This window comes from Mesonia aestuariivivens (assembly GCF_019311235.1).
GTDB classification, from domain to species: Bacteria; Bacteroidota; Bacteroidia; order Flavobacteriales; family Flavobacteriaceae; genus Mesonia; species Mesonia aestuariivivens.
In genome coordinates, this window is the sequence record NZ_JAHWDF010000009.1 from 1 (window position 1) to 57671 (window position 57671).

General features: G+C 32.5%; 51 protein-coding genes (1 of these 51 running past the window's edge). 20 read left to right on the forward strand and 31 right to left on the reverse strand.

The genetic code is table 11. The annotated features are described in order from the left end of the window. From KW502_RS09295 to KW502_RS09310, 4 genes are all read right to left on the reverse strand, one after another. A partial coding sequence (locus KW502_RS09295) for an FIDD domain-containing protein (protein ID WP_219040282.1) occupies positions 1-1944 on the reverse strand: 1944 nt, incomplete at its 3' end. 3 nt (positions 1945-1947) lie between these two features. Then, on the reverse strand, positions 1948-2361 hold the full coding sequence (locus KW502_RS09300; RefSeq protein ID WP_219040283.1) for a hypothetical protein: 414 nt from the start codon (positions 2359-2361) through the stop codon (positions 1948-1950). Positions 2362-2533: 172 nt separating this feature from the next. Next, entirely contained in the window at positions 2534-4405 is a 1872-nt protein-coding gene (locus KW502_RS09305) for a T9SS type B sorting domain-containing protein (RefSeq protein ID WP_219040284.1), read from the reverse strand. Positions 4406-4521: 116 nt separating this feature from the next. After that, entirely contained in the window at positions 4522-6378 is a 1857-nt protein-coding gene (locus KW502_RS09310; RefSeq protein ID WP_219040285.1) for an OmpA family protein, read from the reverse strand. 139 nt (positions 6379-6517) lie between these two features. On the opposite strand from KW502_RS09310, the gene KW502_RS09315 reads away from it, so the two are divergent. Further along, positions 6518-7975 carry a sodium:solute symporter gene (locus tag KW502_RS09315; RefSeq protein ID WP_219040286.1) on the forward strand — a complete coding sequence of 486 codons (1458 nt, stop codon included), beginning with the start codon at positions 6518-6520 and terminating at the stop codon, positions 7973-7975. Here the strand turns inward: KW502_RS09315 and KW502_RS09320 are convergent. From KW502_RS09320 to KW502_RS09335, 4 genes are all read right to left on the reverse strand, one after another. After that, positions 7952-8323 (reverse strand): CoA-binding protein, encoded by a 372-nt coding sequence (locus KW502_RS09320; protein ID WP_219040287.1) that lies wholly within the window; start codon positions 8321-8323, stop codon positions 7952-7954. The two genes, KW502_RS09315 and KW502_RS09320, sit on opposite strands and share 24 nt — an antisense overlap. A 312-nt stretch (positions 8324-8635) precedes the next feature. Continuing rightward, positions 8636-9646 (reverse strand): 3-oxoacyl-ACP synthase III family protein, encoded by a 1011-nt coding sequence (locus KW502_RS09325; RefSeq protein WP_219040288.1) that lies wholly within the window; start codon positions 9644-9646, stop codon positions 8636-8638. 385 nt (positions 9647-10031) lie between these two features. Further along, positions 10032-11339 carry an ABC1 kinase family protein gene (locus KW502_RS09330; protein ID WP_219040289.1) on the reverse strand — a complete coding sequence of 436 codons (1308 nt, stop codon included), beginning with the start codon at positions 11337-11339 and terminating at the stop codon, positions 10032-10034. Further along, a complete protein-coding gene (locus tag KW502_RS09335) occupies positions 11339-12016 on the reverse strand; it encodes a TetR family transcriptional regulator C-terminal domain-containing protein (RefSeq protein ID WP_219040290.1) in 678 nt (225 codons plus the stop codon). The genes KW502_RS09330 and KW502_RS09335 overlap by 1 nt, the downstream gene beginning before the upstream one ends. Before the next feature lie 349 nt (positions 12017-12365). On the opposite strand from KW502_RS09335, the gene htpG reads away from it, so the two are divergent. From htpG to KW502_RS09370, 7 genes are all read left to right on the forward strand, one after another. Next, positions 12366-14249 (forward strand): molecular chaperone HtpG, encoded by a 1884-nt coding sequence (gene htpG / locus KW502_RS09340; RefSeq protein WP_219040291.1) that lies wholly within the window; start codon positions 12366-12368, stop codon positions 14247-14249. A 99-nt stretch (positions 14250-14348) separates the two neighbouring features. Further along, positions 14349-15161, forward strand: coding sequence for a hypothetical protein (locus tag KW502_RS09345; protein WP_219040292.1), 813 nt, complete (start codon positions 14349-14351; stop codon positions 15159-15161). 75 nt (positions 15162-15236) lie between these two features. Then, positions 15237-17183 (forward strand): threonine--tRNA ligase, encoded by a 1947-nt coding sequence (thrS, locus tag KW502_RS09350; RefSeq protein WP_219040293.1) that lies wholly within the window; start codon positions 15237-15239, stop codon positions 17181-17183. A gap of 59 nt (positions 17184-17242) precedes the next feature. Further along, the gene (gene infC, locus KW502_RS09355; protein WP_369412524.1) at positions 17243-17758 is read left to right on the forward strand and encodes a translation initiation factor IF-3; all 516 of its coding nucleotides are present in this window, start codon (positions 17243-17245) and stop codon (positions 17756-17758) included. Between the two features lie 54 nt (positions 17759-17812). Beyond that, positions 17813-18010 carry a 50S ribosomal protein L35 gene (gene rpmI / locus KW502_RS09360; RefSeq protein WP_219040294.1) on the forward strand — a complete coding sequence of 66 codons (198 nt, stop codon included), beginning with the start codon at positions 17813-17815 and terminating at the stop codon, positions 18008-18010. Between the two features lie 95 nt (positions 18011-18105). After that, a complete protein-coding gene (gene rplT, locus KW502_RS09365) occupies positions 18106-18450 on the forward strand; it encodes a 50S ribosomal protein L20 (RefSeq protein ID WP_219040295.1) in 345 nt (114 codons plus the stop codon). A 107-nt stretch (positions 18451-18557) separates the two neighbouring features. After that, entirely contained in the window at positions 18558-19364 is an 807-nt protein-coding gene (locus tag KW502_RS09370; RefSeq protein ID WP_219040296.1) for an HAD family hydrolase, read from the forward strand. Here KW502_RS09370 and KW502_RS09375 read toward each other — a convergent pair. Continuing rightward, positions 19345-19767 carry a secondary thiamine-phosphate synthase enzyme YjbQ gene (locus tag KW502_RS09375; protein ID WP_219040297.1) on the reverse strand — a complete coding sequence of 141 codons (423 nt, stop codon included), beginning with the start codon at positions 19765-19767 and terminating at the stop codon, positions 19345-19347. The genes KW502_RS09370 and KW502_RS09375 overlap by 20 nt on opposite strands. A gap of 48 nt (positions 19768-19815) precedes the next feature. Between KW502_RS09375 and KW502_RS09380 the strand changes: the two genes are divergently transcribed. After that, a complete protein-coding gene (locus KW502_RS09380; protein WP_219040298.1) occupies positions 19816-20772 on the forward strand; it encodes an OmpA family protein in 957 nt (318 codons plus the stop codon). 6 nt (positions 20773-20778) lie between these two features. Here KW502_RS09380 and KW502_RS09385 read toward each other — a convergent pair whose 3' ends face one another. From KW502_RS09385 to tgt, 5 genes are all read right to left on the reverse strand, one after another. Further along, positions 20779-22038, reverse strand: a complete 1260-nt coding sequence (locus KW502_RS09385) for an asparagine synthetase B (protein ID WP_219040299.1) — start codon at positions 22036-22038, stop codon at positions 20779-20781. A gap of 109 nt (positions 22039-22147) precedes the next feature. Continuing rightward, positions 22148-23698 (reverse strand): replicative DNA helicase, encoded by a 1551-nt coding sequence (gene dnaB / locus KW502_RS09390; protein WP_219040300.1) that lies wholly within the window; start codon positions 23696-23698, stop codon positions 22148-22150. Between the two features lie 167 nt (positions 23699-23865). Continuing rightward, positions 23866-24819, reverse strand: a complete 954-nt coding sequence (locus KW502_RS09395) for an acetyl-CoA carboxylase carboxyltransferase subunit alpha (protein ID WP_219040301.1) — start codon at positions 24817-24819, stop codon at positions 23866-23868. 101 nt (positions 24820-24920) lie between these two features. Then, complete coding sequence (locus KW502_RS09400; protein ID WP_219040302.1) at positions 24921-25997, reverse strand: LptF/LptG family permease; 1077 nt, start codon at positions 25995-25997, stop codon at positions 24921-24923. Between the two features lies 1 nt (position 25998). After that, complete coding sequence (tgt, locus tag KW502_RS09405; RefSeq protein WP_219040303.1) at positions 25999-27129, reverse strand: tRNA guanosine(34) transglycosylase Tgt; 1131 nt, start codon at positions 27127-27129, stop codon at positions 25999-26001. A 197-nt stretch (positions 27130-27326) separates the two neighbouring features. On the opposite strand from tgt, the gene KW502_RS09410 reads away from it, so the two are divergent. The 5 genes from KW502_RS09410 to KW502_RS09430 all read left to right on the forward strand — a co-directional run bounded on the left by KW502_RS09410 (position 27327) and on the right by KW502_RS09430 (position 31593). Continuing rightward, positions 27327-28175 carry a transketolase gene (locus KW502_RS09410; RefSeq protein WP_219040404.1) on the forward strand — a complete coding sequence of 283 codons (849 nt, stop codon included), beginning with the start codon at positions 27327-27329 and terminating at the stop codon, positions 28173-28175. Between the two features lie 38 nt (positions 28176-28213). Continuing rightward, the gene (locus KW502_RS09415) at positions 28214-29167 is read left to right on the forward strand and encodes a transketolase family protein (protein ID WP_219040304.1); all 954 of its coding nucleotides are present in this window, start codon (positions 28214-28216) and stop codon (positions 29165-29167) included. 134 nt (positions 29168-29301) lie between these two features. Beyond that, entirely contained in the window at positions 29302-29787 is a 486-nt protein-coding gene (locus KW502_RS09420; protein WP_219040305.1) for a ferritin-like domain-containing protein, read from the forward strand. A 211-nt stretch (positions 29788-29998) separates the two neighbouring features. Beyond that, positions 29999-30814: an AraC family transcriptional regulator gene (locus tag KW502_RS09425; RefSeq protein ID WP_219040306.1), complete on the forward strand. Its 816-nt coding sequence runs from the start codon at positions 29999-30001 to the stop codon at positions 30812-30814. Positions 30815-30987: 173 nt separating this feature from the next. Then, positions 30988-31593 carry a pseudouridine synthase gene (locus tag KW502_RS09430; protein WP_219040307.1) on the forward strand — a complete coding sequence of 202 codons (606 nt, stop codon included), beginning with the start codon at positions 30988-30990 and terminating at the stop codon, positions 31591-31593. Here KW502_RS09430 and KW502_RS09435 read toward each other — a convergent pair. The 15 genes from KW502_RS09435 to KW502_RS09505 form a co-directional block, all read right to left on the reverse strand. After that, positions 31538-32242 (reverse strand): N-formylglutamate amidohydrolase, encoded by a 705-nt coding sequence (locus tag KW502_RS09435; protein ID WP_219040308.1) that lies wholly within the window; start codon positions 32240-32242, stop codon positions 31538-31540. The genes KW502_RS09430 and KW502_RS09435 overlap by 56 nt on opposite strands. Then, positions 32239-33459 carry a glutamate-cysteine ligase family protein gene (locus KW502_RS09440; protein ID WP_219040309.1) on the reverse strand — a complete coding sequence of 407 codons (1221 nt, stop codon included), beginning with the start codon at positions 33457-33459 and terminating at the stop codon, positions 32239-32241. The genes KW502_RS09435 and KW502_RS09440 overlap by 4 nt, the downstream gene beginning before the upstream one ends. Before the next feature lie 2 nt (positions 33460-33461). Further along, complete coding sequence (locus KW502_RS09445; protein ID WP_219040310.1) at positions 33462-34913, reverse strand: RimK family ATP-grasp domain-containing protein; 1452 nt, start codon at positions 34911-34913, stop codon at positions 33462-33464. Between the two features lie 126 nt (positions 34914-35039). After that, a complete protein-coding gene (locus KW502_RS09450; protein WP_219040311.1) occupies positions 35040-37007 on the reverse strand; it encodes an endonuclease in 1968 nt (655 codons plus the stop codon). Between the two features lie 63 nt (positions 37008-37070). Then, on the reverse strand, positions 37071-38048 hold the full coding sequence (locus KW502_RS09455) for a lipid A deacylase LpxR family protein (protein WP_219040312.1): 978 nt from the start codon (positions 38046-38048) through the stop codon (positions 37071-37073). Between the two features lie 208 nt (positions 38049-38256). Continuing rightward, positions 38257-39405: a 3,4-dihydroxy-2-butanone-4-phosphate synthase gene (gene ribB, locus KW502_RS09460; RefSeq protein ID WP_219040313.1), complete on the reverse strand. Its 1149-nt coding sequence runs from the start codon at positions 39403-39405 to the stop codon at positions 38257-38259. A gap of 35 nt (positions 39406-39440) precedes the next feature. Beyond that, positions 39441-40961 (reverse strand): LptF/LptG family permease, encoded by a 1521-nt coding sequence (locus KW502_RS09465; protein ID WP_219040314.1) that lies wholly within the window; start codon positions 40959-40961, stop codon positions 39441-39443. Positions 40962-40965: 4 nt separating this feature from the next. After that, on the reverse strand, positions 40966-41613 hold the full coding sequence (gene lolA1, locus KW502_RS09470) for an outer membrane lipoprotein periplasmic chaperone LolA1 (protein WP_219040315.1): 648 nt from the start codon (positions 41611-41613) through the stop codon (positions 40966-40968). A gap of 14 nt (positions 41614-41627) precedes the next feature. After that, the gene (locus tag KW502_RS09475) at positions 41628-44114 is read right to left on the reverse strand and encodes a DNA translocase FtsK (RefSeq protein ID WP_219040316.1); all 2487 of its coding nucleotides are present in this window, start codon (positions 44112-44114) and stop codon (positions 41628-41630) included. Positions 44115-44208: 94 nt separating this feature from the next. Then, positions 44209-45207 carry an alpha/beta fold hydrolase gene (locus KW502_RS09480; RefSeq protein ID WP_219040317.1) on the reverse strand — a complete coding sequence of 333 codons (999 nt, stop codon included), beginning with the start codon at positions 45205-45207 and terminating at the stop codon, positions 44209-44211. A 36-nt stretch (positions 45208-45243) separates the two neighbouring features. After that, positions 45244-45609, reverse strand: coding sequence for a diacylglycerol kinase (locus KW502_RS09485; protein WP_219040318.1), 366 nt, complete (start codon positions 45607-45609; stop codon positions 45244-45246). Further along, positions 45609-46109 (reverse strand): thiol peroxidase, encoded by a 501-nt coding sequence (gene tpx / locus KW502_RS09490; RefSeq protein WP_219040319.1) that lies wholly within the window; start codon positions 46107-46109, stop codon positions 45609-45611. Before tpx ends, KW502_RS09485 begins: the two co-directional genes overlap by 1 nt. Before the next feature lie 107 nt (positions 46110-46216). Next, the gene (locus KW502_RS09495; RefSeq protein WP_219040320.1) at positions 46217-46465 is read right to left on the reverse strand and encodes a DUF6952 family protein; all 249 of its coding nucleotides are present in this window, start codon (positions 46463-46465) and stop codon (positions 46217-46219) included. Further along, a complete protein-coding gene (locus tag KW502_RS09500; protein ID WP_219040321.1) occupies positions 46446-46760 on the reverse strand; it encodes a thioredoxin family protein in 315 nt (104 codons plus the stop codon). Before KW502_RS09500 ends, KW502_RS09495 begins: the two co-directional genes overlap by 20 nt. An 87-nt stretch (positions 46761-46847) precedes the next feature. After that, a complete protein-coding gene (locus KW502_RS09505) occupies positions 46848-47486 on the reverse strand; it encodes a peroxiredoxin (protein WP_219040322.1) in 639 nt (212 codons plus the stop codon). 214 nt (positions 47487-47700) lie between these two features. Between KW502_RS09505 and hutI the strand changes: the two genes are divergently transcribed. From hutI to KW502_RS09535, 6 genes are all read left to right on the forward strand, one after another. Further along, complete coding sequence (gene hutI, locus KW502_RS09510) at positions 47701-48939, forward strand: imidazolonepropionase (RefSeq protein ID WP_219040323.1); 1239 nt, start codon at positions 47701-47703, stop codon at positions 48937-48939. A gap of 18 nt (positions 48940-48957) precedes the next feature. Next, on the forward strand, positions 48958-49935 hold the full coding sequence (locus KW502_RS09515; RefSeq protein WP_219040324.1) for a formimidoylglutamase: 978 nt from the start codon (positions 48958-48960) through the stop codon (positions 49933-49935). Beyond that, positions 49936-50412: a GNAT family N-acetyltransferase gene (locus KW502_RS09520; protein WP_219040325.1), complete on the forward strand. Its 477-nt coding sequence runs from the start codon at positions 49936-49938 to the stop codon at positions 50410-50412. Then, positions 50409-51200, forward strand: a complete 792-nt coding sequence (locus KW502_RS09525; protein ID WP_219040326.1) for an MBL fold metallo-hydrolase — start codon at positions 50409-50411, stop codon at positions 51198-51200. Before KW502_RS09520 ends, KW502_RS09525 begins: the two co-directional genes overlap by 4 nt. 323 nt (positions 51201-51523) lie before the next feature. Then, on the forward strand, positions 51524-52720 hold the full coding sequence (locus tag KW502_RS09530) for a tyrosine-type recombinase/integrase (RefSeq protein WP_219040327.1): 1197 nt from the start codon (positions 51524-51526) through the stop codon (positions 52718-52720). Positions 52721-52827: 107 nt separating this feature from the next. Then, positions 52828-53940: a T9SS type A sorting domain-containing protein gene (locus KW502_RS09535; protein ID WP_219040328.1), complete on the forward strand. Its 1113-nt coding sequence runs from the start codon at positions 52828-52830 to the stop codon at positions 53938-53940. Positions 53941-54007: 67 nt separating this feature from the next. Here KW502_RS09535 and KW502_RS09540 read toward each other — a convergent pair whose 3' ends face one another. Beyond that, a complete protein-coding gene (locus tag KW502_RS09540) occupies positions 54008-55462 on the reverse strand; it encodes a TolC family protein (protein ID WP_219040329.1) in 1455 nt (484 codons plus the stop codon). Further along, positions 55455-57671, reverse strand: partial view of an efflux RND transporter permease subunit gene (locus tag KW502_RS09545; protein WP_219040330.1) — the 3' portion only. Its footprint extends 987 nt past the window's final position; the window shows 2217 of its 3204 coding nt (coding positions 988-3204); its start codon lies beyond the right edge, outside the window; it ends in the stop codon at positions 55455-55457. The genes KW502_RS09540 and KW502_RS09545 overlap by 8 nt, the downstream gene beginning before the upstream one ends.

Genomic DNA, 57671 nt, shown 5'->3' on the forward strand with positions numbered 1-57671 from the left:
AGAAGTATAATAACTAATCGTAAAGTTAGCAGGGTTTTGGCCATTATAAATAACTGATTCGTTTTCAGTTAAATTAAAAATAGTTTCTCCATCGTTATCTTCATCACATCCTTCTATGGCTGGAGGAGACCCGATAGTTGTTTCTGCTACAATTAGATTAAAAGTTGCAACAGAGTAACAATTAACACTGTTAGAATTTTCTATTCTAACATAAACAGGAAACGTTCCTTCTTCATCTACTGTATAATTACTAATAGAAGTACCTCTATTTTCTGCACTAGATAAATCTTCATAATAAGTAATATCAAACAAACTAGCATCTTGATTTCCTAATACTAGATCATAATTATCTGCCAAATTAAATTCTACCGTACCCGCATCTGTAGGAAGACAATTCTGTAGATCTAACAAATCAATATTACTAACTACTGGAGTTTGAAATATGGTAAAACAAACATCTTCTTCAAATTTGCAGCCAAAATCGTCTTCCATATTGAAAGTATAACAATGTTCTCCTACAGGTAAATTCAAAATTATTTCATTTCCGTCTTCAAAACCATCCCAATATTGCCTAACAATTTCAGGTTTAAATCTTGTTTCTGCAGGAAGAATATCTGGAGCAAAATTAAGCCCCCACTCAAAGATAAAACCATCATCATTAAGTAAATTATCGGTAACCGTAATACACCATTCGCCATTTAGTTCTGTACCTATTAAATCTGAAAAATCTCCAATCGGCAAATAATCTCCAGAAGGAAGAGATTGCCCAGTACCCAAAAAAGAATCTACCATAGTAGCAGTAGCTGACTCAGAAAAGAAATAATCGTAACCCACACCAGGTATACCATCATCATTACCATTATCTATAGGCTCTCCAAAATGATTACCATCCCCTGCAGCAGAAAATAAAATAATTTGATTTCCATTAGGCGCTGTAATGGTTATATCTAAATCTTCAGTATATGAATGTTCTATATTTAAATAAACATTTAAAAGATCTGCTGCGCTTTGTAATGTTTCTCCATCATCAAAAGCTTCTACGGTAATACAAGTTTCATAAGATTCACCACTACCATCAGGCAAATAAGTTTCTCCTGTAACGGGTGGTGCTACAGGTCTAAAATATTCTATGGGCTCTATACTCCCTGTAAGGGTAACAAAATCGTCTGAGCAAAAAGACCCGCTTACTTCTGAATTATATTCTGGCTCATCTGCAATTTGCATTTTAATCTCTACAGTACCTCCTGGGCAATTTTGAGCATCTTTAGCCGTAAATGTCACAAAATAAGCTCCTGGTTCATTATAAGTAACACTAGCGGTTTGCCCCTCTACAATTTCCCCATTATCAAAATCCCATCTATAGATTGCATTATCATCAAACCCGTTAGAAAATGTTGCAGATCCTTCAAAATCTATAGGCTCACCTAAGCAACCACCATACACATCATTACCCAAAGCATCATCAGGAAGATTTTCTGCTGTTGTAGATATTATACTCGCTACAACATCTTGACACTCTGGTCTGCATGAAATTTCTGCACTCCAGCCAGGTAAAGGAGAAAAACCACCACCAGGAACCCACTCTACGGTCAAGCAACCTGAATCATTAGTAATAGAAGCACTAACAAGTAAGGGAGAAAAACTTCCCGTATAACTACCTATCTGAGGAGAATTTGTAGAATCTCCATCATATATTATTAAAAAATCTTGATCATCAGTAATTAAAAAATCAGTAAAATTTAGCTCAATAACCTCATCATCGTTATCAGGACAAAAAGTTATGACCCCTGGAGCACTTTGCCCATAATTTCCATCTGAACCCCCAGTATCATAAAAATTACCCGCGCATTGAGACACAGAAGAAGACTCTCCCATAATAACATCCTGTGGGAATGTTAAAAGTGGAGCTAATAATAATATAATTAAAAGTATATTTTTTTTCATAATTTATTTTTTCTGTTGAACTAACATATAATATTCTGTACCATCAATTGCGTATGCACTCTTAACTCCTGGTACTTTATAATTAATATTAAATAAAAATGGATTAAACTTTTTTGGATCAAAATTTTCAGCATAGGGGTATTTAGAAATTGATATTGTAGAAAGCTTATTGAAACGAGCCACATGTGCTTTAGTTGCTTTTACAATTTTAACTCTATGAATATTATTTTTGCATACTTGCATTTTCATTTTATCCTCAATAATTGATTTGGCTTTAGTTTTTCCATAAGCATCAATTAAAAGAGTAGTTATTTGAGAATCATCAACATCTGTAACGTAAGATTTTGTAGACTGTGCAGAAACCACACAATTTAACAAAATAAACAATAAAAAAGACAAAGGTTTAAAAGCTTTCATTTGAGGTTTATTTGAGGTTTTATTATTAACAAAATAACGAAAAACTAAAATGATTATTTAACTTTTTATTAAATAAATGTCATTAAATATAGTTCTGCGTCGTTATTAGAACAAAGAGAAACTATATTCTCCTACCATACTATTCAATTTTAACATTTTTACTCAAGAATAGTTACTTTATCAAACTAAAATTGCTTTTAAAGGATTTATTAATAGTTGTTCCATCTGGTAGTAATTCTATATATTTTATAAGAAACCAATAATCATTAGAAGGCATAGCTTTACCATTATAGTTGCCATCCCAGCCGTTAGCATTAGGAGAAATGCTTTTTAAAAGCTTTCCAAATCTATCGAATATTAAAATTTTTGCATTGCTATTATTTTGCTGAAAACCCTTTATATTCCAAGTATCATTAATCCCATCTTCATTAGGAGTAAAAAATTTAGGGTAATCTATAAATGTTGTTGTTTTAAAACTGCTCCCACAACCTTCGGTATGCCTTCCTGTTATTATAAATTGCCCTCCACCTTTAACCTCAAAATTTATCGTGCTTTGGGTTAAATTTACTACTTTCCAATCTTTATTATTTATACTAAATTCATAAGTACCAATACCTGAAATGTTTTTAATAGTTATAAGGTGTTTTTCTCCAAGGTTAAGGTTACTTCTTTCTATTTCAAAGCTTGGAGGTTCATCGCTATACGCGTCTATCTGAAAACTACTAATAGCATAACAATCGGTAAAAAATTGATCTTCTACCCTCACCCAAATTTCTTGCGGAAGCGAAATTGTATTTTCAAAATTCTCTGGAGAAGTTATCGGTGCACTAGCATTTATAGCTTGATTTTCTGTAAGATGATAAGAAACTCGATAGCCAACCCCTAGGTTTAATAATGCAATAGAATCATTTTTAGTAAGGTTATAAATCACTTTACCGTCTTTATTTCCGTCACACTTATAAAAATCAATTAAATTATCACCTACAGCGATACCCTCAATTTTAATGGTTTTAGTAAGATTTTGTCCAGCGGAACAAGTTACATTTCCATTTAAATCTTCCACAAAAGTATTGGTTACTTTAATAGTTGTTGTACCATTTATAAACACATTAGCAATGCTGTTTCCCGATGCATCGAGTTGAATTTGCTGAATATTACCACTATTAATTTGATACTCCACAAAAGCATTTTCAGACCCTGTAAATGCAATTTCTACTTCTTTGGGTGCACATATAGAATTTTCTGAAATGCTAATAGCTACATCTTCAATCTGATTTACGATAATATTAAATTCACTTATATTAGTACATTGAGTAGTGTTACTAGTCACTTTTGCATAGACTGTTTTTACATTTTGTGTAGAGCTGTAATTATCTGGTAATAAATTTTGGTTATCTGTGGCGTCTGCTAAGCTTTCATAAAATTCTACTACATTATTAGCTGTATCAGAATTTACGGTAGTTCTTAAACTTCCTAAGTCAAAATTTGCTATTCCTGTATCGCTACATTTTTCTATATTTTGAACTAAATTTGCTGCGGGTGGTTCTGGAAATGCCCCTGTTCCTTCAGAAGCTGTTCCTGTCCAATTCATTTGAAACCCACCATTACCCACTGGCCTATCTACAACTATATAATAATATTCGCCAGCTAAAACATCTATCCATTCTACATAACCGTCTCCAACTGCTCCTGGGCCTTCAAAAAATTCTGAGTTTGCATTACCTATACCTGTATAATTACTGCTTAAATTTGCAGCAAGAGGATTTGTTGTAGAACAACGAATAGGAGTACTGAAATTTAAACAATCTTCATTTGATCCATAAACCCAAAAATCATAATCTACAGAAATATCTGTATTATTAGGAATCAAATCAAAGCCTAAAGTTCCGCTTTGCACAATATCTACTCTTATCCAAATTGAATTATGTTCTTCACTACTACAACCTGAAACTTCTTGAACTCCCGCACCACTAGCGTTAGAGCTAAAATTTCCGTTACCACAAATAACAATAGCGTTCACACAATCGTTAGGTTGTTGAGCCATAAGTTGAAAATGAATAACTAGAAAAATAAAAATTAAGCAATACCTCATAATGAATTAAAAATAAATAGTCAGCTTAAATAGCTGACTATTTTATGATTACAAATCTTTTTTATGTATTATTCTTTTTTAACAATAATAAATTCAGATCTTCTGTTTTTTGCATCTTGTTCGTCGGTACAATCTACCCCACAATCTATTTTAGGCTCTGTGCTTCCCAAGCCCTGAGCACTTAGTCTTTCTTTTGCAATTCCCTTAGAAATTAAATATTGAACCGTAGCTTGTGCACGTTCATTCGACAACTGTTTATTATAGGAAGCGCTACCTTTAGAATCGGTATGCGATTTTACTAAAATATTCATTTTTGGGTACTTTTGCATCACTCGAACTAGTTTATCTAATTCTTTCGCTCCTTGCTGGGTGATAAAGCTTTTATCGAATTCAAAATAAATATTATCGAGTTTCACTTCGGTTTCTGTAATTTCTACTTCTTCCGGAGTTAGAAGGATCTCTTTTTTATTTATGCCATCTACCGGTTGAGCAATTGTGACCATTTTTGTCTCGTAACCTGGTTGTGTGATTTCTAACTGGTAAGCTTGTTCACAAGAAACTTCAAATATTGCTTCTCCCCTAGTATTGGTTGAAGTCGAAGTAATCTTATTTGCTTGTTCATCTAATATAGCTACCTCAGCATTAGCTATTAAAGTTTTGGTTTTTTCATCTTTAATTAAGTTGAAAAGTTCTGCTTTGCAAATTCCTTTAGCGATATATAATTGATCAATACCATCACGGTTGGAAGCGAAATAACCATTTTTATTATCTAAATCCATACTAAACGAGAAATCGTCTTTTGCAGTATTTATTGGTGCTCCCATATTCTCCGCTTTCTCTCCGTTTTCCAGATCGAAACTAAATACATCAAAACCGCCTAATCCTTGTTTTCCGTTAGTAGAAAAATACAATACGTTCTCTCTTACAGAAGGAAAACCTTCTTTAGCTGGTGTATTAATTTTATCTCCTAAATTTTCTGGTTTACCTAAAGAATTTTCAGAAAATGAAACTTTCCATAAATCGGTATCTCCTAAACCGCCTGGCATATCTGAAGCAAAATATAAAGTTTTACCATCGTCACTTAAAGCGGGATGCGTAACCGAATATGCTGAACTATTTATCGAAAGTGGTTTCACATACTGCCACTCTCCATTTACTTTTTTAGCTAAATACAAACCTTGTTGAGCAATTTTGGTTCTTCCTTTACCTTTTTTATACAAACCTTGTTCGTGACCATCTTTAGAAAAAACCATTAATTTACCATCTTTACTAATGGTTACAGGACCATCGTGATGATTGGTATTTAAATTTTCTATGGGTTCTGGTTCTGCAGTACCGTTTTGGTCGACTTTAAAAATATCTAAAAAGGGTTGGTTAGACCATTTGTCTTTTTTATTACTTTTATTTCTAGTACTCACAAAATAAAGTTCATCACCTACAGAAACTGGACCAAAATCGGTAAACTCTTTACTGCTGTACGTAAGTTTTTCTACCGTAAATTTTGCTTCATCTGAAGATAACTTAGGAATGTAATTTGGGTTTTTTAAGTGTGTTATGGCTCTTGAATCATTTGGTTTTAAGGCCGCAAATTCATCTAATTGCTTATTTGCTTCTTCATACTTGCCTTGCGATTTTAGAGTTTGTGCATAATTATAATAAGTTTCTGCATCTTGTTTTTTTTGTACCGCTTTGCTATACCAAGTTGAAGCTTCTTTTATATTAAAAATTTTATAATAACTATCACCTAAACGTTTATAAACATAACCATTAGCTTTCCCTTTACCTACTAATTCTAGGTATTCATCTATTGCATCTACAAATTGGTAGTTAGCAAAAAGTTGGTCTGCTTTTTCAGTGTTTTTATTTTGTGCAAATAAAAAACTACTAAAAAATAAGCTTATTAAAATTAAGTATTTTTTAATCATGGGTTGAGTTGGTTTTGCAATAAGGCTGACAATTTAGTAAAGTTTTTTTAGATAATTTCTATCTTGTAAAAATTCAACTAAATAAGATTGCTTTTTACATCTTCTATATTACTAAGTTTGCAATAACTAAAATCATGTTATGAAGCCTATTCATATTCTTTTACTCATTGGTTTGTACTTTGCGGTATTAATGCTTATTTCTTACTTTACTGGTAAAAATGATAGCAATGCTGCTTTTTTTAAGGCCGAAGGAAAATCACCTTGGTATGTCGTAGCTTTCGGCATGGTGGGAGCTTCTTTATCTGGAGTAACTTTTATATCGGTACCAGGTTGGGTTCGCGATGCAGAGTTTAGCTATATGCAGGTAGTTTTAGGATATTTAGTTGGTTATTTTGTAATTGCTTTTATACTACTACCTATTTATTACAGCTTAAACGTAACATCTATTTATCAATACCTAAAGCAACGTTTTGGCAATGTAAGTTACAAAACAGGAGCTTTCTTTTTCTTTATTTCTAGAGTGCTAGGTGCTTCATTTAGATTATTTTTAGTAGCAACTGTACTTCAATATTTCGTGTTTGATGCTTGGGAAATTCCTTACTGGTTTACTGTGATTGTTTCCATTTTATTAATTTGGATTTACACTTCGCGAGGTGGAATTAAAACTATTGTTTGGACAGACACACTGCAAACACTTTTTATGTTAGCATCGGTCATTATTGCGATAATTTTTATTACAAATGAATTAGAATGGTCATTCTCCGATTTTTTTACCGCTCCAGAATTAAATAGGTATACAAGTACTTTTCATTTTGAAAGCATTTTAGATAAAAACTATTTCTTTAAAGCTTTTTTTGGGGGAATGTTCATCACCATTTGCATGACAGGTTTAGATCAAGATATGATGCAGAAAAATCTTACTTGTAAAACTTTACACGATGCCAAAAAGAACATTCTCTCGTATAGTTTTGTATTTATTCCAGTAAATATTCTCTTTCTATTTTTAGGCGCATTATTGTTTATCTATGCAGAACAGCAAGGAATAGGGATACCCGTGCTTGATGGTAAAGAAAAAACAGATTTACTCTTTCCTGAAATTGCACTAAACGGAAATATGGGAATTGGGCTAGGTATAATTTTCTTGCTCGGCTTAATCGCTGCTGCCTATTCAAGTGCAGATAGTGCTTTAACTTCGCTTACCACTAGCTTTTGTGTAGATTTTTTAGCTATTGAAAAGAAAGAAGTTTCTTTACAAAAAGGTCTACGAAAACGCATTCATATCTTAATAAGCACGCTTTTAGCTGTTGTTATTATTTCATTTAAATATTTACTAGACACTAGCGTAATTGATACGCTACTAACAGTTGCCAGTTATACCTACGGACCTTTATTAGGTTTATTTAGCTTCGGTATTTTCACCAAATGGAAAATTAAAGATAAGTTGGTTTGGCTAGTTGCATTAGTTTCTGTAGCCCTAACCGCAGTAATTGGAAATTTACCTTCAGAATATTTGGGGGGGTATCAATTTAACTACGAGTTACTTATTGTAAATGGATTAATTACCTTTTTGGGCTTAGTATTGATTCGTAGAAAGTAAGACTAACGTACAAGCAACCTCTACTTGAATATTATGATTTCTTAACTTTTTATAAAAATCTGGATTTTCTGTACCTGGATTAAAAATTACTCGTTTTGGCTCTAGACTTATAATATAATCATAATAATCCACTTGCCGATTAGGATTTAAATACAAAGTCACTGTTTCAATATGCTGAAAATCTTTCATTTCAGTTTCAATTTCAACATCTCCCACTTTTCCTTTTCTTAAACCAATTGCTTTGGTAATTTGCTGTTTTTCTCGCAATCTCTTTATAGCAATATAAGAATATCGGTTAGGCTTTAAAGACGCTCCAATCACTAAAGTTTCATTTTTATTTGACTTCATTGCAACATTCAATTTTATTGTTCGTCATTAAGATAGACGATGCTATGAAAAGAATAAAAATTTTAACCAAACTTTCATAATTGAGTTAAGAAGTTAGTTATTAGAGAATAAATATGATAACTCAGCAAGTTCACAAAACATTAATCATTGATTACCAAATTGTTAAACTTAGTTAAAGAATGCAACTATTTTCACTAATCTTCGTCTATTAAAATAGAATGTTAGTTATAATTTATTTGAATTAGCCTTTAAAAAATATATCAACTAACAATATATAAATAAACCCCTAAAGCGAGAGCTAAAGGGGTTATTTTACCAGTTAATTACAGCACTCGCCCAAGTAAAGCCACTACCAAAAGCGGCTAATACTACATGATCTCCGGCTTTGATTTTACCTTGCTCCCAAGCTTCGGTTAAAGCTATTGGGATAGAAGCTGCAGTTGTATTGCCATATTTCTGAATATTATTAAAAACTTGCTCATCTGTCAACTTAAATTTTTGTTGAATAAATTGAGAAATTCTCAAGTTAGCTTGATGCGGAATTAACATGTCGATATCAGAAACTTCTAAGCCGTTATCATTTAGGCCTTCCATAATTACTTCAGAAAAACGTTTTACAGCATTTTTAAATACATATTGCCCGTTCATATAAGGAAAATATGGAATGTCTTCTTTTGGATTTTCTTCAATTAACTCAGGCACCCAATGCATGGTGCTTGGTCCTTTTAAAGAAAGTTCTAACGCGTGTTTTCCTTCTGAATGTAAGTGGGTAGATAAAATTCCTTGTCCGTTGTGGTCACTTCTGGTTAAGACGGCAGCTCCTGCTCCATCTCCAAAAATCACAGATACATTTCTCCCTCTGGTCGTCATATCTAAACCTCCAGAATGATTTTCACTACCAATGAGCAAAACGTTTTTATACATTCCTGTTTTAATGAATTGGTCGGCTACAGAAAGTCCGTAAATAAATCCGCTACATTGGTTTCTTACATCTAGAGCCGGACAAGTATTTATGTCTAACATTTCTTGCACTTGCACACCACACCCTGGAAAATAGTAATCTGGGCTTAAGGTGGCAAAAACAATTAAATCTATATCGTCTTTATCTATTTGAGCTCTTTCTAAAGCAATTTTTGCAGCCTTTACGCCCATTACCGCCGTAGAATTTCCATCACCCTTTTTGATATGTCTTCGTTCTTTAATACCTGTACGTTCGGTGATCCATTCATCATTTGTTTCCATGATTTTGGATAAATCATCATTGGTCACTATATTTTCAGGGACATAAGAACCTAAACCGGCAATTTTTGATTGATATAACATTCGTGCTTTTTTTTAATTTTGTTGAAATAAAAATAAAAGAATCTTATAATTCTTCATTAGCAATATACATATTATTAAAATTGAACATAAAAATTGCGGATAGTTATTGTATGCACGCACAGTATGAGAATTTTTCTGCTTTCAAATAAGTATTTTTAAAATTAATCTTATCTTTAAGAAAATCAAACACTTATTATGGATTTAATCAAACCTGAGATTGGTTTAATTTTTTGGCAGATTTTAAATTTTATTTTTCTTGTAGCATTCATTATTTTATTTGTCATGCTATTTAAATATCTCTATAGGAAATTGAAATAATTATAAAAAACAAAAAGCAAGCTGATAAACAACTTGCTTCTTTATAATTTATAAAATAAAATCTTACTTAAATATATTTTTTCCAATTATTTATATCCACTTTCGCCTCTAAATCGTGTAATAAATTATATAGACCGAAAAAAGTTCTATTAATATATAAAAAGTGTTTACTTCCGCGGTTACCATTCATTTTTCGAAGCTCGGTATCTTTGCTATATTTTTCACTTAACTCAGTGATCTTGTTCCAAAATGATTCATCTGAAAAATCGAAAGTTTCTCCGTGAAACGGACTCGTAAACAAGCTCAACATCTCATAAAACAATTCTGAAAAATAGTCAATTTCTTTTTCGGTATCTTCAGCTCTTAAAATTTCTAATTCTGAAAGTTTCGCCAAAAAGAAAGCACGGTTATTAATATTTTCTGGAACTGCTAATTCAAAATAAGGTTTATAAAATTCTTCAGGTACTTTTTTAATGCAACCAAAATCGATAGCGATTAGATTTCTATTTTCATCTATCAAGAAATTCCCTGGATGCGGGTCTGCATGAACTGCTTTTAATTCGTGCATCTGGAACATATAAAAATCCCATAATGCTTGACCAAGTTTATTTCCTTCTTCTTTGGTGAAATCATTTTTTACAAACTCACTTAAATGCTCGCCCTGCATCCAATCCATCGTAATGATGCGCTCGCTAGAAAGTTCTTCATAATATTTCGGGAAGCGTAAGTTTTCGATATTAGCACAAGCTTCAGAAATAAATTTACTTTGTTCAACCTCTAATTTATAATCAGTTTCTTCTAGTAACTTCCCCTCTACTTCTTTAAAATACTTTTCAGAATCTTTACCTTGTAAATTAAACATTTTAATAGCAACAGGTTTTACCATCGCCAGATCTGAACTGATACTATCGGCTACACCAGGGTATTGGATTTTCACAGCAAGTTTTCTCCCATCTTTTGTTGCTTGGTGTACCTGACCGATACTCGCAGCATTCACAGAATTTGGTGTAAACGAATCGTATAAATCTTCAGGATATGCTCCTTGATAATTTTTAAATGTTTTTCTAACCAAAGGTGCAGAAAGTGGCGGTACACTAAACTGAGCTAAACTAAACTTCTCGACATAAGCACTTGGCAATAAACTTTTCTCCATCGAGAGCATTTGCGCAACCTTAAGCGCACTTCCCTTCAGGTTTTTAAGTCCGTCGTAAATATCTTCTGCATTATCTTTATCTAGTTCGTCTCGAGTCAGCTCTTTATTAAAAGCTTTTTTTCCGTAATATTTTAAGTAGTTACCTCCTATTTTAACTCCAGTTTTCACCATTTCAGAAGTTCTACCAATTTTGCCCGTAGGTATTTTGTCTATAGATTTCATTAAGCCATTTTTTCTTTAAATAAAAACTTTCCGAAATCTAAAACGCGCTCTAATGGTGTGTTATCAAATACATCAAAAACGGTATTTACAGATTTTTCGATAGCTACATCGGTCTTTTCAAATTGTGGTGAATTATCATCCATCCAAAACTTCAATAAAAATAAGGTTTGTAGCCAAGCTGCTTCAGAAAAAATACGCTCATTGCGTTGTAATAATTTTACGTTTTTCTCTTGGTTATCTTCTTCAATTAACCCTTTAGCAAAACTCACTACGTTTTTACGCAACCCTTTAAGTTGACTCATATTTTTTAAAGGTTCACGGTGCTCTTTCAGCGTAAATAAAACGTAACTTCTATTTGCAGTTAACATTTCAAAAAATGTAAAATAGAAAGTAAGTAGCTTTTCTCTACTTGCAAATTGTTCTACTTCTGGAGATTTATGCATTAGATCAATACTCTTTTGATAAAAAGTATTCCATATCTCTTGCTGTAAACCTTCAAAACTTCCGAAAAATTGATAAAATTCTTCTTCGGTCATATTATTTTCTTTGCAAAACTTATAAACCGTTTTTGGAGTTGTTTCATTTTCTAAAACATATTCCATATAAAGCGTAATTACTCGCTCCTTAGTTAATTTTACAGTAGATTTTTTGGGTGTTGTTTTCTTCGTAGTCGCCATAATTCAATTCTTTATTCAAATTTACAACTTTGTTTAATTTATATTCAAAAAACTTAAACAAAATGTTTGTTAAATAATTTCAGTTAATAGAATACAATTTTCATACCTATTTATTTATTTAATAAACTGAATTTCAATTACTCTCTCTAGAAAATAATTTTGAAATTTATACGGAATAAATTTTATGCCGAATAATTGTTGAATGATTTCAGTTTGAAAACTTAGCTTATGAAATATTTGATAGATGACAGGCAAATCTCATTCGCTGTCAGTTTGTCATTTTGGATCTAATGGTATTTTTTTTGACTCACTCAAAGTCAACAATGTTTAATATAAATCAATAATAGATATGTCAACAGGAAAAATTAATGTTTCGGTAGAAAATATATTTCCGCTGATTAAAAAATTTCTTTACAGCGATCACGAAATTTTCTTAAGAGAATTAATTTCTAACGCTACCGATGCTACTTTAAAGCTAAAACACCTTACTAATATTGGAGAAGCTTCTGTAGAATACGGAAATCCGGTAATTGAAGTTAAAGCAGATAAAGACAAGCAAACGCTTCATATAATTGACCAAGGAATTGGGATGACCAAAGAAGAAGTTGAAAAATACATTAATGAAGTTGCTTTTTCTGGAGCTGAAGAGTTTCTAGAAAAATATAAAGACTCTGCCAAAGATAGCGGTATTATTGGGCATTTTGGTCTTGGTTTTTACTCGGCCTTTATGGTAGCTAATAAAGTTGAAATTATCACGAAATCTTATAAAGATGAACCAGCAGCTCACTGGACTTGTGAAGGAACAACTGACTTTACGCTAGAAGATAGTAATAAAACTGAAAGAGGATCTGAAATTATTCTTCATATTAATGATGATGAAAAAGAATTTTTAGAAGAAAATAAAATTGCTGAACTTCTTACCAAGTATAACAAGTTTATGCCAGTGCCTATTAAATTTGGCACTAAAGAAAAAGAACTTCCTAAAGCTGAAGATGCTCCAGAAGACGAAGAAGCTAAAAAAGTAACGGTTGATAACATCATTAACAATCCAGAACCGGCTTGGACAAAACAACCTACAGAGTTAGAAGATGAAGATTACAACAGCTTCTACCGCGAGTTGTATCCAATGCAATTTGAAGAGCCATTATTCCACATTCACCTGAATGTAGATTATCCGTTTAACTTAACTGGTATTTTATACTTCCCTAAGTTAAGCAACGATATGGCAATGCAAAAAGATAAAATTCAGTTATACCAAAATCAGGTTTTCGTAACCGATAATGTAGAAGGTATAGTTCCAGAATTTTTAACGATGTTAAAAGGTGTTATCGATTCTCCAGATATCCCATTAAACGTTTCTCGTTCTTACCTTCAAGCAGATGGGGCGGTGAAGAAAATTTCTAGCTACATTACTCGTAAAGTTGCCGATAAATTAAAATCGTTATTTAATAATAGTCGTGAAGATTTCGAAAAGAAATGGAACGACATTAAAGTAGTGATTGAATACGGTATGCTTACTGAAGATAAATTCTTTGAAAGAGCTCAAAAATTTACCCTTTACCCAACTGTAGATGGTGATTATTTCACTTACGAAGAGTTAGAAGAAAAAATTAAAGACAACCAAACCGATAAAGATGGTAAAATGGTTATTCTTTATGCTTCTAACAAAGATGAGCAACACAGCTATATTTCTGCAGCAAAAGACAAAGGTTATCAAGTAATATTATTAGACACGCCAATTGTACCGCATTTAATTCAGAAACTAGAAAGCTCTAAAGAAAATATCTCTTTTGTTCGTGTAGATAGCGATCACGTTGATAATTTAATTAAGAAAGATGAAGATAAAACTTCTAAACTTTCTGAAGAAGAGCAAACACAATTAAAAACCGACTTTGAAAAAGTTGTACCTAAAGAGAAGTACACCGTTCAATTAGAGGCGATGGATAGTAATGCAGCTCCATTAATTATCACACAACCAGAATTTATGCGCCGTATGAAAGAGATGCAACAATCTGGCGGCGGCGGTATGTTTGGTATGGGTAATATGCCAGAAATGTACAACTTAGTCGTGAACACTAATAATGAGTTAATCTCAAGTTTGGTAGGTAAAGAAGAAGCTGAGCAAGAACGCATCATCAAACAATCGTTAGACTTAGCACGTTTATCTCAAAACCTATTAAAAGGTGAAGAGTTAACCAATTTCGTAAAACGTAGTTTTGAAATGATTAAATAAAAGAGAATTCTTTTAAATACTAAAAGCCGTTTTTCAATCTACTAATTGAAAAACGGCTTTATTTTTTTTAGTAAATTCGCTTAGATAATAATAAAATTTATGAAAAACCTCTACATACTATTATTTGCAATTTTATGCTTCAGCTGTAAAAATGATTCAAAAGAAGCTAAGGTTGATACCAAAGAAACTTCGGCTAAAGAAGAAAAAACGAATGCCGCTAGAAACTTAGCAGAAACGATTGCAACTACACATCACAAGAAAGATTTTTTTGATAATGGAGCGATTGCATTCGATATCAATATCAATTTTGGTGGTGAAGAGCGACTAAACGGAAGAGTTACTATGCTAACCAATTCTTCTAAAATTAAAATTGAAAAAGAAGACGGTACAACAATCGTATATAACGGTGAAGAAGTTTTTCTTTATCCAGAACAAAAAAATTACGAAGGCGCTCGTTTCGATATATTTACTTGGCCTTACTTTTTTGCTATGCCTTTTAAACTTACAGACGACGGTACAAAATGGCAAGAAAAACAAGAACGCAAATTAGATAGCACCAATTATAATTCGGCTAAATTAACTTTTAAGAATAACGTGGGTGACGCTCCAGACGATTGGTATATAATTTATTCAGACAAAAGAACTCATTTACTAAAAGCAGCCGCTTACATTGTGACTTTTGGTAAAGATGTAAAATCTGCTGAAGAAAATCCTCACGCTATTGTTTACGAACGTTATTTCACCGTAAAAAGCGTTCCTGTGGCTAAATATTGGAAGTTTTATAACTGGAGTGAAGACAAAGGAATCTACGGAGAAGCGATAGGCGATGCAGAAATTTCTAAATTAAAATATATTCCAATTGAAGAAGCTACATTCGACATTCCTCAAAATGCTATAAAAGTAGAACGATAAAATTATATTAATCCCTTGTCAACATTATTGTAAAGAATAATTATACTATTATCTTTGCACCTCTAAATTAAAATCATGATCAAGGTAACTTTGCCTGACGGCAGTATTAAAGAATTTGAAAGCGGCACTACAGTATTAGATGTGGCTAGAAGTATTAGTGAAGGTTTAGCTAGAAATGTAATTTCTGCAAAATATAACGGCACCACCGTTGAAACGAAAACCAAACTTACCACAGATGGTTCTTTAGTACTTTTTACTTGGAGAGATGAAGAAGGTAAAAAAGCATTTTGGCACAGTACTTCACACGTAATGGCGCAAGCGATACAACAACTATATCCTGGTGCTAAATTAACCATTGGACCAGCTATTGAAAGTGGTTTTTATTATGATGTAGATTTTGGAGAGCATAAAATTTCTGAAAACGACTTCAAGAAAATTGAAGACAAAATGCTAGAAATTGCTCGTGGAAAACACGAGTTTAATATGCGAGAGGTTTCTAAACAAGAAGCATTAGATTTTTATAAAAATGAAAACAATCCTTTTAAGGTTGAATTAATTGAAAACCTTACCGACGGAGAGATTACTTTTTGTGATCACGACACTTTTACCGATTTATGTCGTGGAGGCCATATTCCTAACACAGGAATTATTAAAGCGGTAAAACTAATGAATATCGCTGGTGCATATTGGAGAGGTGATGAACATAACCCTCAATTAACCAGAGTTTATGGAGTATCTTTCCCAAAACAAAAAGAATTAAAAGAACATTTAGCTCTTTTAGAAGAAGCTAAAAAACGTGACCACAGAAAGCTAGGTAAAGAATTACAACTATTTACTTTTTCCCAAAAAGTAGGTCAAGGTTTACCGTTATGGTTACCAAAAGGCGCAGCTTTGCGCGAACGTTTAGAAAACTTTTTAAAGAAAGCTCAAAAGAAAGCAGGTTACGAACAAGTAGTTTCTCCACACATTGGTCAAAAAGAATTATATGTAACTTCTGGTCACTATGCTAAATATGGAGAAGACAGTTTTCAGCCTATAAAAACACCTAGTGAAGACGAAGAGTTTTTATTAAAACCGATGAACTGTCCTCATCACTGTGAAATTTTTAATTCACAATCATGGAGTTATAGAGATTTACCCAAACGTTTTGCAGAATTCGGAACGGTTTATCGTTATGAGCAAAGTGGTGAATTACATGGGTTGACGCGTGTTAGAGGTTTCACTCAAGATGATGCGCATATTTTCTGTACACCAGATCAATTAGATGAAGAATTTAAAAAAGTAATCGATCTTGTTCTCTATGTTTTTGGTTCGTTAGGATTTGAAAATTTTACCGCTCAGGTTTCATTGAGAGATCCAGAAAACAAAGAAAAATACATCGGTGAAGAAGAAAATTGGATAAAAGCTGAAAATGCCATTATTAATGCTGCCAAAGAAAAAGAGCTAAACTATGTCATAGAGACAGGTGAAGCTGCCTTTTATGGTCCTAAATTAGACTTCATGGTAAAAGATGCTTTGGGTAGAAGTTGGCAGTTAGGTACCATTCAAGTAGATTATAATTTACCAGAACGATTTGATCTTACTTACAAGGGTAGCGATAACAGTTTACACCGCCCAGTAATGATTCACCGTGCGCCTTTTGGCAGCATGGAACGCTTTATAGCTATCTTATTAGAACATACCGGTGGTAATTTCCCACTCTGGTTAATGCCAGAACAAGCTATTGTACTGTCTTTGAGTGAGAAATATGAAAATTATTCGAAAAAAGTTTTAAATTTGTTAGAAAATCACGAAATTCGCGGCCTTGCAGATAACCGTAGCGAGACCATGGGTAAGAAAATTCGTGAAGCAGAAATGAATAAATTGCCTTATATGCTTATAATTGGTGAACAAGAAGAGCAAGACGGCACGGTTTCTGTACGTAAACACGGTGGAGAGGATCTAGGAGCAATGAAGGTTGAGCAATTTGCTGAATTAATCAATGCAGAAATAAATTCGACTCTAAAATCATTTGAAGTTTAATTTAAAATTATATAGTCATAGCAATACGTAGAAAAAAATCGAGAGGTCCGTTAAGACAAATCAAGGAAGATCCGCATAGAATTAACGATAAAATTCGTGCGAAAGAAGTTCGTTTAGTAGGTGATAACGTTGAAATGGATGTTTACCCTATTAAGAAAGCTCTTGACATCGCTGAAGAACTTGGGTTAGATTTGGTAGAAATTTCTCCAAATGCAAATCCTCCTGTCGTAAAAGCAATGGAGTACAAGAAATTTCTTTACGAGCAGAAGAAGAGAGAAAAAATCATTAAATCAAAAGCTACTAAGGTAGTGGTTAAAGAAATTCGTTTTGGTCCTAATACAGATGATCATGATTACGAATTCAAGAAAAATCACGCTCAAAAATTCTTAGAAGAAGGTGCTAAACTAAAGGCTTATGTATTTTTTAAAGGCCGTTCTATTGTATTTAAAGATAAGGGAGAAATTTTATTACTTCGCCTAGCTCAAGATTTAGAAGAATTTGGTAAAGTAGAGCAAATGCCTAAATTAGAAGGAAAACGTATGACCATGTTCATGGCTCCTAAAAAGACAAAGTAACAGCCAAGCTGTTTAAAAATAATATAAGTAGAGATAATTACAAAAAAGGATCTTATGCCTAAAATGAAAACTAAATCTAGTGCCAAAAAACGTTTTAAGTTAACTGGTACTGGTAAAATTAAAAGAAAGCACGCGTTTAAAAGCCACATCTTAACAAAGAAGTCTAAAAAGCGTAAGCTTGCATTAACCCACAGTACGTTAGTACATAAGGCTGATGAAAATAACATTAAACTACAATTACGTTTAAAGTAATTACAGTTTAATCGGTTCAATTAAATTTTAAACCCTGGAGTTGGGCTCATAAAGTGCCATAAATTTGGACGCCTACTACAAAAAACAATAATATTATGCCAAGATCAGTAAATTCAGTTGCTTCAAGAGCTAGAAGAAAAAAAGTGATGAAGCAAGCCAAAGGTTACTTCGGACGTCGTAAAAACGTTTGGACTGTAGCCAAAAATGCGGTTGAAAAAGCAATGTTGTATAGCTATAGAGACCGTAAAACCAAAAAGAGAAATTTCCGTTCTTTATGGATTGCTCGTATTAATGCAGCAGCTCGTTTAAATGGAATGACTTATTCTCAATTTATGGGTAAAGTAAAAGCTAACGATATCGAGTTAAACCGTAAAGTTCTTGCGGATTTAGCGATGAATCATCCAGATGCTTTTAAAGCCATTATCGAGAAAGTAAAATAAATACAACAATCAATTATCTCTCTTATATAAAAATCCGATTCAATTTTTTTTGAATCGGATTTTTAATTTAAATTAACCAATAACCCACTAAAATAAAAAGCAAAATTATGGACTTCTCTCAAGTAAAACTTATTGTTAGCGATATGGATGGCACTTTACTCAATTCTAACAATGAAGTAAGTGATCGCTTTTTTGAAATTTATAAAGAATTAAAAAACAAAAATATTCAATTTGTAGCAGCAAGTGGAAGACAATTATTCAGTATAAAAGACAAACTCTCTCCTATTAAAGATGAAATTTATGTTATTGCAGAAAATGGCGGTATCACTTTAAAAGCAGATAAAGTTTTAAACACCTACAGCCTTTCCTTAGCAAAAGTTCAGCAAATCGTAGAAAAAATTCGCGAAATTAAAGATGCTGAAATTGTGATCTGCGGAAAAGCTAAAGCCTATATCGAAAGTAAAAATCAAGATTTTATAGAGTTCTTTAAAGAATTTTATGTAGAATACGCCCAAGTTGAAAATTTATTAGAAGTAAAAGATGATGAGTTTTTCAAAATAGCAGTTTATCACCCTACAGATGCCGAAAAACACATCTACGCTGAAGTTAAAAATTTTGAAAATCAATTTAAAGTAAAAGTTTCTGGAGAACATTGGGTAGACCTTTCAGGTTTAGAAACCCATAAAGGAAATGCCTTGCAGCAATTACAAGATAATTTAGGAATTAAAAAATCTGAAACCATGGTTTTCGGTGATTATAACAATGACCTAGAAATGCTTGAATTAGCAGATTTCAGTTTCGCCATGGCTAATGCTCACCCTAATGTAAAAGCTATAGCAAAATTCACCACCAAAAGTAACGATGAATTTGGCGTTGAAACTATCTTAGAAAAAGTTATTCTCCCATCAAAGTAAGCACCAACTTACGTTTGCTGGCGTGATTTCTAAATTCACCCAAATAAATACCTTGCCAAGTTCCTAAATTTAATTTGCCATTCGTAACAGGAATTTCGATACTGCTTCCTATTAATGAAGACTTAATGTGAGCGGGCATATCATCTGATCCTTCAAGAGTATGCTTATAATAAGGCATATTTTCAGGGACCATTTTATTAATATGCGTTTCAAAATCTTCACGAACTGTTGGATCTGCATTTTCGTTTATAGTTAAACCTGCTGAAGTATGCTTAATAAAAACTTTTAAAGTGCCGAGATTAAAATCTTTTAATTCTGGTAATTGCTTGATAACTTCTGAAGACACCAAATGAAACCCTCTAGATTTAGCAGAAATCTGAATTTCTTTTTGTACTATTTTCATTACTATTTTTATTGAATTTACCTAAATTTAAAAATATATTATAAATTCATGAAAAACATTTTAGCTTTTTGTTTAGTTATATTTGCCAATCACGCTAATGCCCAACAGATTGATTTTACTAATATCAACTTTCAAAAATTTTATAAAGTAGGGAAAGCTAACGATGTTTTTCTTCCCTTGGGTGACATTTCATTTGTAGATAAAATAACTTCGTTTAAAGTTGGGAATCCGAAACCTGAAATAGATTATACAGATACCACTAACGCATTGGGAGCACCAGATTATACAAAGTATCCAGACAAAACCTACCTATCTTTGGGTTGTTACGGAGAATTAGTGGTGGAATTTAAGAACAATGGATTTATAGATATTGAAGGCCCAGATCTTTATTTCTTTGAAGTAGGCCCATCCGTAGAAGCTTTTGAAGTTTACATTTCTAAAAACGGTAAAAATTGGAAATATGTACAAGATACTTCTGGCGGTTCTAGCTATGTTGATATAGCTTCAGTAGAAAAAGAAAACGAGAAAGATATTTATTACTATATTAAACTTGTAGATTTAGGCTCTTTTTGTGACGGACCTACCGCAGGAGCAGATATAGACGCCATTGGCACCATTGGTGGCGTATTAAAAGTTAATATTGATGCTAATCTATTATTTGATCTAGATAAATATGCACTAAAAAAAGAAGCACAAAGCACCCTAAATAATTTTCTTATAGGTTTAGAAAAAATACCAGAAGCAGAAGTAATTATTGAGGGACACACCGACAATCAAGCTTCTCATACTTACAACCAAATTTTAGGCTTAAACCGCGCTAAAAGTGTAAAAAAATCCCTTTTTCAGCAATTAAAAAATAAAACTAAAAATTATAATTTTCAATTGAAATCTTTAGGTGAAACACAGCCCGTAGCAACAAATAAAACAGTCTCAGGCAGAAAAAAAAACAGGAGAGTAGAAATTATAGTAATTCCTTCAGCGGACTTTTATAAACCTACCCATTAACTTCTATCAGGTTTTTTGTTTCTTTTTACGGGCAGCCGGAAATAAAATATTATTCAAAATAAGTCGATAGCCCGGAGAATTGGGATGTAGCGATAATTCTGTTTTAGGATCTCCTACTTTATGCTGATAATCTTCAGGATCATGACCACCATAAAAAGTAAAAAAACCTTTTCCTTTAATACCATGAATATAACGAGCTTCTCCATTGGTTTTATTTTCACCCATAACTAAAACGGTAGGCTTTATTTGATCTCTTCTAAATGAAGTGGTTTGCCCCATAAAACCTTTTACTAAAGCAGTATGGTTTTGACAGAGCATAGTAGGAATTGGATCCCATTTTGCAGAATAATTCATCAACGAAAAATAATCTGTTTCTTTAGGTATATGCCGTTGCGAAGTCATATCTATAGAAGAAAATTCATACTCCATAGGGCTACGTTCTAAGGTATAATCGGTAAATGCAAAAGTTTTATTATAATCTATTTTACTTTGGTAAGCGGCATCACTAGCATCACCATCAAACATAGGCTCACAAATATCTACTCCTTCAGCAGATAACGCAATATCAAAACTATCGGTAGCGCTGCACATCGCAAACATAAAACCTCCTCCAATTACATAGTCTCTTATTTTTTGTGCTACGGCTAATTTCTCTTGAGAAACTTTATCATACCCTAACTCTGTTGCTAGTGCTTCTGCCGCACGTTTTTCTTCAATATACCAAGCTGATGCTCGATAAGCTCTATAAAACTTTCCAAACTGCCCCGTAAAGTCTTCATGATGTAAGTGCAACCAATCGTAAAGTAACAACTTATTTTCTAATACTTCTTTATCGTAAATTTTCTCGTAAGGTATTTCAGCATAAGTTAACACCATGGTTACAGCATCATCCCAAGGTGCATTTCCTTTAGGGGTATACACCGCAATTTTTGGAGCTTTTTCTAAAATTACAGCATCTTGATTTTGTGACGGACTAGAAATTTCATCTAAAATATTTTGCGTTTTGGCATCGCTAAGCACTTCAAAAGAAACCCCTCTAATTTTACATTCTTTTTTTAATTCTTCAGTATCTGGCATTAAAAAAGAACCTCCTCGATAGTTAAGTAGCCATTTTACTTTTTGCTGTTTATTGAGTACCCAATAGGTAATTCCGTAGGCTTTTAAGTGATTTTTTTGAGTATCAACATCCATTGGGATTAGCACGTAAGATGCATAATTTTGAAAAGGAATGAGTAATAAAAAAAATATAACAAGGTAATTTTTCATAAATGCCATTGAATTAAAAAAGGTTGAAAAACTTCAGCTTAAAATAGCCAAAATTATTCAACCTAAAAGTAAACAATTTTTATTCCAATTAATTCTTATTAATTAAGAATTAGAAAGGTACTTCATCATCATTACTTGGAGGCGGAGTATTAGGCCGCCCAAAAGCTTCATCTGCCGAAGGGAAATTTGGTGGTGTACTAAATGGATTTTCTTCTTCACCTTCATTCATTTTTGAATGAAACTCGAAAGGAGAATCGAAACTTTCTAAATTACTAAATTTACCTAAGTGCCCTTCAAATTTCAACCTTATGTTTTCCAATCCACCATTCCTGTGTTTAGCCACAATAAATTCTGCCTGCCCATCGGTTGGCGAACGTTCATCATCATCCCACTCTTCAATTTTATAATATTCAGGTCGGTAAATAAACGATACAATATCGGCATCCTGCTCAATTGCACCAGATTCACGAAGATCAGAAAGTAAGGGCCGCTTACTACCGCCACGCGTTTCTACTGCACGTGAAAGCTGTGAAAGTGCAATTACAGGAACACTTAATTCTTTTGCTAGTGCTTTTAAGTTTCTCGAAATTGTAGAAATTTCTTGTTCACGGTTTCCTCCTTTAGCACCTGTAGCAGCTGTCATTAATTGTAAATAATCTATTACAATAAGCCTTATGCCGTGCTGCGAGGCTAAACGACGTGCTTTTGCTCGTAAATCGAAAATAGAAAGTGATGGTGTATCATCTATAAATAAAGGAGCTTTTTCTAGGTCTTTTACCTTTACATTTAGCTGTTCCCATTCGTGAGTTTCTAATTTACCAGTTCTTAATTTTTCTGAAGACAAACCAGTTTCAGAAGAAATTAGACGTGTAATTAACTGTACTGATGACATCTCTAAAGAGAAAAAAGCAACAGGTATATTTTGATCTACGGCTATATTTCTTGCCATCGATAGGGTTAAGGCTGTTTTACCCATACCCGGTCTTGCTGCTACGATAATTAAATCACTTGGTTGCCAACCAGAGGTTAATTTATCTAAACGCTCGAAACCTGAAGGTATACCACTTAAACCTTCTTTATTAGAGATTTCTTCAATTTTAGCTAAGGCTTGGGTTACCAAATTCTGAGCTGTCTCTGAAGATCTTTTGATGTTCCCTTGGGTAACTTCGTATAATTTAGATTCAGCTTTATCTAATAAGTCGAAAACATCGGTAGATTCATCGTAAGAATCTTCAATAATTTCGTTGGAAATTTTAATTAAACTACGCTGAATATATTTTTGAAGAATGATTCTCGCGTGAAACTCAATATGTGCTGAAGAAGACACTTTTTGAGTTAACTGAATGATGTAGTAATCACCACCAGCAGATTCTAAATTTCCATCTTTCTTTAACTGGTTAGAAACCGTTAATAAGTCGATAGGAGAACCGTCTTTAAACAATTTAAAGATCGCATCAAAAATATGTTGGTGTGCTTCTTTATAAAAAGCATCTGGGTGTAGAATATCGACAACCTCATCTACTCCTTTTTTATCAATCATCATCGCCCCAAGAACAACCTCCTCTAAATCAACTGCTTGAGGAGGTATTTTTCCTTTTTCAAGGCTAATGACGTTTTTTTGATTATAATTGTATTGCTTTTGCACCTGTGCTTTCTCCATACTACGAATGTAAAAAAAATGTTAAGACAAGAGCAGAAAATAACTGCTCAGATAGTTCACCGTTTATGAACAATCTGTGTGTTAATAACTTAAAATTGCTGTTAATAAGTATAAAAAAATCCAGATTTCACATCCGGATTTTTTCAAGAAGTTTCTAATAGAAGTGTTTATCCTTTAAACACTCCCATATTAGAATATTTATCCATTCTGGCTTTAATCAATTCTTCTGGTGATAAGTTTTTTAATTCATCGAAAGACTCTAAAACCACTTTTTTAAGTGTTTTAAACATTTCTTCACGATCACTATGCGCACCACCAATAGGTTCTTTAATAATCGAATCGATTACCTCTAATTTTTTTGCGTCTTTAGCGGTAAGTTTTAATGCTTCTGCTGCTTGTTCTTTATGATCCCAGCTTCTCCATAAAATGGAAGAACAGTTCTCTGGTGAGATGACTGAATACCAAGAATTTTCTAACATCATTACTTTATCACCTACACCAATACCTAACGCTCCGCCACTAGCTCCTTCACCTATCACTACTACAAAGATAGAAGTTTTGAGGCGCGTCATTTCTAATATATTTCTAGCAATTGCTTCTCCTTGTCCGCGTTCTTCTGCTTCCAATCCAGGATAAGCTCCTGGAGTATCAATAAAAGTTAATACAGGAATACCAAACTTTTCTGCAGACTTCATTAAGCGAAGTGCTTTGCGGTAACCTTCTGGGTTTGCCATACCAAAATTTCGGTATTGACGGGTTTTGGTATTGTAACCTTTTTGCTGACCAATAATCATAAAAGTTTGATCACCAATTTTACCTAAACCACCGACCATGGCTTTATCATCTTTTACATTTCGATCACCATGTAATTCTAGAAAATTACCTTCACATAAAGAATTAATATAATCTAAAGTATAAGGTCTATTTGGATGTCTTGAGAGTTGTACTCGTTGCCAAGCCGTAAGATTTTTATATATATCTTTTTTAGTTTCTTTTAATTTCTTTTCTATTTGCTTACAAGTCGAGCTTACATCTACTTCACTATCTTTACCGATCGCGCAAGCTTTTTCATATTGCTCTTGAAGCTCTTTAATGGGCAACTCAAATTCTAAATATTCCATAATATGAATAAGGCTTTTTTTATTTCAGCTTACAAATATATAAAACTTATAAGATTGAAAAGTTGAAAATTAAGATTATAAATTTTGAAGTTATTAAGAAATTATCTTTTGGCCTTTTTGAGAAGGAAAAATGCCAAAATTCCGAATACAATATTTGGAAACCAAACGGCTATTAAGGGTGAAAAAGTAGATTTTTCTGCAATGGTACCAAAAACTTTATCCATAAATACATATGTAAAAGCTATAGCGATACCCACAGCTAAATTAACACCCATCCCTCCCCTTCTTTTCATGGCAGATACAGAAACTGCAATAATGGTAAGAATATAGGCAGAAACAGGAATACTCCAACGTTTGTATGCTACGACTTGGTAAATATTTATGTTTCCCGAACCTCTTCTTTTTTCTTGCTTAATAAATTCATTTAACTCTTGATAGTTTAAAGTTTCAGCAATGTAAGATACCGGAGTAAGTGCATCTATTTCAAAAGGTAAAATGGTATCAAATTTAGTATCGCTGCTTAAAATATCGTTACGCTCACCTATAATTCTTTTTTCATAGCGAGTTAAGGTATAATTTAAAGAATCTGTATTAAAATTTAATCGGTCTGCACTAATTTTAAATTTAAGCTTATTACCTTCAAAATGCTCTAAAGTAAAGTTTCTGGCTGTTTTTTGCTTGGGCTGGAAGTTGGTAGCATAAATAAATTCGTGATCATTAATTTGCCGATATACATCTTTAGTTTCTTGTACATCTGAACTATTTTTTAAATACTTATACTTAAAATCATTAAATCCAGAACTTGCTTGTGGTGCTAAATACATACCCATGACCAAAGCTCCTAAACATACAATCGTTGCTCCTATAAAATAAGGTCTCAAAAACCTATAAAAAGAAACACCCGAACTTAAAAAGGCGATCACTTCTGTATTATTAGCTAGTTTTGAAGTAAACCAAATAACCGACAAAAATAAAAATAATGGAAATAATAAATTGGCAAAATAGATCGTAAAATCTATATAATAATAAACCACCTCTATAAACGGAACTTCATTTTCTAATATTTTATCTATTTTTTCAGCAAGATTTACCGTTATCCCAATAGGAATAAATAGCAACAACAACATGATGAATGTCCCTAAATAGCGTTTAAGTATGTACCAGTCTAATATTTTCAACTTATAATCTTTTATCCATTTGTTTCACCATTTTATCTTTCCAGACTCTAAAATCTCCTGCTAAAATATGCTTTCTAGCTTCTCTAACCAACCAAAGATAAAAACCTAGATTATGTATAGTAGCAATTTGCCTGCCAAGCATTTCATTTACAGTAAATAAATGCCTAACATAGGCTTTAGAATACTCAGTATCTACCCAAGTAATCGCCATTTCATCAATAGGAGAAAAATCATCTTCCCATTTTTTATTCTTAATGTTAATGGTTCCGTGGGCGGTAAATAACATTCCGTTACGTCCATTTCTGGTTGGCATCACACAATCAAACATATCTACACCAAGCGCAATATTTTCTAGAATATTAATCGGAGTCCCTACGCCCATTAAGTAACGTGGTTTATCTTCTGGAAGTATCTCTGTAACCACTTCTGTCATCGCATACATTTCTTCTGCAGGTTCTCCTACCGATAAGCCGCCAATAGCGTTTCCTGCAGCTCCCGCATTAGCAATATATTCTGCCGATTGTTTTCTTAAATCTTTATAAGTACTACCCTGTACAATTGGGAAAAGGGTTTGCTCATACCCGTAAAGTGGCGGAGTTTTTGCAAAATGATTAATGCATCTATCTAACCAACGATGCGTCATGTGCATTGATCGTTTAGCATACCGGTAATCACATGGGTAAGGTGTACACTCATCAAAAGCCATGATAATATCGGCCCCAATGGTACGCTGTATTTCCATAACATTTTCTGGAGTAAAGAAATGATAAGAACCATCGATATGCGATTTAAATTTCACTCCCTCTTCTTTAATTTTACGATTTGCAGAAAGCGAATAAACCTGATAACCACCGCTATCAGTTAAAATATTACGATCCCAATTCATAAATTTATGCAAACCTCCCGCTTTTCTTAAAATATCGGTTTGAGGTCTTAAGTATAAATGATAGGTATTACCTAAAATAATGTCTGGATTAATTTCTTGTTTTAATTCTCGTTGGTGCACCCCTTTTACGGTAGCGACGGTACCTACCGGCATAAAAATAGGAGTTTCTATTTTGCCATGATCGGTAGTAATTTCTCCAGCACGAGCTTTACTATTAATATCTGTAGTTAAAAGATCAAATTTCATAATATAGAATATGGAGGGCAAAGATAACTATCTAAAAGAAATGCCGAATATTTTTATTGCTGAATTAAAGATTCTTCTTTTTATAAATATCAGTATTCAATTATTCACAATAAATAGTTAATAAATGAAACCTATTTTCTTTTTTAAGCTTCTAATTAGACTTACTTTTGCAGAAATTGAAACAACACTTTTATACGATGCCACACAACACTCAACAATTAGAAGATTTTGTTACTCAGGTAAGAAGAGATATTCTTAGACAAGTTCATAAAGTTAATTCTGGTCACCCAGGAGGCTCTTTAGGTTGCGCAGAGTTTTTTACAGCGCTTTACCAAGAAGTTATGGATTACAGTACGAATTTCACCATGGATGGGATAAATGAAGATCTTTTCTTCTTATCTAACGGTCATATTTCACCAGTTTTTTATAGCGTTCTTGCGCGTAGCGGATTTTTCCCAGTAGAAGAATTAGCTACCTTTAGACATATAGATTCTCGCTTACAAGGTCACCCAACCACGCATGAAGGTTTACCTGGTATTAGAGTTGCCTCTGGATCTTTAGGTCAAGGAATGTCTGTTGCTATTGGTGCTGCAGAAGCAAAAAAATTAAATAAAGATTCACATATTGTTTACACGCTACACGGTGATGGTGAACTACAAGAAGGACAAAACTGGGAGGCAATCTTATATGCTGCTGGTCATAAAGTAGATAATCTTATCGCTACAGTAGACTTAAACGGACAACAAATTGATGGTGCAACCGAGGATGTTTTACCAATGGGTAACGTTAAAGATAAATTCTTGGCGTTTGGTTGGGAAGTTATAGAAATTGAAAAAGGAAATAATATTGTTGAAATTATAAGAGGCTTAAAAGAAGCAAAAGCACTAACCGGTAAAGGTAAGCCCGTTTGTATTCTTTTAACAACAGTCATGGGTAACGGTGTAGATTTTATGATGCATACACACGCTTGGCATGGTAAAGCTCCTAACGATGAGCAATTAGCAACAGGATTACAACAAAATCCTGAAACTTTAGGAGATTACTAAAAAACAATTCAACCATTATTAATTCAGAATCAAATAAGATGAAAAAATATACAGACTCAGGTAAAAAAGATACTAGATCAGGTTTTGGAGCAGGATTAGAAGAGTTAGGTAAAACCAACGAAAATGTGGTTGCTCTATGTGCAGATTTAACAGGATCTTTAAAAATGGATGCTTTTAAAGCTAATCATCCAGAACGATTTTTTCAAGTAGGTATTGCAGAAGCAAATATGATTGGGATGGCAGCTGGTATGACTATTGGCGGTAAAATTCCATTCACTGGTACTTTTGCTAACTTTTCTACCGGTCGAGTTTACGATCAAATTAGACAAAGTGTTGCTTATTCTGGCAAGAATGTGAAAATTTGCGCCTCTCACGCTGGTTTAACTCTGGGAGAAGATGGGGCAACTCACCAAATCCTAGAAGATATTGGCTTAATGAAAATGCTACCGGGTATGACGGTTATTAACACTTGTGATTATAACCAAACCAAAGCAGCTACCATTGCAATTGCAGAACACGACGGACCGGTTTACTTACGTTTTGGAAGACCAAAAGTAGCCAACTTTACTCCAGAAGATCAAAAATTTGAAATTGGAAAAGCCTTACAGTTAACAGAAGGTAAAGACGTTACTATTGTAGCAACTGGCCATTTAGTTTGGGAGGCTTTATTAGCTGCAGAAGAATTAGAAACTCAAGGTATTTCTGCTGAAGTGATCGATATTCATACCATCAAGCCATTAGATGATGAAGCTATTTTAAAATCTGTTGAAAAAACGGGTTGTATCGTAACTGCAGAAGAACATAACTTCTTAGGTGGTTTAGGAGAAAGTGTATCTCGGGTTTTAGCCGAAAATAAACCTACACCACAAGAATTTATTGCTACCAAAGATACTTTTGGCGAAAGCGGAACACCAGCACAATTAATGGAAAAATATGGCTTAAATGCTAATGCAATTAAAACTGCAGCGCAAAAAGTGATCAAAAGAAAATAAAATTTCAACGATTTAATTTTTTAAAGTCTTTCTACTACAGAAAGACTTTTTTTTTGTTAAACAATTCTCAATTAAGGTTTTGTAAAGAGCAGTTGTTTAGTTTAATTATTAACTTTAAATAAAAATAATAGATTATGAAAACTACAATTGAAGAAGCTAAAGAAAATATTCATAATGAATTAGTAAATCATTTACAATCCTTATTAGAAAAAAATTATGATGCTGAAAAAGGATTTAAAAAAGCCCTACAAGATACTAATAATTCAAACCTAAAAGAATATTTAAAATACCAAGCGGTTAAAAGAAATAGATTTGCTACAGAAATAGACAAACATATTCATGAATTAAACGAACAACCTATCGAAAAAGGAAGCATTGCAGGAGATATGCACAGAACCTGGATTGATATTAAAACCGCTTTCACTAATAATGATGCTGAAGCTGTACTTGAAGAATGCATTAGAGGGGATAAAAATAGTTTAGAAGAATATGAAGAAAAACTGAAAGACTATAATTTCCCTGCTGAAATTAAATCTACTTTAATTACTCAAGTAGATGAAATTAAAATGACATTAAATAATATTAAAATTATGGAAGATCTTGATTCTGACTGGAAATAGAAAAAATAATTTATCATTAAAAAAGGGGTTCAAATTTTGAATCCCTTTTTTAATACTCTTTAATAAATTTATTCAAATTTACCATTTTTTAATTTTTTATCGTAAAAAAATGTATCACAGTATAAATTTTTAATAAAAATTTATATATTTATTTAATCTGAAATTAATTGAATCTATACTGTAAACATTTATTAATTTTAAATTCATCAAAGTGATAACAGATCAAAGAGAATATTTAGCAGTGGTAGATAGCAATCCTGAGAGTGTTTACTGCTATCACAGCTTGCATTACACTGAAGAGAATGATAGTTTTTTTGATCATTCACATAAAAAAGGACAGTTCACTTATGTTGAAGGCGGAACAATCCACGTAAAAACGAATATTACTAATTACTTTGTTCCCGGAAATCATTTTATCTGGATTCCTGCAGGAGTAAATCATAGTGTATATTCTAATTCAGAATCTGTTCAAATGCGATCGCTATACATTCCGATACTAAGTGATGAAAAACAATATTATAATACGGTAGGCGTTTATCCAGCTACAGATTTACTACTACAACTTTTATCTCATACTAAAGAATGGAGAGGCGATATATTAAAATCACATCGTAAACCGTACCCTATTGTACAGGCGATAAAAGTTTTATTACCAGATTTTTCAAAAACTCCTATTCATTTTACAATTCCTATTATTAAAGATGAAAAATTAAAACAAGTTACAGAGTTTCTGAATAATAATCTTAGCGAAAATATTTTATTATCTCAGTTGGCTGAAAAATTTGAAATTAACGAAAGGACATTACACCGCTTATTTAAAAAAAATACAAACATTTCTTATATTAAATTTTTCACCCTTTTAAGAATGTACAAAGCGATTGATTATTTAGCACAAAAAAAATACAGTATTAGTGAAATAGCTTCTAAAGTAGGATACTCAAGTATTCCTACCTTTAGTAATACTTTTTATAAGGTAATAGGAAAAAGGCCTTCTGACTATCAACGAGGAGCTGAAATTTTAAAGTAAAACTTATTAGCTGCTGGTAATATTCTAAAGAAAATGCCTATCTTCTTTTACAATTAATTTAAAAATATAAAGCAATATATAATTGAATAATTTGCTCGAAAGTTAATTTTCTATCACCTTCATTTGGATACTTCTCTAATTTCATTTATTATTCAGAAAAATGAAAAAATAACATGCATCGTCATTTTAAATTGTATAAACCTTACGGTTATCTAAGTCAGTTTATTACCAATCAAAAAAGTGCCAAGAAGAAAAAGATGTTAGGTGAATTGTACAATTTCCCGAAAGAAACAATGTCTATTGGCCGATTAGATGAAGATTCTGAAGGCTTACTTCTACTAAGCACTAACGGAAAAATGAGCTATGCCGTACTCAGCAACTCGGTAGAAAAAGAATATTACGTACAAGTTGATGGTGTAATCACAACAGAAGCTATTGAGCAATTAAAAAATGGAGTAGAAATTGGTATACAAGGAAAAAAATACCTTACCCAGCCTTGTAAAGCCAAAATTATTGAACCTCCTACTCTCCCAGAACGAGCAAAAAAAATAAGAGATGAGCGCCACGGACCTACCAGCTGGGCATCAATCACTATTACTGAAGGTAAATTTCGTCAAGTAAAAAAAATGACCGCAGCCGTGGGATTTCCTACATTACGCTTGGTGCGTTATCGTGTTGATAAATTCACTATTGAAGATATGAAGGCTGGTGAAGTAAGAGAAATCACCTCTCAATTAAATGATCATTTTCCCGAAGTTGCTGCACAACGTGAACAATAGCTTGTTTAATATCTGCTGAAAATTTGTTTCCCACAGCGTATTTCTGATTGACTTCTATTTCAACACCTATATAATTTTTAGGAAATTTATTTCTTAAGTAAGTCGTAAATCCATCTGCTTTTCCTAAATATGGATAGTTATACCTGATCTTAAAATAAGGTAAGTGCTTTTGTAAAATAGCCTTTAATTTTTTGCTGAATTCTTTCTCTTGTAATTTAGAAGAATCATATAAAATCCCTAAATCTGTATTTCTAACTTTACCATTTAATATAGGAGTAAAAGAATGTAAAGACAGATGAACTATTTTTTCACCCAACTTCATCGATTCAGCAATTTTTTCTACTATTAAATTTCGATAAGGAAAGTAATAGTCCCCAAGAATTTCTTTCTTTATTGTTACTGAAAATTCTTTAGAAACTTCAGAAAATAAATGCTGATGATGCAAAGATCTATTTAGCTCTACTAATAACCGACTTACCTCACTTTTTTTACTAAAATCGGCCAGATGCTTCACCTCATCAAACAAATCTGAAGTTCCCCAATCGTAACCTTTATGAGAAGCTAAATTTTCTTGCTGATCTTTAAAATAAGATTCGTATTTCGGCGGAATCTTATTTCCGCCGTGTTCACAGGTGATGATTAATTTCAAGGTAAAAACAACTTATTTTCTTGTAAACAAGTAGCTAATTTTTGATAAACCTTCTGAATTGAAGCTTCAGAAAAATCATCTTTTAATGCTTTTAATATTCGCGTAGAAAGTGAACCATTAGCCATTATCGTATAAATTGTTTCTTTGGTTTTATCATTCAGTTTACCTGCTACTTTTTCTATTAAAAACTTCCAAATATCTTTAGCGTTGTATTCAATATCAGTCAATCCAAAAACTTTCAAATACAAAGCTGAATTAATAGTTGCCTCTTCGGCTGCTAAGATGGTTTTGTTTAAAATAGGTAGTAATTCGTCTTCATGAATTGCTTTCATTTTTTCTAAATCTAAGGTTGTAATGATCCATTTTAGAACTTCAACAATTAACATAGCAATAGCAACATCTGCTTTTGGGCATTCTTGTAAATCTAAAACTCTAATCTCTATTGCATTTTTATCAAAACGAGCAATTGCACCACGAGAGTTTAAAAAATGATGTTCTAAAATATTCTCGGTATCGTAAGGTTTTATCGCTTTATTGATAGGATTGAAGATTTGTTTCTTATAAGCTTTTTTATTAAAAACTCGTTCAGGTATCACCTTTCCTGCCAATACCGGGATTTCTTTTTGATTGGTTTTATAAACCTGCATTCTTGCGTCTTTAAATCCAGTATTTTTCCCTTCAAAAATGGGTGAGCTTGCGGCTAAAGAAGGTAAAAGTGGTAATAGAATTCTTATACCTGCGTGCAGTTTTTCAAATTCATCATCATTATAAAAAGGAAGGTTAATGTGCATACTTTGCACATTAGACCAACCGTGACCTTTACAATTAAAAATTCTATTATATAACGCATAAACTTCAGAATAGCTATGCTTCCAAAGTTGTGTATCTTTCTCAGGATTCATCATTGGATGCGAAGCTGTAGGTAATAATTGTAACTTATCTGGTGCTAATAACTGATTGATTTCTATAATATTTGAATGAAATTTTTCAGCTAAATTTTCTAAATCATTGGTGGGGCCGTTTGTTTTTAATTCAATAACGTGAGCTACCAACTCGTTGCTCCAACTAATTTCTCCGTTATCAATATCTGCAATTTCTTTACCTTCTTTTGCTTTTAACAATCGATCTACGCTAGGAGAAACTTTTAAATTATTTTGATGCACTAGCATATATTCTAATTCTATGCCCGCAACTTCAAAAAGATGATATTTTTTCATGACTACTTGTCTTCTAAACGTTTTTTAAGCGCTTTTATAATTTGTTGATAAACTTCTTCTCCGTAATGAGCATCTTCGACTCCAAAATCGATATTTGGATTATCGTTAATTTCAATGACTAGCGCTTTGCCGTCTACTTCTTTTACATCTATTCCATACAAACCTTGCCCCATAATTTTAGCTGATTTTAAAGCGGCTTCCATTATTTTTGCAGGTACTTTTTCGATAGGCAAACAATCTGCATTACCGTCTTGATCGTCTTTTTCTTTGGCATCCCAATTATAAATTTGCCAATGCCCTTTTGCCATATAATAACGACAAGCGTAGAAAGCTTTTCCGTCTAAAATGCCAATACGCCAATCGTAATCTGAAGGGCAATATTCTTGAGCAATAATTAAATCTGAAGTTTTTAGCATATCCTGAACCATCTCAAAATATTCAGGTTCTGTTTTAGCTTTCTTCACTCCAAATGAGAAAGTAGAATCTGGACTTTTTAATACGCAAGGTAACTTTACTTCCTTCAATACCTCTTCAATATTTTCTTGGTAAACAATTTTAGTTTTAGGCGCATCTATATTTGCATTTTGTAATGCTTCTGCCATAAAAACTTTATTGCAACATTTTAAAATAGCATCTGGATAATCGATAATCGCAATGTTTTCTTGTTGTGCTTTTCGAGCGAAGGCATAGGCTTCGTTATTTACTTCTGTACTTTGCCTAATAAATAAAGCATCAAATGCAGATAGACGTGATAAATCTTTAGGTGAAACTACTTCTACATAAAAATTATTCTTTTCGGCTACTTCTATAAATTTTTTAATCGCTTTTAAATTACTCGGAGGAGCTGGATCGTCTGGATTTACTAGAATAGCTAAATCGTATAAAAACTTAGAAGGCTTGGCAGTATCGTATCTCTTTTTAGAAAAATATTGAAGCGCAAAACTTTTCATACTCTCCCGATGATCTTTAGGAATTTCTGAGTTAGCTATCGCTCTAATATTTTGAATTGTCCATTTATGAGTAAAAGTAAATTTCACTCTCAAAAAAGGAATTTGAAAATGCTTAAAAAACATAGCACTTAATTCTTTGTATTTAGCGGCCACATTTTGCCCAAAGTAAATACTTAACACAAATTCTCTAGACTTAATGTTTTTTAAACTTTGCTGAACTAAATCATCAAACTCTTCTGAAATTACTTTCACTAATTTAGGAACCCGCAAGTCTACTAGATTTTTACTTGCTGGTATAGGCAAATGCCCTCTAGCTTCTGCTAAAAGTGAAACATAATAACCTTTAGATTGGTAAGAATAATCTTTACAAAGATTAAAAACTCTTACATTTTTAAGCGTCGCATAGCTAGGTGTAGTAAGGTAATCTTGTGCAGATATAATTTTAATATCTTCTTGTAAAAACTCCCAAGGTTTAAGTTGATCTGCAACAATTATTTTTTTCATTTATATGTATATAAAACCGTATAAATGTAATCTAAAAACAAATTGAAAAATTTATTTTTTTCTGAATTATATCATAAAAAAAAGCCTCTTAAAAGAGACTTTTTTTTGGTATTGTCTAGTCAATATTTATTTGACTATAATTTTTTGTGTTTTTTGAATATTATGGTTTGATATTTTTAGAAGATACATACCACTTTGTAAATTTGGAGCAATAGAAGTTTGGTTCGTTGCTGTTGTACTCCAAACTTTATTTCCTAAAATTGAATAAACTTCAATTTTGTATTTTCCTTCAAGCCCTACAATAGTTAAAGTTCCTTCGGTAGGATTAGGAAATACTTTAATTTCAGAAAATTCATTTTCTTCAACTGAAAGATCTTGATGCCAAACCTCACCTACTTGATCTCCCCAAATGTAATCTACTAATTCTGGCAGATCGATAAATGGATTTCTATTAAATTGCCATTCATAAATCACATTATTTCTATTCATTTCAAAATCATCTGCAAGATCATTTTGGTGCCATGTTAATAAAGTGGCTAAATCTCCAAACTGACCTGTTGTATTTTCAGGATAACCGTTCACCACAGACAAATCGTTATAGCGAATAGCCATATAAAATATGCTTCTGGCTACATCGCCTTTAAAACTGCCTTGAGTATCTGCAGGACCGGTGTATTGACCCTGACCCGAACCGTAAAATTGATTACCTCTTGAGCTATTTTCAGGTCCGTCTACCGCTCTAATATGATGTGCATCAGAATTACCATGGCGTAAAGAATCTACATTCGTATTCCAATAATTGTCAATTCCATCTATAAAATCATCTTCTTCAATACTGTAAAAACCACCTCTCGATCTTGGGAACACATGTTCTCTATTCCAAAAGCCTGTACTATTAGAAGTGGTTTGTTTATCTAATTTAGCACGACCTTGTTCTGTATATACCAACCAAACCTCATTACTATTTAATGGATTTTGGTCTGCATCTTCTAAAATATTAAAGACCTCTGCATAGGTTTGCTCTCTTACCACTCCTTCTTCTGCTATAATAGCTTGTAAGGCATCACGTAAATCTTGACCTGATTTCCCTTCTAAGGAGTTGTAATAATTTGATGGAGCTGTACTTTGCACCACACCATAAGTTGGATTAACAGGAGTTCCCCAAGCCGATACTACAAAATCAAGATCTATAATTCTAACCTTTATATTATTATTAGCTAGAATATATTCGTTAGGTAAAGAGCCTATAGCTATACGCATAATTTTGTCTCCATCATTTACTTGATCTTCGGTAATACTTATGGTTGTATTCACGAAACTTTGTCCCTGTGGAATGGTAACCGATGTAGATCCCGTATAATCACTAGCATTAAAAGAACCGTTAGCCAATGTAAAGCTAAAGTTTAGATTACTTGAGACTGGTGTATCTGTAGAAAATTCGATAATAATATCATCGCCTTCATTATATTGATTTTGAGCTACATTTATAGAGACTTGATTTTGTATTATACCACTACCATCATTAAGTTGTCGAGGTGTAGGTGTTGCTACAGAGTAAGTGCCGTCATTGTTACGTTGTATAGATTCAAAATCTTTGTTATTGTTTTCGTCTTCATTAATTTGAACCGAAAGTCCTAATAGTGCCATTAAGTCATCATCATCAGCATCATTTGTATCATAGGCTAAAGCATCTATTAAATTAGTAGTTGTCGCTTGGGTGCCTTCAGGAAAATCTAAATAACTTGCTTGATAAATGCCTATAGCATCTGCTCCATTTTGAATGGTATTATCTGCAATAATATATTGAGGAACTGGAGAAACTTTTTGATTACCAATTACAAAAAGTCCGTTAATATCTGAAGTATAACCATTTAAATCTATTGTAAAATAACTACTGTCATTTCCGCTTGAAGAACCATTAAAAAACACCAACACATAACCGTCTAAAGAAGTTAGCGGTGCATCAGTTTTCAATTCAATAAACTCTAAATCGTCAATTCCGTCTGTATCAGAGTCTAATTCGTTAATCACAATTTGCGCGTTTAAAGAAATAGAGACTAAAAAAAGGAAAAATAGGGTAATTGTTTTTTTCATTTGCTTTCTAATTTAAGTTAGCAAATGTAAGCAAGATGAAGTATCTCCTAGATTAAGTTAAGATTAAAATTTGTAATCTAAATTTATAGAGACATAACTATGCGTTTTTATGTTAGCTATCTCTCCACTATTAAAATGATAGATTACTCCTAAATTAAAACGATGATAAGCAGCGTAAGCTCCAAAATTTGCGTGAAAAGTGGTATGATCTATATCATCGGTAGTTCTATTATCTTGACTATCACTAAAAATATTTCCTTGTAAAGTAGCATCGTAAGCAATGAGTTTGTATCCTGCAGATGCTTGTATAAAGTATTCTATAGCATTTTTAGGTTGAAGTATACTATTATTTAAAGAAGTGGTTTTTCCTAATTCATAAAATCTACCAATTCTCATGTAAATTTTAGGGATGATATACGTACGTACATTTCCTAGAGAAGCTTCACCACTTCCAAAAATATTATACCAAGAATTTCCTATAATATCATGAAAATAATTTGCTTTTAAGTTTACGCCTAATTGATTGGGAATTTGATTTTCCCAACCTTTTAAAACGGTATCTCCAGATACGTTTTCATGAAACCAATTTTGTATAGTCCCAGCTTGAGAAATATCTCCTAACACCCCTACATCTGCCTTTAAAGTTACAAAAGACTTTTCATAAATATACCTGGTAGCTAAGGTGGTATAAGCCCAACCAGCAAAAGGTCTCTCTCCGTTAGGCACTCCGGTTTCAAAATTATAATTTGGAGTATAAGCTTCTAAATGAATTGAAATATCATGAAAGCTATGCTTTTTATTCGGCAAAATTTTAGTGATGAAATTCTCTTCTTTAGGTATAAATCTATAAGCTGCATTTACACCAAAGGTATACGAACGGTCTTTATTGGTAAATACTGCAAAAAAATCATTATCAGTACCAAAATTAAGCTGATGCTGATAAGCAGTTTCTGAAACTAAATTTTCTGAAAATTCTTGCGAAGAAACAATTTTGGAGAGTAAAAAGGTAAATAAAAATATACAGTTTATCTTAGAGATCATTCAATTTAAATTTCGGGCAAGTTGCAAGATTAATTGCATAGTACAAGACACTTTAAAATATATTTAGCAATTTAATTTTAAGATGAATTCTAATTATTAATGATACACTAATTATTCAGTTGCTTTTATAACATTGAAACGAGAAACTATAAAATAAAAAAGCCTTCAATACTGAAGGCCTTTTCATTATATTTATAATAGGTTATTATTAGTACCCTAAATATTCTGTGATTTCTAAACCGTAACCAATCATTCCTACTCTTTTCTTTTGTTGAGAGTTAGAAAGTAATTTTATTTTATGTATACCTAAGTCGTGTAAAATCTGAGCTCCAATACCAAAATCTTTATTATCCATGGCTAAACCTGGAGCTTTCATTTCATCATTTTCTTGATTTTCTTTTACTCCGCGTAAACGATTCAGTAAATTTAAGCTAGATACTTCTTGGTTAATAAATACCACAGCACCTTTTTCTTCTTTATTCAATGCCTGAAACATATTTTCTAATTTTTTATCGGCATTGTTTGTTAAAGTTCCTAATATATCATTATTCACCAAAGTAGAATTCACTCTTACTAATACAGATTCTTCTGTAGTCCAACTGCCTTTGGTTAAAGCTATATGAATTTGATCGTTGGTGGTTTGCTTATAAGCTCTTAAGCGATACTCTCCAAAGCGTGTTTTGATATCAAAATCTTCTTTCTTTTCGATTAAAGAATCGTGCTGCATTCTGTAAGCTACTAAATCTTCAATAGAAATTAATTTTAAATCAAATTTCTTAGCTACTTCTATTAATTGAGGTAAACGCGCCATAGTCCCATCGTCATTTAGAATTTCAACCAAAATTCCTGCTGACTGTAGTCCTGCTAATCTAGATAAATCTACTGCTGCTTCTGTATGACCTGTTCTTCTTAATACGCCGCCATTTTTAGCTCGTAATGGAAAAATATGTCCTGGTCTTCCTAAATCTTCTGGTTTTGTTTCTGCGTCGGTAAAAGATTTAATCGTTTTTGCTCGGTCATGTACCGATATTCCTGTGGTACAACCGTGACCAATTAAATCTACAGAAACGGTAAATTGCGTATGATGAAGCACGGTATTATTATTCACCATTAAATCAAGATCCAATTCATCACAACGATCTTCTGTTAGTGGAGCACAAATTAAGCCTCGACCATGCTTAGCCATAAAGTTAATCATTTCTGGAGTAACTTTTTCTGCAGCGGCAATGAAATCTCCTTCATTTTCACGATCTTCATCATCTACTACAATGACAACTTTACCTTCACGAATATCTTCGATAGCTTCTTGAATGGTATTTAATTTTATTTTATCTGAAATAGCGGTATTTAATGACATTTTCTTAAAATTTTCTATCTGCAAAGGTACGTAATCTATTGGTGGTCTTTCTTTTTTCCTAATCCAATTTTCTTAAAGAACTTTTTAATAGGCTCGGTAATTGCATCTGTATTAATAAAGCCCTGATCTGTAGTGGCTCTATAGGTTAAGTAAATACTTAATGGAAACATAATAAATGTGGAAAGCCAAGTAGCTACAAATGGACTTACTGTACCATCTTCTGCACTATTTTTAGCAAAAATACCTACAAAGTGATAAGTTAAAAATAATAAAATCGCAATGACCATTGGTAACCCTAAACCACCTTTTCTAATGATAGCCCCTAAAGGAGCACCTACAAAAAATAAGATAAAGCAAGCCACGGCTAGTGCATATTTTTCGTGCAACTGAATTTCTGTTTTATTTAAACGAGAAACTTTCTTTTTAAAAATTGATTTTTTCCCTTTAATATTAGAGATTGTACCTCTTACAGAACCTAAAGCTATATTGGTAATTTGTTGTTGTTGATTTATTGTATAAGATTCTAAAAATTCATCAATATTCTGAATATCGTAAACTACAGTATCTTTCTTTTGAGCAGCGGTAACTCTTTTTGAAAGCTTACTCATTTTCAGTTTTCGCTCTGCCTTTAAACTATCATTTTCTTTAACTCCTAACCTTCTAGCACCACTTCTAGTGATAATATTATTGGTAAAGTTTTTTTTATCTTGATTAAAATCTTGTGAAAGAGAATCTATAGACTCATTTAGCTCTGGGATATCGAGCATTTTGTATGAATAATTATACCTCGTTTCACCTAAATCTACATTATTGAAATTAGAAAGATCTATATTAATATTATACTTATCAAAATAGCTTTTCATGAAAGGTTTTTTACGCCGTTCTTTGTAATCTTTAGGCTGAAGCTCATCATAATAATTACCCGTATAAAGCACTAATGCCAAACCTTTATCTCCAGAACTTACCAGCTCGCCAGATTCGGCTTTAATAACGGTATGGTTGCCCATACGCTTGGGGTTCTTCTTATGAATAATTACATCTTTAAATTTATCTCCCTCTTTACCATACTTCTTACCCACTTTCATATTAACGTCGCCAATTTCATTAAAAGCTCCTTCAACAATAGCCATAGAAGGTTTTAATTCTCTAATATTGTAACGCAAATTTATAGACTTAAATTCTGCCCAAGGAATTACTGTATTGGTAAAAAACAAAGCCAGTAAACTTAAAAAGCCTATAAAAAAGATAAGACTTCTCATCGCTCTTTGTAATGATATTCCTGAAGATTTCATGGCAGCAAACTCATAATTTTCTGCAAAACCACCAAAAACCATAATTGAAGAAACCAATATCGTAAGCGGCAATACTAACGGAACCAAACTGGGAGTTAAATACAATAAAAATTTACCAATAATGCCGTAGTCTAAATCTTTTCCAGCAAGTTCTGAAATATGAAGCCATATTCCCTGAAGTACAAAAATGAACATCAGGATGACGAATACTGCTAAGAATGTTTTAACAAAACTTGAAAATATGTAGCGATCTAAAATCTTCAATTTACTAATCTAAAAGATTTATATAATAGCCTTGATACTTATCTTCATTAAACTTAAATAAATTCTCAGATAAGTTTTGATCTGTTTTGAAACCATTTACTTTAATGGTTACTTTAGTCCCATTGTCTTGGGTCTGTATTAAATTATAAATATGTTTAGTTTGTACATCTATGCCTAATAAAATTTCTTTAATTTCTGCATTAGAATCTATAGGGATTAACTTGACATACTGAATTTTTCTACCTTTTACATTCTGCTTAATATCCCACTTATACAAATACCCATCTTCATAAAAAGTAAGCATTTCTGAAGGTGTAATTCCTGTATTATCTTCAGGATTGTAGGTAGAAATATTTATCTCTTCATCTTCAGGAATAATAGTATACAGTTTTTCACCATCGAACAAACGAGTGGTTCCCATCAGATTTAATCTATACTTATCGTCTTTTAAATTAACATCACCACGAGTTTCTTGTTTTATATTTTCTGTTGTATTTTCTAAAACATAAGAAAATTCTATTTCTATATTGTCGTAAGATCTTACTTTTTTAGAGACTTCGTCTAGTAAAGCTTTGGCTTTATCTGAATTTTGCGCAAAAGTAACTGAACTACATGCTACAAAAAGACTAAGTAAAAAGGTTAATTTTTTCATTGGTTAGGTTAATTTTATTCGTTATTTAAATGTTGTTCTAAAGCGACTAAATCAGAAATTAAAACCTGCCTAGCTTTGCTTCCTTCAAACTGCCCTACAATACCTGCAGCTTCTAATTGATCTATTAATCTTCCTGCACGATTGTAACCCACTTTAAGCTTACGCTGTAAAAGTGATGCAGAACCTTGTTGTGCTGTAACTAATACCTCAGCTGCTTGCGTAAACAGTTTATCACGTTCATCTACATCTATATCAAGTCCTGTGCCACTTTCTTCAGATTCATATTCTGGAAGTTGGTGTGCATCTGGATAAGCTTTTTGAGAACCTATAAATTCTGTTATTTTTTCAACCTCTGGTGTATCTACAAAAGCACATTGTAATCTTACCAAATCGTTACCTTGGGTATATAACATATCTCCACGACCTATAAGCTGTTCTGCTCCTCCACTATCTAAAATTGTTCTTGAATCTATTTTAGAAGTTACTCTAAAGGCTATTCTAGCTGGAAAATTGGCTTTAATCATTCCCGTAATTACATTTACAGATGGACGCTGAGTAGCAATTATTAAATGAATACCAATGGCACGTGCTAATTGAGCTAAACGAGCTATAGGCATTTCAACTTCTTTTCCTGCGGTCATAATTAAATCTGCGAACTCATCAACCACAAGAATAATATAAGGTAAGAACTTATGTCCGTCTTCAGGGTTTAGTTTTCGAGCTTTAAATTTTTCATTGTATTCTTTTATATTTCTCACCATCGCATCTTTCAGCATATCATAACGATGATCCATTTCAATACAAAGTGAATTTAAGGTATTTATTACTTTAGTATTATCGGTAATAATAGCTTCTTCACTATCAGGAAGTTTTGCCAAGTAATGTCTTTCTATTTTATTAAATAGGGTGAGTTCTACTTTCTTAGGGTCTACCAAGACAAATTTCACCTCAGCAGGATGTTTTTGATAAAGTAAAGATGTTAAAATACAATTTAAACCAACAGATTTTCCTTGCCCGGTTGCTCCTGCCATTAATAAGTGAGGCATTTTAGCCAAATCGACTACAAAGGTTTCATTAGAAATTGTTTTTCCTAAAGCAATAGGTAATTGCATTTCTGCATGCTGAAATTTAGAAGACGCAACTACAGAACGCATAGAAACAATACTTGCATTTTTATTAGGCACTTCTATACCAATAGTACCACGACCCGGTATTGGTGCTATAATACGAATACCTAATGCTGCTAATGAAAGTGCGATATCATCTTCTAAATTCTTAATTTTAGATATTCTTATTCCCGCCTCTGGTACAATTTCATAAAGGGTTACTGTTGGACCTACTGTGGCTTTAATTTGCGCGATCTCAATTTTGTAATTCTTAAGCGTATTAACGATATTGTCTTTATTCTCTTCTAATTCTTGCTGATCTATCGTTATACTAGAACCGCCTGCGTTATAATCTTTCAGCAATTCAATAGTGGGAAATTTATAGTTAGAAAGTTCTAAAGTTGGGTCAAACTCTCCAAAATCTTTAACGATTTTTTTACTTAGACTATCTTCTTCCTCTTCTTCTTCCGCTGTTTCCACTTCCATAGCTACATCTTCTTCATCATTAGATTTAATCACAATTTTCTCTTTAACTGGTGATTTTACTTCTGGTGTAGCAGTAGCGTTTTCAGCTTCATTTAAAGCATTCTTATCTTCAGGTTCGTGTTGTATTGCGGCACTTTCTTGACCTTCTTCTTTTTGTTCAAATTTTATAGCAAGTTCTGCTTCGGTTTCTTCTGAGTTTGAAGAGCTATTATCAAAATTATTTACTGAAATGGATTGATTTGTTGTTGAAGAATTTTCTTCGTTTTCAAATGTTGAAGACTGTTGCTGTGCTTCATCAAAATCTTCTGCTACTTCATTTTTAGTTTTATGAAAATACTTGGCGACTACTTCTGGCGTAATATTTAACCTTGCTACTAAGTAAACAATTAAGATAAAAGCCAATAGTAAGATGGTTCCTGCAAAACCTAAATAATCTTGAAGAAAATCATTAGTTTCAAAACCTATCATTCCTCCTAAAAGTGCGTTACTATTGGCAAAAAAGCCAAGTACCGTTGAAAACCAAATCATTACTAAAACACCCCAAAACCAAAAAACTTTAAGGTTGGTTTTATTCATTCCGAAGAAAAAATAAAAACCCGTAAGGCTTACCAATACAGCTATGCTATAGGCGGCAACACCAAAACCTTTATAAATAAAGAAATTACTAATGCCAGCTCCAAATTTACTCATCCAGTTTTGAGTCTCTACACTTCTGTCTGAGAGCTGACTTAATGTACTTTGGTCTACCTTCCAATTAAATAAAAATGAAGTAAAAGCAACCAATAAGGCAATCCCAAATAATATTAAAAAGCTACCAAAAATCACCTTTTGCTTACGGGTAAAATTGAGGTTAGGTTTTTTAAAGCCGGAAGCTTTCTTTTTTGTTGTTGTCTTTTTTTTCTTTGCCATGTATTGATCTAGTCACTAAGTAGCAAAAATACAAATTCAACTGAATTAAAGATAAGAAAACTTAGTTATAGCCTATTTAATTATAAACAGCATCTTATTTTAATAAATTAGGAATTAATTTTTCTTTAAATTTTTCAAAAGCTTCAATATGTGGCAAATGCCCTACATTTGAGATTTCTTCTAACTTAGAATTAGGTATTTTTTTAGCAGTTGCTTTTCCTAACTCATCATAAAGCCCCATAGTTGCTTTCACATCTTTAGAAACTAAACCCTTACCTAATGCGGTACGATCTCTAGTACCTATAATTAGTAGCGTTGGCACTTTAATTTCTGAAAACTCATAAACTACAGGCTGCGTAAATACCATATCATAAGTTAAAGCGGCATTCCACGCAATTAGTGGGTAGTTTTCGTTTTTGGTCCATCCAGCTAAAATATTTACCCACTCATCATACTCAGGTTTCCAATCGCCATCGTAATAACTTTCTTTTTGGTAGTTTTTAATTTTTTTGTAATCTTTTTTTAATTCACCTTCATACCAATTATCAATAGACTGGTAAGGAACTTTTAACTTCCAATCTTCTAAACCAATTGGATTCACCAACACCAATTGTTTAGTATAGTTTGGATACATTAAAGTGAAACGTGCAGCTAACATTCCGCCCATAGAATGTCCTAAAATAATAGGATTTTCTACTTTGATTTCTGAAAGTAAATTTTTGGTGTTTTCTGCTAATTGCTGAAATGTATATTGAAAATATTTTGGCTTGGTAGATTTTCCAAAACCTATTTGATCGGGCGCCACCACTCGGTAATGATTCTTTTTCAGTAACTCAATAGTGGTTTCCCAATAAGCAATATTAAAATTTTTTCCGTGTAATAAAACGACAGTTTGTCCGTTCCATTTGTTAGGCTTTTCATCTATATAAGCCATTTTTAGATTTTGCTGTTGGGCTTCGAAATTGTAAAAAGCAACTTCGTAAGGATATTCATAATTAGAGAGATCTATCGCTAAATTTTTGATTTGATTTTTTTGAGCGATTGCCAAATTTGAGCCTAAGAAAATGAATAATAAACTAATGATAGCTTTCATAATTTAAGTGTTTAGGTTAGATTAAAACTAAAAATTTTAATTAAAAAAATAAGGGACATAAATAATAAGCCCCACGGTAATGGCTGTAATGGCAGCAAAAAATACTGCTCCTGCTGCCATATCTTTTATCAGTCCTATTTTATGATGAAAATTTGGGTATATAAAATCTGCTATTTCTTCTATAGCGGTATTTGCTGCTTCTAAACTAAGCACGAGACCCATTGCGAATATTTGAAAAATCCATTCTGTAGACGTAATATCAAAATAAAAACCCAATCCAATCATTAAAATTGAAATGACTACTTGCACCTGCACAGGCGGTTCTGTTTTTATTAAAATATATGCTCCTTTTAGCGCATACTGGCAGGCTTTTATACGTTTTCCCAGAAAGGAATTTTGCATTATAATAAAGTTTTTAAAGCTGAAAGATAATCGGGTTCATCTGCTATTTCTTTTACTTGCTGCGAATGTAATACTTTTCCATCTTCATCTACAACAATCACTACACGAGACAACAAGTTTTTAAAGGGCCCATTTTCAATCTCTAATCCGTAATCTTTTCCAAATTGTTGGTTCTGAAAATCGGATAGCATTTTTACTTCTTTCAACTCTTCAGCTTCAATAAAACGTTTTTGGGCAAATGGCAAATCTCTAGAAACACAAAGCACTTCTGTGTTATTCAAATCTTTAGCTCGTTGGTTAAAATTGCGGACAGAAGTCGCACAAACATTTGTATCTATACTGGGAAAAATATTTAAAATTAAACGTTTACCGCTATAATCTGAGAGTTTTACTTTTTCTAAGCTTGGGGTGAGCAATTGAAATTCGGGTGCTTTTTTATTAATTTCAGGTAAATTACCTACTGTTTTACAAGCTTCTCCTTTTAAAGTGATATTTGCCATTTTTATTTTTAAAATTACAAATATTGGTTATCAATCTTATTAAAGCTATCATAAAAAAAGGATTACCGTATGGCAATCCTTTATATTTTGTAATCTATCTAAAATAACTATTTATCTATAGAGCCTAATACTTTTTTAACAAAGTTATTGGCCGCGTCTTTTTCTGGCACGCCTTCTTCTACCATTTGATGAACTTCAATCGCTCCACAAATATTGGTAATTAATTCTCCAACAACATCCATATCTTCATCTGTACAAGAACGGTGTTCGGTAAAAGACTCTAATACTTCTACGGTATGTTCTAACTTCTGTTTGTCGTTGTTTTTCTGTAAGTGTTTAATTACTGGTAACTTCATCTACTAATTCTTTTAAAGATTCTAACTTATTAGTTTGTACTTGATTTACAAAACTTCCTCCTTTAAAGGTAGCAAAAGTTGGTAAATTATCTACAGTAGCTAATTTTCTTGATTCTGGATATTTTTCAGCATCTACTAAAATAAATTTAGCATTTTCGTTTTCTGAAGCGAGCTTTTTAAATTTTGGCTTCATTAAACGACAGTTTCCACACCATCCAGCCATATATTGTACGACCACTGTGTCATTGTCTGATACAATTTCATTTAAATTATCTTGATCTAATTCTTGTAACATAGCATTTTGTTTTGTTGGTTAAAATTTACCGACAAAACTCAATTTGCCGGTAAATACTTTTTCTTTTTCTAGCAATTCTTAAAAATCTTAGTTTGCAGCTAAATAAGAAGAAACTCCTTCTCGGTCTGCTTTCATAGCTGTTTTTCCTTCTTCCCAGTTGGCAGGACAAACTTCTCCGTGTTTTTGAACGTGTGTATAAGCATCTATCATTCTAATAAACTCACTTACATTTCTTCCTAATGGCATATGGTTTACTCCTTCATGAAATACTGTACCTTCTTCATCGATTAAATAAGTGGCACGGTAAGAAACGTTATCACCATCTACGGTATAAGCACCAGTCTCATCATCATATCTTTCATTAGTAGTATCTAAAATACCTAATCTTGAACTTAAATTTCTGTTAGAATCTGCTAAGATTGGATAAGTTACACCTTCGATACCTCCATTATCTTTAGAAGTATTTAACCAAGCAAAATGAACTTCTGCAGTATCACAAGAGGCACCTATTACAATAGTATTTCTCTTTTCAAATTCTGGAAGTGCTTCTTGAAAAGCATGAAGTTCTGTTGGACATACATAAGTAAAATCTTTCGGGTACCAGAAAAGCACAACTTTCTTGTTATTCTTTTTAGCCTCTTTTAAAATGTTAATTTTAAAAGTATCGCCCATTTCATTCATTGCATTTACTTCTAAATCTGGAAATTTTTCACCTACAATTGACATAATTTTATTTATTTTTTAGTTATTCTTTCAAATTATTTTCATTACAAAAATAAGGGATCTATCTACTTTTAAAAACCTATCTTACTTATTAAATTTTATTACGTTATAGATTTTTACTATCACACATTACAAATACAATAACATAAAACTATTTACTGTTTTTTAGTATTAAATATATGGAATAATTTATAATCGTTTATGTATTTTTATTTTTATGAAGACACTTATTAAAAATATAAAACAGCTTATACAAGTTAGAGATCATCATACCACTAAGGTAAGTGGATTAGAGATGAATTACCTACCTACCCTAACCAATGCTTGGCTTTTAATTAACGACGATAAAATTGAAAATTATGGAGGCATGGAAAACCTACCCAAAATTGAAGCCGATCGTGAAATTGATGCCACTGGAAGAATGGTGCTTCCTTCTTGGGTAGATTCACATACGCATTTAGTATATGCTGGTCACCGAGAACAAGAGTTTATTGATAAAATTAAAGGCCTTAGTTATGAAGAAATTGCTGCGAAAGGCGGTGGGATTGTTAACAGTGCAAAAACTTTACAACATACAAATGAAGAAGAACTTTATCTGCAGTCTTTACAACGCTTAGAGCAGGTGATAAAAATGGGAACCGGAGCTATTGAAATTAAATCGGGTTATGGACTTACTCCTGAAGCTGAACTAAAAATGCTTCGCGTTGCTAAAAAATTGCAAAAAGCACACCCTATCACCATAAAAACAACATTTTTAGGAGCTCATGCTCTACCCGCAAAATTTAAAAATAACAAACAGGGATACATCAATCAGATTTGCGAAGAGATGTTACCACAAATTGCAGAAGAAAATTTAGCCGATTTTATTGATATTTTTTGTGAACAAGGTTATTTTGATTTAAATGACACCAAACAAGTTTTAGAAGCAGGAAAAAAATATGGATTACGAGGAAAAATTCATGTCAATCAATTTAACTCAATAGGCGGCGTTAAAATGGGAGTTGATTATAATTCGCTTTCGGTAGATCATTTAGAAGTTATGAATGATGAAGATATTGAAACATTAAAAGGAAGTGAAACCATACCGGTAGCTTTACCTTCGTGTTCTTTATTTATAAAAATACCATATGCCCCAGCTCGTAAAATGATAGATGCTGGTTTGCCTTTAGCCATCGCTACAGATTACAACCCAGGCAGCTCTCCTAATGGTAATATGAATTTAGTGGTTTCTTTAGCTTGCATAAAAATGGGGATGACACCAGAAGAAGCTATCAATGCAGCAACAATAAATGCTGCATACGCCATGGGATTAGAAAAAACTCATGGCAGCATTACAAAAGGAAAAACCGCTAATCTAATGATAACAGATGTCATCCCAAGTTATGGTTTTTTACCATATTCATTTGGTAATAATCATATTCATCAAGTTATTTTAGCAGGAAAATTAATACAATAATCTTAATAAAAGAAGTAGATGGAAAGTTTCGACTTTTATACTAAAAATAGAATCACTCATTATATTAAGCATCGTAAAGGTGAAACTAAACTCGGTGAAGCTCTAGAGTTTATTCCCTCTTTTGAAGACTTAGAAAGCTCTGAAGCTCGTTACGTGATTTTCGGAATCCCCGAAGATATTGGCGTTCGAGGAAATTTTGGTCAACCAGGGACTTCTAAAGCTTGGAGTGCTTTTTTAAATTCATTTTGTAATATTCAAGTGAATGAATATAACGACCCTAAAAATTGTATGATTTTAGGTGAAATTAATTGCTCTTCATTTACAAAAGCTTCTCTAGCCACTTACACCAAATTTGAATTAGGAGAAATCGTGCAACAAATTGATGCACAAGTGACCATGGTGGTAGAAAAAATAGTGCGCTCAGGAAAAACTCCCGTAATTATTGGTGGCGGTCACAATAATGCCTACGGAAATATTAAAGGAACCTCTCAAGCCTTAGAACGCCCTATTCACGTATTAAATATAGATGCGCATACAGATTTACGCGAAACAGATTATAGACACAGCGGTAATGGTTTTAAATATGCAAAAGAAGAAAAACTACTTGATCGTTACGCAATGGTGGGTATTCACAAAAACTATACACCCCAGTATATTTTTGATGAAATGAATAAAGATAAACATATTAAATATACCTTTCTTGATGATTATTTACACCTAACCACTATAGAAAAACTCATTAAATTTAAAAAAGCAACAGATTTTGTTAGAAATAATTTTGGGTTAGAAATAGACTGCGATAGCATTAAAAACTTTGATAGCAGCGCAATGACCCCTAGCGGATTTAATGTAAATGAAATAAGAAGTTTTATTAAACTTTCTAAAAAACAAGAAGTTTTATACTTACACTTATGTGAAGCTTCTCCAGAAAAAAATGCAATGATAGGAAAAGCTTTAAGTTATTTTGTTTCAGATTTTATAAGAGAAGAAAAATAAATGAACTTAACAATTAAAGAATTCACCCCTGATTTAGCACAAAAATTTGCCCAATTAAATTTAGCTTGGCTAGAGAAATTTTTTAAAGTTGAAGCTCACGATAAAAATGTACTTAACAACTGTGAAGAAGAAATTATTTTAAAAGGAGGTAGAATTTTCTTTGCAGAATTAGATAAAGAAATTGTAGGCACTTTTGCTTTATTAAAACTTAACCAACATACATTAGAACTCACTAAAATGGCGGTAGATGAAGCATGGCGAGGTAAGAAAATAGGTCAGTTTATGTTAACCCATTTTCAGCAATATGCAAAAGAAAACCCTTCATACCAGTATGTGCTTTATTCTTCTAAAAAGCTTGAAAATGCTATTTATTTATACAATAAATATGGATTTGAAGAGGTGAATTTAGAAGACAATCCGCCATATGTTCGTGCCGATATAAAAATGATTTACCAACCCAACAACCATAACTTATGAAAAACATATTCTTATACAGTTGTTTAAGCCTTTCTTTACTAGCTTGCAAACAAGAGAAAAAGCCACAAAAAGCAGAACAAAAAATAACCGCTGCGGTAGCAAAAAAAACTGAAGAAAAAACGCAAGATTCTATTGTTGTGATGCCTGTAGAACATGCATCATTTGCAATGAAACTTAATGACAAAACTTTTTATGTTGATCCTGTTGGTGAAATTGAAAATTATACAGCTTTACCAAAACCAGACCTTATTTTTGTAACCGATATACATGGCGACCATATGAGTGCAAAAACCTTATTAGCATTCACAAAAAAAGATGCTACACTAAAAATTGTTGGTCCGCAAGCGGTAAAAGAGCAACTCCCAAAAAGTTTACAAAACCGATTAGTGGTGATGAATAATAACGATGAAAAAAGTTTTTTGGGTGTACAGGTAAAAGCCATACCTATGTACAATTTACGAGAAGAAGCGAAAGACTTTCATGTAAAAGGACGCGGTAACGGATATGTATTAACTCATAACTCAAAGAAAATTTATATTTCTGGCGACACCGAAGATATTCCTGAAATGCGAAATCTAAAAAACATAGATTTGGCTTTTGTATGCATGAATTTACCTTACACCATGCCTGTAGACGCAGCTGCAGATGCTGTACTAGAATTTAAACCCAAAAAAGTATATCCTTATCACTACCGCGGAAAAAATGGTATGAGCGATGTTGCAAAATTTAAAAACATTGTAAACACAAACAATCCTTCTATTGAAGTAGAAATTTTAGATTGGTACTAAACAATAAACTAATTGCTATATTTATTGTATTTACCACGACGTTGAAAACATTTTAGTGAAAAACCGTAATTATCCAAAATGAAAAAAAACATTATTATTGGATAAAATCATAATTTTTGGATAAAATCCTATTTAAGATTTTTTTAAATAGTTTTATTTAGCTAATTTTAAACCACTTAGCTTAAAACATTTATAATTGATTTTGCAAAAGGGATTGAAGCGGCATCCTTTTTAAAATTATTTAGAAAAAATAGTTTTAAAAAGATATAGCGTAAAGCCCGACCTGAGCTTTTAGAGCGAAGGTTTTGCACAACTCCAAAGGTATGATAAACAAGAAAACAGTTACATTGTTACCCTTACATCATCTTGGTAATTTACAGATTGCTATTAAATTTTTATATAAGTTAGAAATAGCTAACGATTTAAATTTACTGCCAAATATCACGTGGAGTAAAACGCATAATTGCTATTATTCACCCTATTCTATTTCTCATAAACAAATGCTGTTTTCATTTTTTAATGATCGTGGTTATTTTGTAGATTATAAAAAAATACAATTTCTACAACCACAAAAAAACAAAGCTAGGCCAGATTATTATGAAGTAGATAAAGATAAATTAAGTGCTGCTGATAAAAAGAATTTATGGAAATACGTTTCTTACTTAAGAGGCAAACGCTATAGCGAAAGTACCGTTAAAACGTATTATCATTTTGCATTAATGTTAGTAGCTTATATTGAAAAACCAATCGATACATTAGCGTTTCGAGATTATGAGCTTTTCTTAGAGAAACTAATTACTAAAAGAAATTACTCTATTAGTTCTCATCGGCAATGTATAAGTGCACTTAAACATTTTACAGATTTATTTACAGATGAACCCTTAGAAAAAGAACTTATTTCGCTTCGTCCTAAAAGGTCTAAACAATTACCTACCGTACTTTCCAGAAACGAGGTATTGCGTATTTTACAAGTGACTAAAAACTTAAAACACCGAGCAGTTTTAGGACTTATTTATAGTTCTGGATTACGTATTGGTGAGTTGCTTTCTTTAAAATTAAATGAAATTGATATCGATCGCAAGCAATTATTTATAAAATCTGGTAAAGGCAGAAAAGACCGAACAGTAATTTTAGCGGAAAGTATTTTGCCGCTATTGTTTAACTATCTAAACACTTACGCCCCTAAAGAATTATTTGTTGAAGGGCAAAATGGTAATCCGTACAGCGCAGAAAGTATTAGAAGTTTCTTGCGCAAATCTTGCAAAGAAGCTCAGATTTTAAAAAGAGTTACTCCGCATACACTTAGGCACTCATTTGCTACTCATATGCTAGAAGATGGAGTAGATTTAAGATACATTCAAACTTTATTAGGCCATAGTAAACCTGAAACTACAATGATTTACACACACGTAACACAACGTGATTTAATGAATATTCAAAGTCCATTAGATCGCGTGGTAAATCAATTAAAAGGCAAAACTCAAAACCATACAAAAGTTGGTTTATCTGGAAATATATAGTTCGCTAGCTTAATAGATATTAGTAAATTTTAAAAAAATTAATAAATATGTTCACATTGGAGAAAAGCAACAAATGCTGTAACTTCTCTAACTATAAAAAATGAAAAATGAAAACGATAATTATGGTCATGTTTTTTCTATTTATCACATTTATTGGTAAAGGTCAACCCTCTAATGTCGAAGAAAAATTTATCTTACCTGAAACCCTAAACGAATCTTCTGGCGCTATTTTTTTTAACGATAAATTAGTTACTCATAATGATTCTGGTAACGAAAATAAGCTTTATGAAGTAGACACTTTATCTGGTCTAATCACAAGAACTATAACCATTACAAATGCTACTCATGTAGATTGGGAAGATCTCACTCAAGATGAGAATTTTATATATGTGGGAGATATAGGTAATAATAGCGGAAACAGAACAGATTTAAAAATTTATAAAATTGCCAAAAGCGATTATGTCACTACAAATAGCTTAATTGCAGAAGTGATAAATTTTAATTATTCAGATCAATTCGATTTCAGTTCAAACCCTAACCAAACACAGTGGGATGCTGAAGCTTTAATTAGTCTTGATGAAAACCAATTAATTTTACTCACAAAAAACTGGGTTAATGGGATTACAAGCGCCTATCCTATTTCAAAAAACGCTGGTACTCATTCCGTTTCTCCATTACCTACTACCTTAAGTGCTGAAGGCTTAATTACTGGAGCTGCTTATAACTCACTCACAGAAAAAATATATGCGATAGGCTACACCAATAATTTGCAACCTTTTGTTTGGGAATGCGAAAGTTTTCTACTAAATGATATTTTTTCTGGGACAAATACCAAAACTTCACTTACAAATTTAGAGCTAGAACAAGTAGAAGCAATTACACATATAGGCGCGAATAGGTATTTTGTAACTTCAGAATCTTTTAATTTTCCTCCGTTTTCTAGTGAAGCTAAATTATTTTCTTTTACCACAAACGACCCTGAATTATCGATTATAGAATCAACAAAAAATATAGCCAAACTATACCCCAACCCTGTAAAAGATGTTTTTTTTATTGAAAACTTAGATTTTACTTCGGTAGAAATTTACGATACAAACCTTACTCGAGTTTTACAAAGTGATGAACGAAACGTGAATATTTCAAAATTAGCAACGGGTATATATTGGCTGAAAATTAAATTAAAAAATGATGATGTAATTCAAAAAATTATAAAATACTAACTAAAAAAGCCATCTTATCGATGATAAGATGGCTTTTTAACTAAACCAATTAAAACAAACAAAAAAACTATTCTTTTTTCTTTTTATCCCAACCGCCACCTAGGGCTTGATACATATTTACCAGAGCGCTCATCTGTTCTTTCTTGGTCTCTACCAATTCAAACTTAGACTCTAACGCATCACGTTGGGTTAATAATACTTCCATATAATCTGCTCTTGCTGAAGTAAATAAATCATTAGAAATATTTATAGATTTTGTTAAGGCTTCTACTTCTTTAGCCTTTAGATCGTAACTTTTTTCTAAATTATCAATCTTAGCGAGTTGATTTGCTACTTCAATGTAAGCATTTAAAATACTTCTTTCATAATTTACAACAGCTTGTATTTGTTTAGAATTTGCCGTTGCATAAGTAGCTTTAATTGCATTTCTATTAATTAATGGTCCTGCAATATCTCCTGCTATAGAATACAATAAAGATTCTGGAGTTTCTAACAAATATTTAGGATTAAAAGCTCCAAAACCTACACCTGCTGAAATGCCCAAAGAAGGGTAAAATCTTGCTTTTGCAACTTTCACATCTAACTTAGAGGCTGACAACTCAAGCTCTGCCTGTCTAACATCAGGTCTATTTTGCAAAATTTGAGAAGGAAAACCAGCGTCTATAGTATCTGGTATTAAATTTGAAAAACCATCAGCATCTCTTTCTACGTGTTGCGGATACCTCCCTAACAAAAAATTAATTTTATTTTCTGTAACCGTTATTTTCTGTTGAATTTCAAACTGAAGACTTCTGGTATGAAATACTTCTGCTTCAAATTTTTGTACCGCTAACTCTGTAACTCTTGCCGATTGTTTTTGCAACTTAACAATTCTTAATGCATTACTTTGTATATCGATATTACGCTTTAAAATAGCATATTGATTATCTAGTGCTAGTAATTCATAATAAGAATTAGCTACTTCGGCAATTAAATTGGTGACCATAAAATTTCTTCCTTCTACAGTAGAAAGATACCTCATGACAGCTGCTTTTTTTGCGTTGTGAAGCTTTCCCCAAATATCTAACTCCCAGTTAGCATAAGCCCCAAGTGTGTAGTTGGGAAGAGGGTCTGGCATAGCCTTTCCCTCTTTTATATTTAAGTTTTCTTCTACAGCTCCGTTTCTGGTATATTTTCCAGATTTCTCTAATTCAGCTCCACCTCTTAAGCCTACAAAAGGCAAATATTCACCTTTTCTAGTTTTCACTTCATTTTTTGCAATTTGAAGTTCTTGTAGCGTGATGTTTAGCTCCTGATTATTTTCTAAAGCCACTTCAATAAGATTGGTTAAATAAGGGTCTTTAAAAAACTCTTTCCAATCTATTTTTGCTGAATTAATGCTATCTAAAGCAGTTTTATCAAAATTTTCAGGAACACTAGTATCTGCTTCTCTGGTTGCTACATTTGGGGTTTTACAACTCCCAAAAAAGAACATCACTACAGTTATTAAACCAAAGTATTTATAATTTATTATTCTATTCATTTTCTTCCGTATCTTGATTAGCATCGAATGCATCTATTTCGTGTACAAATCCTTCTGATAAAGATTCGTCTTCTTCATCTCGAATTAATTTTCTCCCTTCAGCTAAACTTCCAAAGATGTAGTAAAGACCTGGTACTATTATTACACCGAATATGGTACCAAATAACATTCCTCCTAAAGCTGAAGCTCCTAAAGTTCTATTACCTATTGCACCCGCACCAGTAGCCAACATTAATGGTATTAAACCTGCTATAAATGCAAATGAAGTCATTAAAATTGGTCTAAAACGTACTCTAGCTCCTTCTATGGCTGCTTCTAAAACACTTAAACCTTCATGATGTTTAAGCACGGCAAACTCTACGATTAACACCGCATTTTTTCCTAATAAACCAACCAGCATGATAAGTCCAATCTGTGCATAAATATCGTTTTGGAGTCCCATCATTTTCAGCAACATAAACGATCCAAAAACACCTATAGGTAAAGAGAATACTACCGTTAATGGAATAATAAAACTTTCATATTGTGCTGCTAAAACAAAGTATACAAACACCAATACAATTAAAAATATATAAATAGACTCATTACCTCGTTGTGCCTCGTCATAAGAAAGACCTTCCCAAGCAATATCATAATTATTAGGTAGGGTTTCTTTAGCCACTTCTTTAATGGCATTAATCGCATCTGCAGTTGTGTAACCATCTGCTGGTAAACCTCTAATAGCGGCAGAATTATACATATTGAAACGAGTTACCTCGTTTGGCCCCTGCTGCTTTTTAAGGGTCATAAATGCTGAATAAGGAACCATCTCTCCATGATCATTCTTCACGTACATATTCAACACATCAGAAGGTAATCTTCTAAATTTAGGATCTGACTGAACATAAACTTTAAAGAACCTGTTGAATTTAATAAATCCTTGCTCATAGGTACTACCAATTAAGATATTAAGGTTTTCCATAGCATCTCCTATAGAAACTCCTTTTTGCATCGCAAGTTCATTATTAAACTCTAACTCGTATTGAGGATAGTTTGCGGCAAAGAAAGTAAACAGTCCTTTTAGCTCTTCACGTTTTTTTAAGTTCTCTATAAACTCTTTATTAATTTTGTCAAACTCTTGATAATCTGTATCTGTATTTTGGTCTAATAATCGAAGTGAAAAACCACCTGATGAACCAAATCCTGGAATTGCGGGTGGTTCAAAAAATTCGATTACGGCTCCTAAATCTTTCGACTCTTCTTCGAGCTCTTCCATAATTTCAGTTACGGTATGCTCACGATCTGACCAGTTTTTCAAGTTAATTAAACAAGTACCGGCATTAGACCCTCTACCTTCTGTCATGATCTCATACCCTGCTAAAGAAGAGACAGACTCTATTCCTTCTACTTCTTCACAAATAGCCTGAAGTTTTTTAGAAACCTCATTAGTACGTTCTAAAGTAGCTCCTGGAGGAGTTTGAATGATCGCATAAATAGTTCCTTGATCTTCACTAGGTACAAAACCAGAAGGTAATACTTGACTTTCTAAATAAATACCCGCACAAAAAGCGATAAGTATTCCAAAAGTAAGCCATCTTCTACTCACCACTTTCTTTAAAATACCTACATATCTTCCCGTAAGTTTATCGAAACCAGAATTAAACTTATCTAAGCCTTTCGTTAAGATATTCTTTTTCTTTTCTTTTCCGTGGTTATTTTTAAGCAACATTGCACACAAAACAGGAGTTAGTGTTAATGCTATAATTGCTGAAATCACAATAGAACTTGCCATCGTAATGGAGAACTGTCTATAGAATGTACCTACAGGACCAGACATAAATGATATAGGCAAAAACACCGATACCATAACCATGGTAATTGCGATAATTGCACCACTTATTTCTGACAAAACCTTCTTGACGGCGAGATACGGACTAATATTTGGATGCTCTTCAAACTTAGCGTGTACAGCTTCAACTACAACAATCGCATCATCGACCACAATACCAATAGCAAGAACTAAAGCAAATAAGGTAACCATGTTTATCGAAATGCCGAAAAATTGAATTACAAAAAAGGCACCAACTAATGAGACGGGAACCGCTAAAATAGGAATTAATGTTGAACGCCAATCACCTAAAAATATAAATACAACTAATGCTACTAAAAGAAATGCATCTCTTAAGGTATGAACCACTTGTTCTATAGAAGCATCTAAGAATTTAGATAC

Bases quoted from the DNA above. Each gene is read 5' to 3' on its own strand.
- KW502_RS09300 (WP_219040283.1), bottom strand. From the start codon at position 2,361: ATGAAAGCTTTTAAACCTTTGTCTTTTTTATTGTTTATTTTGTTAAAT.
- KW502_RS09305 (WP_219040284.1), bottom strand. From the start codon at position 4,405: ATGGCTCAACAACCTAACGATTGTGTGAACGCTATTGTTATTTGTGGT.
- KW502_RS09310 (WP_219040285.1), bottom strand. From the start codon at position 6,378: ATGATTAAAAAATACTTAATTTTAATAAGCTTATTTTTTAGTAGTTTT.
- KW502_RS09315 (WP_219040286.1), top strand. From the start codon at position 6,518: ATGAAGCCTATTCATATTCTTTTACTCATTGGTTTGTACTTTGCGGTA.
- KW502_RS09320 (WP_219040287.1), bottom strand. From the start codon at position 8,323: ATGAAGTCAAATAAAAATGAAACTTTAGTGATTGGAGCGTCTTTAAAG.
- KW502_RS09325 (WP_219040288.1), bottom strand. From the start codon at position 9,646: ATGTTATATCAATCAAAAATTGCCGGTTTAGGTTCTTATGTCCCTGAA.
- KW502_RS09330 (WP_219040289.1), bottom strand. From the start codon at position 11,339: ATGAAATCTATAGACAAAATACCTACGGGCAAAATTGGTAGAACTTCT.
- KW502_RS09335 (WP_219040290.1), bottom strand. From the start codon at position 12,016: ATGGCGACTACGAAGAAAACAACACCCAAAAAATCTACTGTAAAATTA.
- htpG (WP_219040291.1), top strand. From the start codon at position 12,366: ATGTCAACAGGAAAAATTAATGTTTCGGTAGAAAATATATTTCCGCTG.
- KW502_RS09345 (WP_219040292.1), top strand. From the start codon at position 14,349: ATGAAAAACCTCTACATACTATTATTTGCAATTTTATGCTTCAGCTGT.
- thrS (WP_219040293.1), top strand. From the start codon at position 15,237: ATGATCAAGGTAACTTTGCCTGACGGCAGTATTAAAGAATTTGAAAGC.
- rpmI (WP_219040294.1), top strand. From the start codon at position 17,813: ATGCCTAAAATGAAAACTAAATCTAGTGCCAAAAAACGTTTTAAGTTA.
- rplT (WP_219040295.1), top strand. From the start codon at position 18,106: ATGCCAAGATCAGTAAATTCAGTTGCTTCAAGAGCTAGAAGAAAAAAA.
- KW502_RS09370 (WP_219040296.1), top strand. From the start codon at position 18,558: ATGGACTTCTCTCAAGTAAAACTTATTGTTAGCGATATGGATGGCACT.
- KW502_RS09375 (WP_219040297.1), bottom strand. From the start codon at position 19,767: ATGAAAATAGTACAAAAAGAAATTCAGATTTCTGCTAAATCTAGAGGG.
- KW502_RS09380 (WP_219040298.1), top strand. From the start codon at position 19,816: ATGAAAAACATTTTAGCTTTTTGTTTAGTTATATTTGCCAATCACGCT.
- KW502_RS09385 (WP_219040299.1), bottom strand. From the start codon at position 22,038: ATGAAAAATTACCTTGTTATATTTTTTTTATTACTCATTCCTTTTCAA.
- dnaB (WP_219040300.1), bottom strand. From the start codon at position 23,698: ATGGAGAAAGCACAGGTGCAAAAGCAATACAATTATAATCAAAAAAAC.
- KW502_RS09395 (WP_219040301.1), bottom strand. From the start codon at position 24,819: ATGGAATATTTAGAATTTGAGTTGCCCATTAAAGAGCTTCAAGAGCAA.
- tgt (WP_219040303.1), bottom strand. From the start codon at position 27,129: ATGAAATTTGATCTTTTAACTACAGATATTAATAGTAAAGCTCGTGCT.
- KW502_RS09410 (WP_219040404.1), top strand. From the start codon at position 27,327: ATGCCACACAACACTCAACAATTAGAAGATTTTGTTACTCAGGTAAGA.
- KW502_RS09415 (WP_219040304.1), top strand. From the start codon at position 28,214: ATGAAAAAATATACAGACTCAGGTAAAAAAGATACTAGATCAGGTTTT.
- KW502_RS09420 (WP_219040305.1), top strand. From the start codon at position 29,302: ATGAAAACTACAATTGAAGAAGCTAAAGAAAATATTCATAATGAATTA.
- KW502_RS09430 (WP_219040307.1), top strand. From the start codon at position 30,988: ATGCATCGTCATTTTAAATTGTATAAACCTTACGGTTATCTAAGTCAG.
- KW502_RS09440 (WP_219040309.1), bottom strand. From the start codon at position 33,459: ATGAAAAAATATCATCTTTTTGAAGTTGCGGGCATAGAATTAGAATAT.
- KW502_RS09445 (WP_219040310.1), bottom strand. From the start codon at position 34,913: ATGAAAAAAATAATTGTTGCAGATCAACTTAAACCTTGGGAGTTTTTA.
- KW502_RS09450 (WP_219040311.1), bottom strand. From the start codon at position 37,007: ATGAAAAAAACAATTACCCTATTTTTCCTTTTTTTAGTCTCTATTTCT.
- KW502_RS09455 (WP_219040312.1), bottom strand. From the start codon at position 38,048: ATGATCTCTAAGATAAACTGTATATTTTTATTTACCTTTTTACTCTCC.
- ribB (WP_219040313.1), bottom strand. From the start codon at position 39,405: ATGTCATTAAATACCGCTATTTCAGATAAAATAAAATTAAATACCATT.
- lolA1 (WP_219040315.1), bottom strand. From the start codon at position 41,613: ATGAAAAAATTAACCTTTTTACTTAGTCTTTTTGTAGCATGTAGTTCA.
- KW502_RS09475 (WP_219040316.1), bottom strand. From the start codon at position 44,114: ATGGCAAAGAAAAAAAAGACAACAACAAAAAAGAAAGCTTCCGGCTTT.
- KW502_RS09480 (WP_219040317.1), bottom strand. From the start codon at position 45,207: ATGAAAGCTATCATTAGTTTATTATTCATTTTCTTAGGCTCAAATTTG.
- KW502_RS09485 (WP_219040318.1), bottom strand. From the start codon at position 45,609: ATGCAAAATTCCTTTCTGGGAAAACGTATAAAAGCCTGCCAGTATGCG.
- tpx (WP_219040319.1), bottom strand. From the start codon at position 46,109: ATGGCAAATATCACTTTAAAAGGAGAAGCTTGTAAAACAGTAGGTAAT.
- KW502_RS09495 (WP_219040320.1), bottom strand. From the start codon at position 46,465: ATGAAGTTACCAGTAATTAAACACTTACAGAAAAACAACGACAAACAG.
- KW502_RS09500 (WP_219040321.1), bottom strand. From the start codon at position 46,760: ATGTTACAAGAATTAGATCAAGATAATTTAAATGAAATTGTATCAGAC.
- KW502_RS09505 (WP_219040322.1), bottom strand. From the start codon at position 47,486: ATGTCAATTGTAGGTGAAAAATTTCCAGATTTAGAAGTAAATGCAATG.
- hutI (WP_219040323.1), top strand. From the start codon at position 47,701: ATGAAGACACTTATTAAAAATATAAAACAGCTTATACAAGTTAGAGAT.
- KW502_RS09515 (WP_219040324.1), top strand. From the start codon at position 48,958: ATGGAAAGTTTCGACTTTTATACTAAAAATAGAATCACTCATTATATT.
- KW502_RS09520 (WP_219040325.1), top strand. From the start codon at position 49,936: ATGAACTTAACAATTAAAGAATTCACCCCTGATTTAGCACAAAAATTT.
- KW502_RS09525 (WP_219040326.1), top strand. From the start codon at position 50,409: ATGAAAAACATATTCTTATACAGTTGTTTAAGCCTTTCTTTACTAGCT.
- KW502_RS09530 (WP_219040327.1), top strand. From the start codon at position 51,524: ATGATAAACAAGAAAACAGTTACATTGTTACCCTTACATCATCTTGGT.
- KW502_RS09535 (WP_219040328.1), top strand. From the start codon at position 52,828: ATGAAAACGATAATTATGGTCATGTTTTTTCTATTTATCACATTTATT.
- KW502_RS09540 (WP_219040329.1), bottom strand. From the start codon at position 55,462: ATGAATAGAATAATAAATTATAAATACTTTGGTTTAATAACTGTAGTG.